Origin of the sequence: Mesorhizobium sp. M0772 (genome assembly GCF_040320135.1) — a bacterium.
Classification (GTDB): domain Bacteria; phylum Pseudomonadota; class Alphaproteobacteria; order Rhizobiales; family Rhizobiaceae; genus Mesorhizobium.
In genome coordinates this window covers 1-42983 of sequence record NZ_JAMYPB010000051.1, presented here as the reverse complement: position 1 = coordinate 42983, position 42983 = coordinate 1, and the positions used below count along the sequence as shown (strand labels likewise).

The following is a 42983-nucleotide window of genomic DNA, read 5'->3' as shown; positions in this document are numbered from 1 at the left end:
CGGGACACTTGCTAATACCCCCCCGGGCGATGGGGCCCCGCGGGGGCGGGGTGGCAGAGCCACGGGGCCCTGCGGCGGGCCCGGGCGCCGCTTTCGACCAGCACTTCATGGCCATGCGCGACATATTCGCGGACGGAGCCCGGCGTCAGGCCGACGCGGTATTCGTGGTTCTTGATTTCCTTGGGGCAACCGACGCGCATAGTCTTCTCCTGATCCGGCCCTTCGGGCTCGTTCCCTGTATCAACCGAGTGAACCACGAATCGTTGCGCAGGTGTTTGCGAATGCGCTTGCGCGGGGTCACGCGTTTCGATAATCGTTGCGCGAAATCAAGGAAACTTCGCAGGAATCACGAGAAATGCCGCTCGACAGGATCGATATCGCCATTCTCGAGGCACTGCAGAAGGATGGGCGAATACCCAATGCGGCGCTCGCCGAAAGGGTCGGGCTGTCGCAATCGGCCTGTTCGCGCCGGCTCGACAATCTGGAGAAATCCGGCACCATCCGCGGCTATCATGCCAGGCTTTCGAATGCCGCGCTCGGCCACCAGATGACGGCGATCGTGCACATATCGCTGTCGGGACAGTTCGAAAAGACGCTGTCGGATTTCGAGGCGGCGATCAAGCGCTGCCCCAATGTGCTGTCGTGCCACCTGATGTCGGGCGAATACGACTATATCCTGCGCATCGCCGCCAAGGATCTGGTCGACTATGAGCGCATCCACAAGGAGTGGCTGTCGGCGATGCCGCATGTGACCAAGATCAATTCGTCGTTTGCCTTGCGCGAGATCGTCGACCGGACCGCCATGGGCATGAAGCCGGAACTGGCTTAGCCCTGAGCAGCCTCGGTCACCAGCCTATCCATCGGAATATCGTGCGGCTGCGGGTAGATGGTGGCTATGCGCTGCAGTTCGTAGCCGACTCCGATGACCAATGGCTTGAACGGCATGGCAGCCAGCGTGCGGTCGAAGAAGCCACCGCCATAGCCCAGGCGGTAGTTTCGCCGGTCGATGCCGACGATCGGCGAGATGACGATGTCGGGCAGCACCGGCTCGCCTTCGGCCGGGATCGGGATGTTCCAGATGCCTTTTTCCAGCCGGTCGCCGGGTACATAAGCGCGGAAGATCAGCGGCTGGCCTTTCTCGATCACGATGGGCAGCGCCGTGCGGCCGCCGCGTTCGTTGATCGACGCCATCCACGGCCGCAGGTCCGGCTCGCCGCGAAACGGCCAATAGAGGCTGACCATGCGGCCGGCAATGTCGCCGATGGCCGCGTCGAGCCCTTCGGCGATAGCCCGCGACATCGCCACCCGCGCATCGGCGGAAACCGCCAACCGTGCCGCGATCAGACGCTCGCGCTCGGCCTTGCGCCAACGGCGCACATCGGTCCAGTCGGTCAATGGCGCGCGAAATTCCGGATCGAGTTCGTGCATGAAGCAAGGCGGCGAATAATATTGCGCCCGCCCTTTGCCATCTTTGTCATCGTCGTTGGCCATGCTTCACTCCCGTGGTTCCAGCCCCTGCAAGGCTATACCCGTCCATGCTTGCCGACATAGGCATTCGCGACATCCGGCGACGAGTCCTGGGCAGCCTTACGCGCGGCAGTCTAGCGCGCCGCGACATTGTTGCGGTGCACAAAAATCACTAGATAAAGGGAGACAAACAGGGGTGAATGCGATGAGTGAAACCAGCCATCATGTCGTTGTCGTCGGCGCAGGGTTCGGCGGTCTCGAACTCACGCGGGCGCTGGCTGGCGCACCCGTGCGCATCACCATGATCGACAAGCGCAACCATCACCTTTTCCAGCCGCTGCTCTACCAGGTGGCGACCACCTCGCTGGCGACCTCGGAAGTTGCCTGGCCGATCCGTCATCTGCTGCGCAAGCGCGAGGACGTGACGACCCTGCTCGGCAACGTCACCGGCGTCGACCGTCCAGGCAAACGCGTGCTGCTTGAGGACGGCAGTTCTGTTCCCTACGACACGCTGGTGCTCGCCACCGGCGCGCGTCATGCTTATTTCGGCCACGACGAATGGGAGCCTTTCGCGCCCGGGCTGAAGACGCTTGAAGATGCAACCACCATTCGCCGGCGCATCCTGCTCGCCTTCGAGCAGGCCGAGCGCGAGACCGATCCGGCCAAGCGCCAGGCACTGCTGACACTGGTCACCGTCGGCGGCGGCCCGACCGGCGTGGAGCTTGCCGGCACCATTGTCGAACTCGCGCATGAAACGCTGCGCGGCGAATTCCGCAACATCGACACGCGTGAGGCGCGTGTGGTGCTGGTCGAGGCCGGAGACAGGATCCTCGCCAATTTCGCGCCAAAGCTGTCCGACTATGCGCGCAAGGCGCTGGAGCGGCGGGGCGTCACGGTCGAGCTTGGCCGCGCCGTCACGCGCCTCGATGCCGAAGGCGTCGTCTTTGGCGATACGCATCTGCCGGCGCGAACCATCCTGTGGGCCGCCGGCGTAGCGGCTTCGCGCGCGGGAGAGTGGCTGGGCGCGCCGGTGGACCGGGCGGGCAGGGTAATGGTCGAGCCCGATCTGACCGTGCCGAACAGTCCGGAGATCTTCGTCATTGGCGACACAGCGCATGTCTTGCGGCCGGACGGCAAGCCGGTGCCAGGCGTGGCGCCCTCCGCCAAGCAGGAGGGCAAGCATGTTGCCGCGACGATCAAGGCGCGGCTGGCCGGCGATAGCGCGCCGCGCCCTTTCCGCTACAAACATGCCGGCGACCTGGCGACGATCGGCAAGTGGGCAGCCGCGATCGATTTCGGCCGGATCAAGCTCACGGGATGGCTTGCCTGGTGGCTGTGGGGCGTGGCGCATATCTACTTCCTGATCGGTTTTCGCAACCGGCTCTCGGTGTCGCTTAGCTGGCTATGGATCTATTTCACCGGCCAGCGCAGCGCGCGGCTGATTACCCAGGGCGATGACGACAAGGGCTGAGGTTCTCAACCGCGGCCAAGGATATTCATCCAGCCGTCGCCTTTTGCTGATCGACTGACTTCCCGATGGACATGGCCGGTTTTCGGCGCGAAGCTTCCGCCCGGGGCCGGGATCTTGTCACGTCGCTGGGAAGGAAAACCAATGCCGCATCTCAACTACCCCGTCTCCCGCCGTAGTTTGCTTGCCGGTGCGGCCGCCAGCGGGGCGCTCATCATGCTGCATCCGTTTTCCGCCCGCGCGCAGGCCAATCAGGCGCATCTGAGGATCATGGAGACCACCGACATCCATGTGAATGTGCTGCCTTACGACTACTACGCAGACAAAGCCAACGACACGATGGGCCTGTCGCGGACGGCCTCACTGATCGCGGCGGTGCGCAAGGAAGCCATCAATGCGATGCTGATCGACAATGGCGATCTTTTGCAGGGCAATCCGATGGGCGATTACATCGCCTATGAGAAGGGCCTCAAGGACGGCGATCTGCATCCGATCACGAAGGGCATGAACCTGCTGGGCTATGAATGCTCGACGCTCGGCAATCACGAGTTCAATTACGGCCTGTCGTTCCTCGACAAGGTGCTGGCCGGAGCCAATTTCCCCTTCGTCTGTGCCAATCTGATCCGCGGCACCGAGCTTGCCGCCAACCCGCGCGACGACAAGCTCTACCTCAAGCCCTATGTCATCCTCGACAAGAAGATCAAGGACGGGTCGGGCGCCGAGCAGCCGATCAAGATCGGCATCATCGGCTTCGTGCCGCCGCAGATCATGGTCTGGGACCTGAAGAACCTGAAAGGCAATGTCAGGACGCGCGACATCGTCGAGGCGGCCAGGGCATGGGTGCCGCAGATCAAGGAGGAGGGCGCCGACATCGTCATCGCGCTCTCGCATTCCGGCATCGATATCAAGCAGGGCGACGGCATGGAGAACGCCTCCTTCTTCGTCGCCGGCGTCGAAGGCATCGATGCGGTGTTCACCGGCCATCAGCATCTCGTCTTCCCCGGCAAGAAGGATTTTCAGGCGCTCGAAGGCGTCGACACAGAGAAAGGCACGCTGCAGGGCAAGCCCGCCGTGATGGGCGGTTTCTGGGGCTCGCATATGGGACTGATCGATCTGCTTCTGGAACGGGACGGATCGAAATGGCGCGTAGCCTCGGCCACATCTGAGGCAAGGCCGATCTACGAGCGCGTCGACAAGGCAAACAAGCCGACGGTGGCGGACGACCAGCGCGTCGTCGATGCGCTGAAGGCGGACCATGAGGCGACACTTGCCTATGTCCGCCGACCGGTCGGCAAGACCTCGGCGCCGCTCTATTCCTATTTCGCGCTGGTCGCCGACGATCCGTCGGTGCAGATCGTCAACCAGGCGCAGAGCTGGTACCTCAAGGACATATTAAAAAGCACGCAGTGGAAGGATGTGCCGCTGCTGTCGGCGGCAGCACCCTTCAAGGCCGGCGGGCGCAACGGCGCCGACTACTATACCGACGTGCCGGTGGGCGACATCGCCATCAAGAACGTCGCCGACCTCTATCTCTATCCGAACACGGTGCGCGCCGTCGAAATCACCGGCGCGCAAGTGAAGGAATGGCTGGAAATGTCGGCCGGCATTTTCAGGAAGATCGAGCCGGGCAAGGCCGACCAGGCGCTCATCGACACCGAATTCCCGTCCTACAATTTCGATGTGATCGATGGCGTCAGCTACAGAATAGACCTGTCGCAGCCGCCAAAATACGATGCCAAGGGTGGCGTCGCCAATGCCGGCTCGAACCGCATCGTCGGCCTCAGCTTCGACGGCAAGCCTATTGATCCGGCAGCGAAATTCGTCGTCGCCACCAACAATTACCGCGCCGGCGGTGGCGGCAATTTCCCCGACATCAATCCCTCGAAGATCATCTACGAGGCGCCGGACACCAACCGCGACGTGATCGTGCGCTACGTCGTCAGCGAAGGCACGATCAACCCCTCGGCCGACGACAATTGGTCGTTCACGCCGCTGCCCGGCACCACTGTCGTGTTCGAGACCGGGCCCAAAGCGAAGGATTTTATATCGGGAGTGAAATCGCTCAAGATCGAGCCGGCCGGCGAGGGCGAATCCGGGTTTGCGAAGTATCGCATCCTGCTTTGAGGCAAACGCGCAGCTAACAGGGAAGCGGGCATACGCCCGCTCAATCACGCTTCGGATCAGGCCTTGTAGACCACCTGGCGCACGTCGATGTAGCTGGCTCTAAAGCCGGCTTCGCAATAGTGGAGATAGAATTCCCAAAGCTTCTTGAAGCGGTCGTCGAAGCCGAGCGGGACGATCTTTTCCCACGACGCCCAGAAGCGGTTGCGCCATTCGGCAAGCGTGCGGGCATAGTCGTCCGGAAAGACGCGCTCGCGCAGATGGGAAAGGCCATGGTCGCTGCCCAGCGTCTTCAGGATCGACGGCGTCGGCAGCATGCCGCCCGGGAAGACATAGCGCTGGATGAAATCCGGCCGCCCCCGATAGGTGTCGTAGGCGGCCTCGTTGATGGTGATGATCTGCAGGCCGGCGGTGCCGCCGGGCCTCAAGCACGCCTTCATCTTGCCGAAAAATACCGGCCAATATTTTTCGCCGACCGCCTCGAACATCTCGATTGAGGCGATGCGGTCGTAAGTGCCCGTTTCGTCTCGGTAATCCTGCAGCTTGATGTCGACCTTGTCAGACAGTCCCGCCTTCTGGATGCGCGCCTTGGCAAAATCGTGCTGTTCGCGGCTGATGGTCAGGCCGGTGACGCGGCAGCCGATCTCGCGCGCGGCAAATTCGGCAAAACCGCCCCAGCCGCAGCCGATCTCGAGCACATGGTCCTTCTTGCCGATGCCGGTATCCTTGGCCAGCGCGCGGTACTTGGCGGCCTGAGCGCTTTCCAGGTCGTTGGCGCCGGTCGCATAGAGCGCCGACGAATAGGTCATGCTGGGATCGAGCCATTGCTTGTAGAAGGCGTTGCCGAGATCGTAATGCGCCGAGATGTTGCGCTTCGAGCCTGTGCGGGTGTTTTCGTTGAACCAGTGGCGGATGCGCTGGACCGTGTTGATGAGCCAGTTGGCGCCGCCGGCAATGCGTTCCCCAACGGCCGAGTTGACGACGAACAGTTCGAGGAAGCTGGTTACATCAGGGCTTTCCCAGTCGCCGTCCATGTAGGATTCGGCAACGCCGATGGTGCCGCCGGAAAAGGCACGGCCGGGCAGGCGCCAGTTCTTCAACACCAGCTCGGCATCCGGCCCGGGTCCGTTGCCGCCGACAAGCACCGCCCGGCCATCCGGCATCCTCACCTTCAGCGAACCGCGCGGCAATTTCATCGCCGCCGATAGCACCATGCGCGCCTTGGCCGGCAGGCCCTTGACGATCTCGGCGAAATTGAGTTCGTCCAGCCTGATGGCGTCGCCGATGCCTTTGTATTCCCTGACAGCCATCTCACACCCCCCTGGACTTCCGCGGGGGCGGCGCAAGATCTGCCGGCCTCCACGTCCTCCACTTTCATTCGTCAGGCGCGAACACCGCTGCCTGCGTGAATTTTGGCCACAATCTTCCACCGCATCGACGGGAACTTCAAGAGGCAAGCCGTGCCCGGCACTGGCCCAGGTGGCGTGCCTGGGGCCAGAATCCGTGAGGGCGAGCGACCGCCGGTGAAATCGCTGTGGTTACGAACAGCCACATACGTTAGTTTCAGCCATGCGTTACGTCATCGTCATCACCGCCATCGCCTTTTTCCTGATCTGGGATGGCCTCTATAATCAGGGCCGCTATCTCGACACGACGGTCAGGGAGATGTCGCGCGTCGTGCGCTACGTCACCGGCGGGGCCTAGCTTTTGCGCCTCTGCAAAGTCGCCTGCCGGCGTTGCCGGGCGCGACATCGTGGCGGTTGACGCGACGGTCCCGCTCACACAAAACATGCCCGCAAATCGAACGTGGAGGCAGGCGTGATCCGGCATATCGTTTTCTTCAGCGCGCGGCGCAAGGACGATGTCGAGGCCGTGCGCACGGGCTTGCTCACGCTGGGCAAGATCCCGCATTCAAGCCACTTCGAGGTGACGCTCAACACCAAGGTCGATCCGCTGTCGGATGCGATCGACGTGGTGGTCTATGCCGAGTTCGAGGACGATGCCGCGCTTGCCGCCTACAAGGCGCACCCGCTCTATGCCGAGACGACCAGCCGGGTCAAACCCTTGCGCGAATTGCGCTATTCGGCCGATATCGTGGCGACGGCCTGATCGGGCCGGCAAGAGGCCTTGAACCAATTTCGGGAATGATGCACACCGCGCCGGCATGACCAGCACGACCCATCCGCTTGACCATCTGGTGCTGCCGACGGCGAGCCTCGCCGTGGCGCGGGCGCGGCTGACATCGCTTGGCTTCATCGTCGCGCCAACCGGCGTTCATCCCTTTGGCACCGAAAATTGCTGCGTCTTCCTTGCCGACGGCACCTATCTCGAACCGCTAGCGGTTGGGAATGAACAGCTGGCAGCGAGTGCGATCGCCGGCGGCAATGTCTTTGTCGCGCGCGACCGCCTCTATCGCGCCAGGCTGGGCGATGAGGGCTTTTCCGCCGTGGTGCTGGCCACCGATGATGCCGATGCGGATCATGCGCGCTATGTCTCGGCCGGTCTGTCGGCGGGGGACGTGCTGAGCTTTTCCCGCGCCTTCACCGACACGGCCGGAAAGAGCGACATGGCCTCGTTCAAACTGGCTTTCGCCGCCGGCGCCGAGACGACGGACGCCTTTCTGTTCGCTTGCGAGCGGATCAACGCCCCTCAAATCGACCGTACGGCACTGCAGGCCCATGCCAACGGCGTGACCGGCATTGCCGAAATCGTCGCGGTCAGCGACGCGCCTTCCACACAGATCAGCCTGATCTCGACAGTGGTTGGCTCGGAGCAGCAGAGCAGCGCGGTCTTCGACCTGCCGAATGCGCATCTGACCGTTCTGGATCCTGCGGCTTTGACCGCGCGCTTCGACATTCCGGCCGGTGCGCCGACAAGAGTTCGCTTCGCCGCGATTGTCTTTTCAGTCCGCAGTGTCGGCGCTGTCGCGAGGCTGCTTGCAGACAACGCCGTCGGGCACGATATAGCGGGCAACGAAATCGTCGTGCAGCCGGCATCCGGGCAGGGCGCGGCTTTCATCTTCCGGGAGACCCCATGAGCAAGCCGCAAGGGCCCAATTCGCTGGCGCCGAATTCGTCGGTAACCGTCGGCAATGTCGTCTTCGACAATAGCGGGCCCTTGGCGTTGATCGCCGGCCCGTGCCAGTTCGAATCGCGCCAGCACGCTTTCGACATGGCCGGCGCGCTGAAGGAACTGACCGGCAAGCTCGGCATCGGCCTCGTCTACAAGACCAGCTACGACAAGGCCAACCGCACCTCGCTGTCGGCAACGCGCGGCGCCGGCATGGACGCGGCGCTTCCGGTGTTCGACGAGTTGCGCAAGGCGTTTTCGCTTCCCATTCTGACCGATGTCCACACCGAGGAGCAGTGCGCGATCGTCGCACACCATGTCGATGTGCTGCAGATTCCGGCCTTCCTGTCGCGCCAGACCGACATGCTGGTCGCCGCCGCCAAGACCGGCAAGGTGATCAACGTCAAGAAGGGGCAGTTCCTGGCGCCTTGGGATATGAAGAACGTGGTGGCCAAGATCACCGGTTCGGGCAACCTCAATGTGCTGACCACCGAGCGCGGCGCGTCTTTCGGCTACAACACGCTGGTGTCGGACATGCGGGCTTTGCCTGTGATGGCCGAGATCGGCGCGCCGGTGATTTTCGACGCCACCCATTCGGTGCAGCAGCCGGGCGGGCAGGGCGGTTCCTCCGGTGGCGAGCGCCGCTTTGTCGAGACGCTGGCGCGGGCTGCCGTTGCCGTCGGCGTCGCCGGCGTGTTCATAGAGACCCACCAGGATCCCGACAATTCGACCTCCTCCGACGGGCCCAACATGCTGCCGCTGAAGGACATGCCGGCGCTGCTCGAAAGACTGATGGCATTCGACCGCATCGCCAAGAATGCTGTTGACCTGAACCGAGGCTGATGGTTTCGGCTACGGCGCTCGCGCGCGGTGCCCTGCTTGTGGAAGGCATAAGCCGGCTGTAGGCTCGCTGCTGCAAATGAGCGTCTTGGCAGGAGGAAGCCATGTCCGTCGCCCGGGTCACCGAAATCACGTCGTCGTCGAAAAAGAGCTTTCAGGACGCCATAGAGAAGGGGATTGAGCGCGCCTCAAAGACCCTGAAGAACGTCGAAGGCGCCTGGATCCAGGACCAGAAGATCGTCGTCGAGGACGGCAGGATCGCGGCCTATCGCGTCAACATGAAGGTGACGTTCATCCTCGCGGAGTAACCGCCCGCCCGCTCGAAAAAACGGGAACTTTCGCCCGCGCCCCTCATTGTCAAAGTATCGATCAACGACATGAGGAGCAGCAGCCATGACCACCCAAACAGGCCACACCGAAGCCATCGCCGCTTCGCGCGTCATCGGCACGTCGGTCTACAACACCGAAGGCACGAGCATCGGCATCATCGAGGACATCATGCTCGACAAGACGTCGAACGGCATCATGTTCGCGGTGATCGGGTTCGGTGGATTTCTCGGCATTGGCGAGAAGTATCACGCCATTCCGTGGGCGAGCCTCGACTATGACGAGGACAAGGGCGGCTATGTCGTGCCGTTCTCGAAGGAGCAGCTGAAGGCAGCACCCGCCTATTCGATCAATGAACTGGCCGGCGCCGATGGCGAGGCCGCGCGTGACGCTTCCTATGATTACTACAAGGTCACGCCGTATTGGCATTGATCAGCTGCGCTGACGCCTGACGTGAAAAGGCCCCCGAATTCCGAAACGGGGGCCTTTCAGTGCAACCGACAGTTTCTAAATTATTCTGTTGCATGAAGCGTGGACAGCTGCGTCGCCGCCCTGGGCGGCTGCTGCGTATCGCAGGACGTCAGGAACGCCGCCGCGATCAGGAACAAACTCACGATACCGCTCAACTCGGACATGGCGAAACTCCTCCTGTTTCGCCCCGCGCATCACCATCCTAGTCGACACAGAGATTGTTATCTCTGAATTATGATGACGTGGTGTTGTCGAACGTGATCCGAGGCATGCTCAGCCGAGGAGTCCGGCATTCTTCACCGCCTTGAAAACCTTTTCGTGCCAGGCGATCCGATCCGCTTCGCCATTGGCCTGCGTGGCGGAATTGGCGTTGCCGACGTTGATCGCGCGCGAGATCTTTTTGATCAGGCCGGCATCGGCAAAGGCATTGCAGCCTGACCCTTTCCATTCGGCGCAAGCTGCGAGCAGCGAAGTCTGCGGATCCTCGATCAGTTCAGGATGATTGGCGAGGTCAACCTTGGCGAGCTTGCCCTTGGCCGTGTACGCGTCGCGCCCGGTGGTCTGGAACGTGCCGCCGCCGCGGAAATTGAAGCCGTCCAACGTTCCTTTCACATTGCCCATGCGGCCGCCATAGGCCCAGTCGCCCAGGGCTTGCGGCTTGCGCAGCAGGTTGTCCTCGATCCACTGATCGGTCTTGCCCGCGGCTCGCGACCTCCATGCGTTCCGGATTACCGCCACGGTCGTGTAGGTCAGGGATTCGCGAATGAGGGTGAAGCCACCGGTTTCCATCGCCGCTTGAGCGAAGAAATGCATCAGCCGATCATAGTTGTTGCACACGCCATGATCGCCAAGTGTCTTGAGGCCTTTGTCGGAGGTAAAGGCGCCGATGTAACCGTCATAGATTGTTCGCTTGGAACCGCTTGCCGGTCTCGGCGCGAATTTCTGGAAGACCGCTGCTGGCAAACCCTTGTTCGGATCGCCCGCAACGGCTTCGAGCACGCTCTCGACACTCTCGGTCGACAGCACCGGTTCGCCTTCGACGACCACCGAAGCATTGGGAATTCGCTTGCCGTTGCTTTTCGGGAAGCCACCGCCGGCAAAGGTTTTCAGATCGTCGATGAGGGCGATCGCGCGTGTCCGGCTCTCCGTGAAATCCATGTCGGAAAGAGGACCGCTCACCTTCTTCGTCGGGTTGATGCATCCGACGCTGGACAGGAAATTGACGCCCGGATGGATCAGGATTTCGGTGCGCTTGTTGGTCTTCAGCAGTTCGAGTCCAGGTTTGGGTGGCGTCTTGGCGCCAGTGTAGCCGATCGTCGCATATTTGCCTCCGGCCTGTGTCGCCAGTGGATAGGTGCCGGGTTCGATGCGTCTGCCATTGTCTTCTTTGGAATTGTCGCCTGGGCCGCGAGATTCACACACGAACCCCGATAGACCCGTTACTGCCGTGCCGTTGTGAAAGACTTTATAGGTCCAACTGTCCTGCGTCTGGTGCCCCTCATATGCTCGACTTTGCGGCTAATAAGAAGTTCCCAGCCAGTACCTGAAATCGCTGCCATTGCCGCCTCCCCAAAGAGTTCAAGCTTGTTCATTTCACTTTGGTCGCCAAATAGTTCGCGTTGTAGATGTGACCCTAACATCTTCGAATTCTCTGCATGTGAAGTTTATCACGTTGGCGGTAGCCTCTTTTGAAGCATCGGCTGGAGTTTGTGCGCCGCCTGGTATTCGTGATAAGGCATTGCCGCGATAAAAGGGGAGGGGCAGCCGCCCCATGGGCCTAGACATATGAGGTCAGGTAGGGGTTGTTGTTTGCGTCAGATGGCGTCGCCCATGGCCCCTGGGCCTGGCCGCATGGGGCGATCGTCGCTATTATTTCATGCCATTCCTGATTGCCTTTTGCGGCACTTTGGCTAAGAGGGGCGCGACGCTTTCAATCGATCAATCGGGGACATCGCAATGACCGCCATCATCGACATTGTCGGGCGTGAAATCCTGGACAGCCGTGGAAATCCGACCGTCGAGGTCGACGTCGTCCTCGAGGACGGCTCGATGGGCCGCGCCGCGGTGCCGTCCGGCGCGTCGACCGGCGCGCATGAGGCCGTCGAACTGCGCGACGGTGGCGCCCGCTATCTCGGCAAGGGCGTGCTTAAGGCGGTCGAGGCCGTCAATGGCGAGCTGTTCGAGGCGATCGGCGGCATGGAAGCCGAAAACCAGATCCACATCGACCAGACCATGATCGAGCTCGACGGCACGCCCAACAAGAGCCGGCTCGGCGCCAACGCCATCCTCGGCGTCTCGCTGGCGGTCGCCAAGGCCGCGGCGGAAGCCGCCGGCCTGCCGCTCTACCGCTATGTCGGCGGCACCAAGGCGCATTTGCTGCCGGTGCCCATGATGAACATCATCAACGGCGGCGCGCATGCGGACAATCCGATCGATTTCCAGGAATTCATGATCCTGCCGGTCGGCGCGCCGACGCTGCGCGAAGGCGTGCGCTGGGGCTCCGAAATCTTCCACACGCTGCGCAAGAAGCTGAAGGATGCCGGCCACAACACCAATGTCGGCGACGAAGGCGGCTTCGCGCCCAATCTGAAGAGTGCGCCGGTGGCGCTCGATTTCATCATGGAATCGATCGAGAAGGCCGGCTTCAAGCCGGGCGAGGAGATCGCGCTCGGTCTCGACTGTGCGGCGACCGAATTCTTCAAGGACGGCAATTACGTCTATGAGGGCGAGAAGAAGACCCGCGATCCCAAGGCGCAGGCCAAGTACCTGGCCAAGCTCGCCGCCGACTATCCGATCATCTCGATCGAGGACGGGCTGGCCGAGGACGACTGGGAGGGTTGGAAGTACCTGACCGATTTGATCGGCAACAAGACGCAGCTGGTTGGCGACGACCTCTTCGTCACCAACACGGCGCGGCTGCGCGACGGCATCCGCATGGGTGTCGCCAATTCGATCCTGGTCAAGGTCAACCAGATCGGCTCGCTCACCGAAACGCTCGACGCTGTCGAGACCGCGCACAAGGCAGGCTACACAGCCGTCATGTCGCACCGTTCGGGCGAAACCGAGGATTCGACCATCGCCGACCTCGCCGTCGCCACCAATTGCGGGCAGATCAAGACCGGTTCGCTGTCGCGCTCGGATCGCATGGCCAAGTACAACCAGCTGATCCGCATCGAGGAAGAGCTCGGCAAGCAGGCGCGCTACGCCGGCAAGTCGGTAATCAAAGCTTAAATTCTGCCGAACTGGCGAAAACGACGAAGGGCGGGATTTTCCCGCCCTTTTTCGTTGCGGGCGCTGGCTAATGCACCTGTCCGTAACCCTCCATTAAGCACAATCGGGCGAGATAGACAGGTCAGAGGATTGCGACCATGTGGACACGCCAGCACAAGCAGAGAAACACCGGCCGGCTGATCATCCCGTCGCTTTGCGTGGCGTTCCTGGCCTATTTCGGCTTCCATGCCTATCATGGCGAGTTCGGCATCAATTCCAAATATCAGCTCGAAGCGCAGACCATCGAATTGCAGGCCAAGTACGATGCCATCAAGGCGCGCCGGGTCGATCTGGAGCGGCGTGTCCAGCTGATGCATGAGGGTACGCTTGAAAAGGATATGCTCGACGAGCAGGCACGCCGGGCGCTCAATCTGTCCCAGCCCGATGAAATCACCATCATGCTGCCGGCCAATTCGAAATAATCAAGTTTCAGTTAATCGCTGTTATCTCTAATGATTCTGGGCGTTTAGGCGCATGCCAGCCATGCATTTTTCTGCATGGCGAAACGCGGTCTCGCATGTTAGCTTCCCTCCAATCGGTGGGGAGGAGCTGATCCTCCCCGGAGCAGACATGGTCTGCTTTAGTGTCCGCAAAGAGACGCCAACAGGGAGTGATGCATGGCCACCGCCGCCAAAAAAGCGCCTGCCAAATCCGTTAAATCGACGTCCGCCAAATCAACGGGGCTTTCCGCCCCCAAGCCGGCCGACTTCACCAAGGACGAGGAGCTTGCCGCCTACCGGCACATGCTGCTTATCCGCCGCTTCGAGGAAAAGGCCGGCCAGCTCTACGGCATGGGCTTTATCGGCGGCTTCTGCCACCTCTATATCGGCCAGGAAGCGGTCGTCACCGGCATGAAGATGTCGCTGATCAACGGCGACCAGATGATCACCGCCTATCGCGACCATGGCCACATGCTGGCGATGGAACTGTCACCGCGGGGCGTCATGGCAGAGCTGACCGGACGCCGTGGTGGCCTGTCGAGGGGCAAGGGCGGCTCCATGCACATGTTCTCCAAGGAGAAGCATTTTTACGGCGGCCACGGCATTGTCGGCGCGCAGGTTTCGCTCGGCACCGGGCTGGCCTTCGCCAACCGCTACCGCGACAACAACAATGTCTCGCTGACCTATTTCGGCGATGGCGCAGCCAACCAGGGCCAGGTCTATGAAAGCTTCAACATGGCCTCGCTGTGGAAGCTGCCGGTGATCTACATCATCGAGAACAACCGCTATGCCATGGGCACCTCGGTGTCGCGCTCGTCGGCGGAAACCAATTTTTCGCATCGCGGCGCATCGTTCAAGATTCCCGGCATTCAGGTTGACGGCATGGATGTGCGTGCGGTCAAATCCGCCGGTGATCAGGCGACCGAATGGTGCCGTGCCGGCAACGGTCCGATCATCCTCGAGATGCAGACCTATCGCTATCGCGGTCACTCGATGTCGGATCCGGCGAAATACCGCTCCAAGGAAGAAGTGCAGAAGATGCGCTCGGATCATGATCCGATCGAGCAGGTCAAGGCGCGGCTGACGGCCAAGAAGTGGGCGACCGAGGACGAACTCAAGAACATCGACAAGGAAGTCCGCGACATCGTCGCCGACGCCGCCGAATTTGCCCAGCACGACGCAGAGCCGGATCCGTCCGAGCTCTGGACCGACATCGTATTGTAACGGGGAGGGCAAGGACATGCCGATCGAAATTCTCATGCCCGCTCTCTCGCCGACCATGGAAGAGGGCAATCTTTCCAAATGGTTGAAGAAGGAGGGCGACAAGGTCGTCGCCGGCGATGTCATCGCCGAGATCGAAACCGACAAGGCGACGATGGAAGTCGAAGCCGTCGATGAAGGCACGATCGGCAAGATCGTGGTTCCCGCCGGCACCGAAGGCGTCAAGGTCAACGCGGTGATCGCCGTGTTGCTGCAGGACGGTGAAAGTGCAGGCGATGTCGAAAAGAGCGGCAAGCCTGCCTCCACCCAGGATGCCGTTTCCGCTGGCGGTCAGCGGACCGATGCAGCCGAGGAAGGTTCAAAAGCGGCTCCCCAGGATGCCGGCGAGGCTCCGAAGGCAGTTCCCGCCGCTCCGGCGGCCAAACCTGCGGCCGATCCCGATATTCCCGCCGGCACCGAGATGGTCTCGACCACGGTGCGCGAGGCCTTGCGCGATGCCATGGCCGAGGAAATGCGCCGCGACGGCGATGTCTTCGTCATGGGCGAGGAGGTCGCGGAATACCAGGGCGCCTACAAGATCACGCAAGGCCTGCTGCAAGAATTCGGGCCGCGCCGCGTGGTCGACACGCCGATCACCGAGCATGGCTTTGCCGGCGTCGGCGTCGGTGCGGCAATGGCCGGCCTGAAGCCGATCGTCGAATTCATGACCTTTAATTTCGCCATGCAAGCGATCGACCAGATCATCAACTCCGCCGCCAAGACGCTCTATATGTCGGGCGGCCAGATGGGCGCGCCGATCGTGTTCCGCGGCCCGAACGGGGCTGCCGCCCGCGTCGGCGCCCAGCATTCGCAGTGCTATGCCGCCTGGTACAGCCATATTCCCGGCCTGAAAGTGGTGATGCCGTACACGGCTGCCGATGCCAAGGGCCTGCTCAAGGCGGCGATCCGCGATCCGAACCCGGTCATCTTCCTCGAAAACGAAATCCTCTACGGCCAGTCCTTCGACGTGCCGAAGCTTGACGATTTCGTGCTGCCGATCGGCAAGGCGCGCATTCACAAGCAGGGCAAGGACGTCACCATCGTCTCGTTCGGCATCGGCATGACCTATGCCATCAAGGCGGAAGCCGAGCTGCGCGGCATGGGCATCGATGCCGAGATCATCGATCTCAGGACCATCCGTCCGCTCGACCTCGACACCGTCATTGCCTCGGTGAAGAAGACCAACCGCTTGATCGTGGTCGAAGAAGGTTTCCCGCAAAGTTCGGTCGGCGACCACATCGCCAACCAGGTTTCGCAGCGCGCCTTCGACTTCCTCGATGCGCCGGTCATCACCATCGCCGGCAAGGACGTGCCGATGCCTTATGCGGCGAACCTCGAAAAGCTGGCCTTGCCCAATGTCGGCGAGGTCATCGAGGCGGTCAAAGCCGTCACGTATCGCTGAGCCGGTCGGGAGGACATCATGCCAATCAACATCACCATGCCGGCGCTCTCGCCCACGATGGAAGAGGGCAATCTTTCCAAGTGGCTGGTCAAGGAGGGCGACAAGGTTTCGCCGGGCGACGTGATCGCCGAGATCGAGACCGACAAGGCGACGATGGAAGTCGAGGCCGTCGATGAGGGCACGGTTGCCAAGCTCGTCGTTCCGGCCGGCACCGAAGGCGTCAAGGTCAATGCTCTGATCGCCATTCTGGCCAGCGAAGGCGAGGATGCAGGGGCGGCGGCAAAGGGTGGTGGCGATGCCGCGCCCGCGAAAGCCGATGCCAAGCAGGATAAGGCGTCAATCTCCCCACCCGTGGGGGAGATGTCGACGAAGTCGACAGAGGGGGGCGCTGCCCCGCCGACCTCTCAGTCTGTCGCGCACCCCTCTGGCCTGCCGGCCATCTCCCCCACAAAGGGGGAGATCAGCCAATCGTCAGGCGAGCGCACTTTCGCCTCGCCGCTGGCGCGGCGCATAGCCAAAGACGCTGGCGTCGATGTGTCCGCCGTGAGTGGCACCGGCCCGCATGGCCGTGTCGTCAAGGCCGATGTCGAGGCGGCGATCGCCGGCGGTGGCGCCAAGGCCGCGCCGGCCGCGAAAGCCGCACCTGCCGGCGCTCCGGCGTCTGCGCCGGCTCCGGCACCCAAGGCGATGTCGGACGAACAGGTGCTGAAGCTGTTTGCCGAAGGGTCCTACGAGCTCGTCCCGCACGACAATATGCGCAAGACCATTGCGCGCCGCCTGGTCGAGGCCAAGACAACCATCCCGCATTTCTACCTGACGCTCGACTGCGAGCTCGATGCCCTGCTGGCGCTGCGCACACAGATCAATGCGGCGGCTCCGATGAAGAAGACCGACAAGGGCGAAGTGCCCGTCTACAAGCTGTCGGTCAACGACATGGTGATCAAGGCGATGGCGATGGCGCTGATGGCGGTGCCGGATGCCAATGCGTCGTGGACCGAAAGCGCCATGGTCAAGCACAAGCACGCCGATGTCGGCGTTGCCGTGTCGATCCCCGGCGGCCTGATCACGCCGATCATCCGCCACGCCGACGAAAAGACGCTGTCCACTATCTCCAACGAGATGAAGGATCTGGCGAGCCGTGCGCGCAGCCGCAAGCTGAAGCCTGAGGAATATCAAGGCGGCACGACGGCGGTTTCCAATCTCGGCATGTTCGGCATCAAGGACTTTGCCGCCGTCATCAACCCGCCGCATGCGACGATCCTGGCGGTGGGTGCGGGCGAGCAGCGGCCGGTGGTCAAGAATGGCGAGATCAAAATCGCCAGTATCATGTCGGTGACGCTGTCGACCGATCACCGCGCCGTCGACGGTGCGCTCGGCGCCGAACTTCTGGTCGCCTTCAAGCGCATGATCGAAAATCCGATGGGCATGCTGGTCTAGGAAGGAAAAGGCTGTGCGGAAATTCGTCACCAGCCTTTTCGCCCTGATCCTTTCCGGCTTGGCCGGCGGGCTGGTGGCGCTGTGGCTGGCAATCGCCACCAATGCGACCTCGGAATTCATCCTTGTCTTCATGGCCTCGGCGCTGGTCTCTATCGTTGCGACGGTGGCGTTTTTCATCGCGCAATTGGTGCCAAACCTACAAAGGGCGATCAATCTGACGGGGCTTGTTGGGGTTGCGTTGTTCGTGCTGGCCGGGATCGGGCTGATTGCCTGGACCTTCTCTCAGCCGCCGGGCAAAGCCCAGTGGTCGGGCGATCTCCCCGTTGTCGCCGGTCTGATTTTGCCAAGCATCGCCACGGTTATCGTGCAGTGGCTGTTCGTGGGATGGCGCGTGCGGCGCGGGCTTAAGGCGGAGGCGGGTGCGGGTGCATGAAGACGATCCTCTGCTATGGCGATTCCCTGACCTGGGGCTATGACGCGGCAAGCCTCGGGCGCCATGCGCTGGAGGACCGCTGGCCGAGCGTGCTCAAGGCGGCGCTGGGCGACGATGATATCGAAGTCATTGCCGAAGGTCTGAACGGCCGCACCACGGCTTTCGACGATCACCTGGCTGGTGCGGACCGCAATGGCGCCAAGGTGCTGCCGACGATCCTGACCAGCCATGCGCCGCTCGACCTGATCATCATCATGCTCGGCGCCAACGACATGAAGCCCTGGATCCACGGCAATCCGGTCGCGGCCAAGCAGGGCGTGCAGCGGCTGATCGACATCGTGCGCGGCCACGATTATCCGTTCGACTGGGCCGCGCCGCAAATCCTGATCGTCGCGCCACCAGCGGTCAGCCGCACCGACAATGCCGAATTCAAGGAAATGTTTGCCGGCGGCGACGAGGCCTCGAAGCGGCTGGCGCCGCAATATTCCGCGCTCGCCGACGAGGCCGGCTGCGGCTTTTTCGATGCCGGCACGGTGGCCGAGACCACACCGATCGACGGGGTCCATCTCGATGCCGAAAACACGCGCAATATAGGTGACGCATTGGCGCCATTGGTGCGTGTGATGCTGGAACTCTAGAGAAAATCAGGGAGAAACCCCGTGGCTGAATCCTACGACGTCATAATCATCGGCTCAGGCCCCGGCGGCTATGTCACGGCGGTGCGCTCCGCCCAGCTCGGCTTCAAGACTGCCGTCGTCGAGCGCGAGCATCTCGGCGGCATCTGCCTCAACTGGGGCTGCATCCCGACCAAGGCGCTGCTGCGCTCGGCCGAGATCATGCACTATTCCGATCATCTGAAGGACTACGGCCTGAAGCTCGAAGGCGGCAAGGTCAGCGCCGACGCGGCCGCTGTCGTCGACCGCTCGCGCAAAGTGTCGTTGAGGCTGAATGGCGGCGTCGCCTTCCTGATGAAGAAGAACAAGGTCGACGTTATCTGGGGCGAGGCGAAGCTCTCCAAGCCGGGTGAGATCGTCGTTTCCAAGACCGCCAAGAAGCCGATGGAGCCGCAGCCGCCGGTGCCAAAGGGCGCCAAGGGCGAGGGCACCTATACCGCCAAGCACATCATTCTCGCCACCGGCGCCCGGCCGCGCGCGCTGCCCGGCATCGAGCCGGACGGCAAGCTGATCTGGACCTATTTTGAGGCGATGGTGCCGAAGGAGATGCCGAAATCGCTGCTGGTCATGGGTTCGGGCGCCATCGGCATCGAGTTCGCCTCCTTCTATCGCACCATGGGTGCCGAGGTGACGGTGGTCGAGCTGTTGCCGGCGGTGATGCCGGTCGAGGATGCCGAGGTCTCGAAATTCGCGCAGAAGCAGTTCGAGAAGCAGGGCATGAAAATCATCCTCGAGGCCAAGGTGACCAAGGTCGAGAAGGGTGCCAACTCGATCACCGCCCATGTCGAGATGAAGGACGGCAAGGTCGAGAAGATCACCGCCGACCGCATGATCTCGGCCGTCGGCGTGCAGGGCAACATCGAGAATCTCGGCCTCGAGACGCTCGGCGTGAAGACCGACCGCGGCTGTGTCGTCATTGACGGTTACGGCAAGACCAATGTGCCCGGCATCTACGCCATCGGCGATGTCGCCGGGCCGCCTATGCTGGCTCACAAGGCTGAGCATGAGGGCGTGGTCTGCATCGAAAAGATCGCCAATTTCCCGGGCGTGCATGCGACAGACAAGCTGAAGATCCCGGGCTGCACCTATTGCAACCCCCAGGTCGCATCGGTCGGGCTCACCGAAGCCAAGGCCAAGGCCGAAGGCAAGGACATCCGCGTCGGCCGTTTCCAGTTCGGCGCCAACGGCAAGGCGATCGCGCTTGGCGAGGACCAGGGCTTCATCAAGACCATCTTCGACAAGAAGACCGGCCAGCTGCTCGGCGCGCATATGGTCGGCGCCGAGGTGACGGAGCTGATCCAGGGCTTTGTCGTGGCGATGAACCTGGAGACCACCGAGGAAGAACTGATGCACACCATCTTCCCGCATCCGACGCTGTCGGAGATGATGAAGGAAAGCGTGCTTGATGCCTATGGCCGTGCGCTCAACGCGTGATAAATTGATGCCGCGAGACTCAGACGCATGCGCCGGAGGAACCTTACGGCAAGACAGTTCGTTTCCGGATGCATTTTCACCTGACACTGGAGGAGTTGGCATATGGACGTGAATGGCGTGGGCTGGATTGCGGCCATCATCATCGGCGGTTTGGCCGGGTGGCTGGCCGAGATGGTCATGAAGAGCAATACCGGCGTCTTGATGAACATCATTATGGGCATTGTCGGCGCGGTGGTGCTGAACGCAATTCTCAGGGCGCTCAACATCGAACCCTTCGGTGTCGGCTGGCTCGCCTACCTGATCACCGGCTTCATCGGCGCCTGCCTGCTGATCTTTGCCGGGCGGCTGATACGCCGCTAAAACGGCTCGCCGTTTTATCTCGTTCTTCTGACGCAATTCCGGACGGAAAACCGTGTCACACTTTTCCTGGAATTGCTCTGGATCCCCGCTATGCGAAAAAGGCTGTGGCGGCATGCGCCACCGCAGCCTTTTTCTTTGCTCCGAAAAGTCTTAAGTGACGTTCTGAAGGCTGACGCCGACGGGCGGACGCCAACAAGTCAGGTTTGAGATGGTCACCGTCCTCGACACGATCGCCAACGCGCCGCGCCTGCGGCACCCCGAGAAGGCGCACAAGCCTGATCAGGATGTGCTGCGCAAACCCGACTGGATCCGCGTCAAGGCGCCGATGTCCAAGGGCTATGCCGAAACCCGCGAGATCGTGAAGTCGCACAAGCTGGTCACGGTGTGCGAAGAGGCCGGCTGCCCCAATATCGGCGAGTGCTGGGAAAAGAAGCACGCCACCTTCATGATCATGGGCGAGATCTGCACGCGCGCCTGCGCCTTCTGCAATGTCGCCACCGGCATTCCGACCGCGCTCGATGCCGATGAGCCGGCGCGTGTCGCGCATGCCGTCAAGCAGATGGGGCTGACCCATGTCGTTATCACCTCGGTCGACCGCGACGATCTCGCCGATGGCGGCGCGCAGCACTTTGCCGAAGTCATCCGGGCTATCCGAGCAGCGACACCTCTGACCACAATCGAAATCCTGACGCCCGATTTCCTGCGCAAGGAAGGCGCGCTGGAGATCGTCGTGGCGGCCAAGCCCGATGTCTTCAACCACAATCTCGAAACCGTGCCGTCGAACTACCTGACGGTGCGGCCGGGTGCGCGCTATTTCCACTCGATCCGGCTGTTGCAGCGGGTCAAGGAGCTCGACCCGTCGATCTTCACGAAGTCCGGCATCATGGTCGGCCTCGGCGAAGAGCGCAACGAGATCCTGCAACTGATGGACGACCTGCGCTCGGCCAATGTCGACTTCATGACCATTGGCCAGTATCTGCAGCCGTCGAAGAAACACCACCCGGTGATCCGCTTCGTCACGCCGGAGGAGTTCAACTCCTTCGCGACGATCGGCAAGACCAAGGGTTTCCTGCTGGTGGCGTCGAGCCCGCTGACGCGCTCCTCGCATCATGCCGGTGACGATTTCGCCAGGCTGCGGGCGGCGCGTGAGGCGCAGCTCAAAAAAGCCAGTTAAATCCTGCTTCAATGCCGAAATTCGAAGCCACACGCCGCGTTGCCCACACGCCGGAGCAGATGTTTGCGCTGGTCGCCGATATCGAGACCTATCCTGAATTTCTGCCGCTGTGCGAGGCGCTGACGGTGCGCTCGCGCAAGGAGCGTGACGGCCGCACCATTCTCCTCGCCGATATGAGCATCGGCTACAAGGCGATCCGCGAGACCTTTACGACGCAAGTGCTGCTGAAGCCGGACGAAAACACAATCGATGTCAAATACATCGATGGACCGTTCAAATATCTCAGCAATATCTGGCGCTTCGAGCCGGCCGACGGCGGCGGCTGCAACGTCCGCTTCTTCATCGACTACGAGTTCAAGAGCCGCATCCTCGGCGTGGTGATGGGCACCATGTTCGATCGTGCCTTCCGCATGTTTTCCGAAGCCTTCGAAAAACGTGCGGACGTCATCTACGGAACGACGCCCATCTCATGAGTGTCGCCGAGCGCGCGCAGCCCGATCTCCAGCGCATGCTTGACCGTCTCGCGGCGGATGAAGTCGCGGCCATTGTCGGCAAACATATTGAGCTCGGCAGCCACCGGCCCACCTCTTAGGGCAACTCCGAACCAGACGAGGCCGACCGGTTTTTCCGGCGAGCCGCCGCCCGGGCCGGCAATGCCGGTGACGGCAAGCGCCAGCCCGGCGCGCGAGCGCGCCAGAGCGCCCTCCGCCATCTCCAGAACCGTTTCGCGCGAGACGGCGCCATGCGCCTCGAGTGTGGCGGGCGAGACGCCGAGCATCTCCATCTTTGCTTCATCGGAATAGGTGATGAGGCCGCGATCGACGACAGCGGACGAGCCGGCAATGTCGGTCAGTGCCGAGATGATCATGCCGCCGGTGCAGCTCTCGGCCGTCGCCAGCATGATGCCGCGCTGCTGGCAGACCTGGAGCAGGGCGTTGGCAAGATCGCTGTTGTTCATGCGGGAACCTCCCCGGGGAAGACGACACTGGCTGTGGCGATGGCGGCGATGCCTTCCTCGCGGCCGACAAAGCCGAGTTTTTCGTTGGTCGTCGCCTTGATGGAGATGCGATCGCTGGAAATGCCCAGCATCGCCGACAACGCGTTGGTCATGGCCTCGCGATGCGGGCCGACGCGCGGCGCCTCGCAGATCAGCGTGATGTCGGCATTGGCGATGCGGCCGCCGCGTTCGCGCACCAACCTGGCCGCATGCTCGACGAAGATCTTTGACGCCGCGCCCCTCCATTGCGGATCGGAAGGCGGGAAATGCGTGCCGATGTCGCCGGCGCCGCAAGTGGCGAGCAGCGCATCGGTCAGCGCGTGCAGGCCGACATCGGCATCCGAATGGCCGGAAAGCTTCTTGCCGTGCGGAATGGCGACGCCGCACAAGGTGACATGGTCGCCGGCCTCGAAGGCGTGCACGTCATAGCCATTGCCGGTGCGAATGTCTGGAAAACGCTCGCCAGTAAGCCGTTGATCCGCCATCGCGATATCCCTTGCCCAGGTCAATTTGACATTGTCCGGCGATCCCTCGACGATTTTCACCGGAATATGCGCCCATTCGGCGATCGCGGCATCGTCGGTGAAATCCGCCTTGCCGATATGATGGGCCTTTTCATGCGCGGCGAGCAACGGCCAGAACGGAAAGCCCTGCGGCGTCTGCGCGGCATGAAGGCCGGCCCTTGGCACCGTCTCCTCGATCATGCCGGTGCCCGACTCGCGCTTCAGCGTATCGGCGACGGGCAAAGCGGGCAGCGCGCCCTGGCGCTCGCCAATGGCCGCAATGGTGCGGTCGATCAGGGCCGCGTCGACAAAGGGCCGCACTGCGTCATGGACAAGGACACGGCCGGGCGTACGGTCCCTCAGCGCCAGCAGGCCGAGCCGGACCGAGGCCTGGCGCGACTCGCCACCGACCACGGCGGTAACCCGCTCGGCATATACGCCGGCTGCCTTGTCAAAAAGCGCGTGGTCATCGGCATGGATGGCGACGACGACGGGACCAATTTCGGGATGCGCCAGGAAAGTCTCCAGCGTGCGCGCGATAACGGCACGGCCGCCGATGCGCTGATATTGCTTCGGCCCGTCGGCCTGTCCGGCACGCGCGCCGCGGCCGGCTGCAACGATGACCACGCCGACCTTGTCGGTCGTCGCCTCGGCCGGTTTTTCGCTTGCGTCTGTCATGGCGAGAGGCTTAGTCGCGGCTTATGGCGAAGGCCAGCATTTTCCCAAATGCGCCGCAATGTGACGTCATTGCGCGTTGCACAATGCCTTTCTTCTGGCTAGAGAATGTGCAGCAATCCGATATGCTTGGTTTTTGTGCATGCCTGAAGTGACAAAATTGGCTTCGCCGCTCGACGTTGGCGGCGTGACGATCCGCAACCGCGTCTTCCTCGCGCCCATGTCGGGAATAACGGACGAGCCGTTCCGGCAGCGCGCCTACGCGCATGGCGCGGGCCTGGTCGTGTCGGAAATGGTGGCAAGCGGCGAGCTTGCCAAGGGCAGGGCCGGATGCGACCTGCGAATCCGTCATTCCGGGCTGCCCGTCCATATGGTTCAGCTTGCCGGCCGCGAGGCCGAGCACATGGCCGAGGGCGCGCGCATCGCTGCCGGCGAGGGCGCCGACATCATCGACATCAATATGGGCTGCCCGGCCAAGAAGGTGACCGGCGGCTATGCCGGCTCGGCGCTGATGCGCGATCTCGACCACGCGCTGTCGCTGATCGAAGCGGTGATCGGCGCGGTCCAGGTGCCGGTCACGGTCAAGATGCGGCTCGGCTGGGACGACAATGCGCTTAATGCACCCGTGTTGGCGCGCCGCGCCGAAGAGGCGGGCGTCAAAATGGTGACGATACATGGCCGCACGCGCTGCCAGTTCTACCAAGGCAAGGCCGATTGGTGCGCCATCGCCCGTATCAAGGACGCCGTCTCGATCCCGGTGGTCGCCAACGGCGATGTGGGCTCGCCCGCGGAGGCCGCCGAAATCCTTGAACAGTCGGGCGCCGACGCGGTGATGATCGGTCGTGCCCATTATGGCGCGCCATGGACGGCGGGCCGCATTGCGGCGACGGCTGCGGGCGACGCGCTCTCCGGCGTGCCGGACAGCCCGCAAGCCATGGCCGACTACATCGTTTCCCACTACGAGGACATGCTGACGCTTTACGGCGTCGAAAGCGGCTTGCGCCAGGCGCGCAAGCATCTCGGCTGGTATCTCGACCGCCACGCTGGCGTTTTTGATGAGCGGCGGAAAGCCATCCTCACCTCTTTCGAACCCGCCCGCATCATTGCCTTGCTGCATGAGGTGTTTTCCGGCGAAGCCACGCCCTTGCGGAGCGCCGCATGAACGCCACCGTCACACCGAGCTCCGACATGGGGGATGCCGCCAGTATCGTGCTGAACACCATCCGCCGTCCGGTCATCATGGTCGATCCGGACGGGTTCATCACCTACGCCAATGCCGATGCGGAAGACTTCTTCCGTTCAAGTGCCAACATGCTTGCCCGCAACACACTGTCCAAGCTGATCCCGTTCGGCAGCCCGTTGCTGCAGCTGGTCGATCAGGTGCGCGAGCGCCGTGCGCCGGTCAACGAATACCGTGTCGACGTGTCGTCGCCGCGTCTCGGCATCGAGAAGGTCGTCGATCTCTATGTCGCGCCGGTGCCGGAATTCCCAGGCTCGATCGTGGTGATGTTCCAGGAACGCTCGATGGCCGACAAGATCGACCGGCAGATGACACACAGGGGTGCCGCGCGTTCTGTCACCGGCCTTGCCGCCATGCTGGCGCATGAGATCAAGAACCCGCTGTCCGGCATACGCGGCGCCGCACAGCTGCTCGAACTCTCGGCGTCCGACGAGGATCGCGCGCTGACCCGCCTCATCACCGACGAGACCGATCGTATCGTCTCCCTGGTCGACCGCATGGAAGTGTTTTCCGACGAGCGGCCGATTGACCGCTATCCTGTCAACATCCATGTCGTGCTGGACCACGTGAAGGCAATCGCGAAGAACGGTTTTGCCAAGAGAATCAGGATATTGGAGGACTATGATCCATCATTGCCTCCGGTTTTCGCCAACCGCGACCAACTGATCCAGGTGTTTCTCAACCTGGTCAAGAACGCTGCCGAGGCGATCGGCGGCGACCCGCAGGGCGAGATCGTGCTGTCGACCGCGTTCAGGCCGGGCATCCGCGTTTCCGTTCCCGGAACCCAGGACCGCGTGTCGCTACCGCTTGAATTCTGCGTGCGCGACAATGGGTCCGGCGTTTCGGAAGACATTCTGCCGATCCTGTTCGATCCGTTCATCACCACCAAGCCGAACGGCTCGGGGCTCGGCCTGGCGCTGGTGGCGAAAATCGTCGGCGAGCATGGCGGCATCATCGAATGCGATTCGACGCCGCGCGGCACCACCTTCCGAATCCTGATGCCGGCCTGGAAAGAAACACCCATCGACACTGCCGATGATGAAGGCGAAGGAGACCGCAAATGACGGTTCGCGGCAATATTCTCGTCGCCGACGACGATGCGGCCATCCGCACCGTGCTCAATCAGGCGCTGTCGCGCGTCGGCCATGAGGTGCGCGTGACCTCCAACGCCTCGACGCTGTGGCGCTGGGTGGCGGCGGGCGAGGGCGATCTGGTGATCACCGACGTTGTCATGCCGGACGAGAACGCCTTCGACATGCTGCCCCGCATTAAGAAGGCCCGGCCGGAGCTGCCGGTCATCGTGATGAGCGCGCAAAACACTTTCATGACGGCGATTCGTGCTTCCGAAACAGGTGCTTATGAATATCTGCCGAAGCCGTTCGACCTGACCGAGCTGCTCAACATCGTCAATCGTGCGCTGTCAGAGCCGCGCCGACCGAAGATCGATACGCGACCGGAAGAACAGCCTGACGCCATGCCGCTGGTCGGCCGCTCGGCCGCCATGCAGGACATCTACCGCATGCTGGCGCGCATGATGCAGACCGATCTGACGGTGATGATCTCGGGCGAGTCCGGCACCGGCAAGGAATTGGTGGCGCGCGCGCTGCACGAATATGGCCGCCGCCGAGGCGGTCCGTTCGTCGCCATCAACATGGCGGCAATCCCGCGCGACCTCATCGAATCGGAGCTGTTCGGTCATGAGAAGGGTGCCTTCACCGGCGCACAGAACCGCTCGACAGGCCGCTTCGAGCAGGCCGAGGGCGGCACGCTGTTCCTCGACGAGATCGGCGACATGCCGATGGAGGCGCAGACGCGGCTGCTGCGCGTGCTGCAGCAGGGCGAATACACCACTGTGGGCGGGCGCACGCCGATCAAGACCGATGTGCGCATCGTCGCCGCCACCAACAAGGATCTGCGCACGCTGATCAACCAGGGGCTTTTCCGCGAGGATCTGTTCTATCGCCTGAATGTCGTGCCGCTTCGGCTGCCGGGTTTGCGTGAGAGGTCGGAAGACATTCCCGATCTGGTGCGGCATTTCTTCAAGATCGGCGCCAGCGAAGGCTTGCAGACCAAGCGCATTTCGACCGGCGGCATCGAATTGATGAAGCGCTATCCGTGGCCGGGAAACGTGCGCGAGCTGGAAAACCTGGTGCGCCGGCTTGCGGCGCTCTATTCGCAGGACGAAATATCAGCCGAAATCATCGAAGCCGAACTGAAGACAGGCGAAAGGCCGGTCGTTCCCGGCGGCGGCAATTTGATCCCGGATGATCTGTCCATCGGCCAGGCGGTGGAGCACTTCCTGCAGCGCTATTTCGCATCTTTCGCCGGTGATTTGCCGCCGGCAGGTCTCTATCAGCGCATCCTGTCCGAGGTCGAATATCCGCTGGTGCTCGCTTCCATGACGGCAACGCGCGGCAACCAGATCAAGGCGGCCGAATTGCTCGGCTTGAACCGCAACACGCTGCGCAAGAAGATTCGCGAGCTGGGCGTCAACGTCTACAAATCGTCGAGATCGTGAGCGCCTACCGCCCGATGTGACGTCAGGTCATCCCCTTTTCAGGGGATCGGTGGCCGAAAGATTTCCGTCACGGCCACACTTGTTGCATAATCGCCACAATGCGTTGCATACATCCGACGCAATCACTGGCTCTTAGACGGCGACATGGCTTCGCAAGCTCTGACATCAAACGAACCGCTTTTCAGCAGACCCGGCCAGAGGGATGGACGCCGGCTGCTTGCGTTGCCTGGCGTTGTGGCAATTGCCGGCGCGCTGGTTACGGCGGCAATCTCGTTTGCCATTCTTGTCGGCGCCACGCCGATCACGCCAGACGCAAACACAACGCTGACGCTGATTGCGGCCAATGCCTTATTTGTGCTGGCGCTGATCGCCCTGGTCGGCCGAGAGGTGCATCGCATCACCATGGCGCGCCGGCACGGCAAGGCGGCTTCGCGGCTGCATGTGCGCATCGTGACGATGTTTGCGCTGGTCGCGGCCATCCCCGCCATCATGGTGGCCATCATCGCCTCGATCACGCTCGATATCGGCCTCGACCGCTGGTTCGAAATCCGCACCAAGGCAATCGTCAACTCGTCGCTGTCGATCGCGGATGCCTATGTGCAGGAAAACGCTCGCAATCTTCAGGGCACCACGCTGTCGATGGCCTACGATCTCGATGCGTCGCGCACGCTTTACGGCCTCGATCGAACCGGCTTTCTCGACCTGATGAACAAGGAAGCCGTGGGCAGGAGCCTGGTGCATGCGGCGCTGGTCAGGGAAGACGGCTCCTTTGTCATGAGCGCGAAGACCGATGCGGATTTCTCTATGCCGCCACCGCCGGAGGGCGCGGTCAGCGCCGCGGCCGACGGCAAACCGGTGCTGATCGAGCCGAAGACGCGCAACATCATGGGCGCCATCATCAAGCTGCGGGAGATCGAAGGCCTCTACCTCTACACCAATCGCCTGGTCGACCCCGAAGTGATCAAGGCGAGGGCGATCGTCCAGTCCAACACCGCCGAATATCGCGGCCTGGAAGACAACAGGCGGACGTCGCAGGTGGCGTTCGCGCTGCCCTATCTGTCACTGACGCTGATCATCATCCTGTCGGCCATCTGGACCGGCATAGCGGTGGCCGACCGTCTGGTGCGGCCCATCCGTCAGCTCATCGGCGCGGCTGACGAGGTTGCGACCGGCAATCTCGATGTCGCCGTGCCGGTACGGCCTTCCGACGGCGATGTCGCCTCGCTTGGCGATACGTTCAACAAGATGCTGCTGGAGCTTAAATCGCAGCGCAACGAGATCCTGTCGGCCAAGGATTTGATCGACGAACGGCGTCGTTTCTCGGAAGCGGTGCTGGCCGGCGTCACCGCCGGCGTCATCGGCGTCGATCCCTACGGCATCGTCTCCATCGTCAACAAATCGGCTGAAACGATGCTGGCCATATCGGCCACGGCGGCGCTGGGGCAGAACCTGTCCGCCGTGCTGCCGCATGTCGGCCGTGTCTTCGAGATCGGCCGCAAATCCGGCAAGCCGGTCTATCGCGAGCAGGTCACCTTCTATCGCACCGGCGCCGAGCGTACCTTCAACGTGCAGATCACCATCGAGGCCGGCGACGACGGCGAGGAGGAGAAATCCTACGTCGTGACGGTCGACGACATCACCGATCTGGTCCAGGCACAGCGCTCGTCTGCCTGGGCGGATGTGGCGCGGCGTATCGCACATGAAATCAAGAACCCGCTGACGCCGATCCAGCTCTCGGCCGAGCGCATCAAGCGACGCTTCGGCAAGGTCATCACCGAGGACCGCGAGATTTTCGACCAGTGCACCGACACGATCATCCGGCAGGTCGAGGATATCGGCCGCATGGTCGACGAGTTCTCGGCTTTCGCCCGCATGCCCAAGCCCGAGATGAAAGCCATCGATCTGCGTGAATCGCTGCGCGAGGCGTCGTTCCTGGTCGAAGTCAGTCGCGCCGACATTGCTTTCGAACGCGTGTTCGGCAACGAGCCGCTCAAGGGCACGTTCGATAGCCGATTGATGGCGCAGGCTTTCGGCAACGTCATCAAGAACGCGGCCGAGGCGATTGACGGGCTGGAACAAAAGGACGGTTCACACGGCATAATCCGGATTCAAGCTGCCCGGCAGAATGGCGCCATACGAATCGACGTCATCGACAATGGCAAAGGGCTGCCGCGCGAGAATCGCCAAAGGCTGCTCGAGCCCTATATGACGACGCGCGAGAAGGGCACCGGGCTTGGTCTCGCCATCGTCAAGAAGATCGTGGAGGACCATGGCGGGCGGCTTGAATTGCACGATGCGCCTGCGGACTTCCACGGTGGACGCGGCGCAATGATCTCGATCATCCTGCCGCCAGCTGCCGCAACCGCGCCGCCACGCGGTGAAGGCGAAACGGAACACGAACGAGAAACTGAAAAGGTCGGTAATGGCGTCTGATATTCTCATCGTCGATGACGAGGAAGACATCCGTGAACTCGTCGCGGGCATATTGAGCGACGAAGGGCATGAAACCCGCACGGCATTCGATGCCGACAGCGCGCTCGCGGCAATCGCCGACCGGGCGCCGCGGCTGATTTTCCTCGACATCTGGTTGCAGGGCTCGCGCCTCGACGGGCTGGCGCTGCTCGACGAGATCAAGACGATGCATCCGAGCCTGCCGGTGGTGATGATCTCCGGCCACGGCAATATCGAGACAGCGGTGTCGGCCATCCGCCGCGGCGCCTATGATTTCATCGAGAAGCCGTTCAAGGCCGACAGGCTGATCCTGATCGCCGAGCGGGCGCTCGAAACCTCGAAATTGCGGCGCGAGGTGTCCGACCTCAAGCAGCGCAGCGGCGAAACCTTCGACCTGATCGGCATGTCGTCGGCGATGAGCCAGCTGCGCCAGACCATCGAGCGCGTGGCGCCGACCAACAGCCGCGTCATGATCATCGGTCCGTCCGGCTCGGGCAAGGAGCTCGCCGCGCGCGCCATCCACACGCTGTCGACGCGCAAGGGCGCGCCGTTCGTGACGCTGAGCGCGGCCAACATCACGCCCGAGCGCATGGAGATCGAGCTGTTCGGCACCGAATCGAACGGCACCGAGCGCAAGGTCGGCGCGCTTGAAGAGGCGCACCGCGGCATTCTCTACATCGACGAAGTGGCCGACATGCCGCGCGAGACGCAGAACAAGATTTTGCGCGTGCTGGTCGAACAGCAGTTCGAGCGGGTCGGCGGCACCAAGCGGGTCAAGGTCGACGTCCGCATCATCTCCTCGACCTCGCAGAACCTGGAGGCGATGATCGCCGACGGCCGTTTTCGCGAAGACCTCTATCACCGCCTGGCGGTGGTTCCGGTCATGGTGCCGGGCCTGGCCGAGCGGCGAGAGGACATTCCCTATCTCGTCGACAATTTCATGAAGCAGATCGCTCGCCAGGCCGGCATCAAGCCGCGCCGCATCGGCGACGATGCGCTTGCCGTGCTGCAGGCGCACAACTGGCCGGGCAATGTCCGCCAGCTGCGCAACAATGTCGAACGGCTGATGATCCTGGCGCGTGGCGACGATATCGATGCGCCGATCACCGCCGACCTGTTGCCGTCGGAGATCGGCGATGTCATGCCGCGCACGCCGAACCAGTCCGACCAGCACATCATGGCGCTGCCGCTGCGCGAGGCGCGCGAACAGTTCGAGAAGGACTATCTGATCGCCCAGATCAACCGTTTCGGCGGCAACATCTCGAAGACGGCGGAATTCATTGGCATGGAGCGCTCGGCGCTGCACCGGAAACTGAAGTCGCTGGGGGTCTGATCCCCATTGTTGTTGGTCCAGCGGGCCGTGGCCCGTGCAATTGCCGGTTACGGCAGCGGCGGAATCGCCTAGAAATAGCGAGACTGTTCTGAGGGATAACCCATGCCGCGCATTGCCTATGTGAACGGGCGCTATGTCGCCCATGCCGACGCTGCCGTGCATATCGAGGATCGCGGCTATCAGTTCGCCGACGGCGTCTACGAGGTCTGCGAGGTGGCGCAGGGCTTTGTCGTCGACATGCCGCGCCATCTTGCCCGGCTGAACCGCTCGCTTAGCGAATTGTCGATCGACTGGCCGGTCACCAAGGGCGTGCTGCCGCTTCTTCTGCGCGAAATCGTCCGGCGCAACCACGTCGTCAACGGCCTGGTCTATGTCCAGGTTACGCGCGGTGTTGCCAGCCGCGACTTCGTTTTCCCGGCCGATACACCGTCATCGCTGGTGATTACGGCCAGAAAGGCCGACCCGGTGGCGGCCGCCAAGCGAGCCGAGGCGGGCATCAAGGTCATCACCGTGCCGGAAAACCGTTGGGACCGGGTCGACATCAAGAGCACCGGCCTGCTGCCCAACGTGCTGGCCAAGCAGAAGGCCAAGGAGGCCGGCGCCCAGGAAGCCTGGTTCGTCGACACCGATGGCAACGTCAAGGAGGGCGGCTCGTCCAACGCCTGGATCGTTACAAGGGACGGCGTTCTGGTCACCCGGCCGGCGGAGCATGGCATCCTGCGCGGCATCACCCGCACGACCATGTTCGAAGTGGCGGCAAAGCTCGGGTTGACGATCGAGGAGCGCGGGTTTTCAGTCACTGAAGCCAAGGCGGCGCGAGAAGCTTTCATCAGTTCGGCAACGACAATCGCCATGCCGGTCGTGGCAATCGACGGTGCCGCGGTCGCCAATGGGCACCCCGGTTCGATAACACTTTCATTGCGGCAAGCCTTTTTTGACGTTGCGGAAAAAAGTCCAGCCTGATAACCGCACAGACGGACTGCACATCAATATATCTCGTTCTGCTTGTCGTTACTGACGGCAAGGGGGTGTTTGCAAGCTTGACATGTGCCCGCTAATTTGGCGCATTAGCCTGCAAACCGAAGGGGATCGGCGAAAGACAAGAACAATGGCGGAACGATCGCAAAACCTTCAGGACCTGTTCCTGAATTCTGTTCGCAAGAGCAAAAATCCACTCACCATCTTTCTCATCAACGGCGTCAAGCTGACCGGCGTGGTCACTTCCTTCGACAATTTTTGTGTTTTGCTGCGCCGTGACGGCCACTCCCAGCTCGTCTACAAGCATGCCATTTCCACGATCATGCCGAGCCAGCCGGTTCAGATGTTCGATGGCGAGGAAAGCCAGGGCGCCTGATTGGCACGTGAAAAAGACGCGGACCGCGGCGTCCGCGGGAAACCAGCACATAATTCCGGGACGGAAGCCACAGGTCCGACCCGGGCGGTTGTCATTGTGCCGGTGCTTACCCGGCATCAGCGCAACGATGACGAAACGAACCGTCCACGGCTGACGCGTTCGGCGGATGCGCGCCACGACGAAGCTGTGGGCCTTGCCCGCGCCATCAACCTGGATCTGATCCACACGGCGGTGGTCACCGTCAACGATCCACGCCCGGCAACCTTGCTCGGCAGCGGCAAGGTCGCGGAATTCGCCGAGATCGTCAAAGAGGGTCACGCGGAGGTGGTCATCGTCGACCATCCGCTGACGCCGGTGCAGCAGCGCAATCTCGAAAAAGAAATGAATGCCAAGGTGCTCGACCGCACCGGATTGATCCTGGAGATTTTTGGCGAGCGCGCGCGGACCAAGGAGGGCACGCTGCAGGTCGAACTTGCCCATCTCAACTACCAGAAGGGCCGCCTGGTGCGGAGCTGGACCCACCTTGAACGCCAGCGCGGCGGAGCCGGCTTCCTCGGCGGCCCCGGCGAAACCCAGATCGAGTCGGACCGGCGGCAGCTGCAGGAAAAAATCATCAAGCTCAAGCATGAGCTGGAAACGGTGCGCCGCACCCGCGACCTGCACCGCGCCAAGCGCAAGAAGGTGCCGTTCCCGGTGGTGGCGATTGTCGGCTACACCAATGCCGGAAAGTCGACGCTGTTCAACCGGCTGACCGGGGCCGACGTGCTGGCCGAAGACATGCTTTTTGCAACGCTCGACCCGACGCTGCGCCGCGTGCGCCTGCCGCACGGCACGCCGATCATCCTGTCGGACACAGTCGGCTTCATTTCGGACCTGCCGACGCATCTGGTCGCCGCCTTCCGGGCCACGCTGGAAGAGGTCGTCGAGGCCGATCTGGTCATCCACCTGCGCGATATCTCGGATCCGGATACCGCAGCGCAAGCCGAGGACGTCGAGCGCATTCTCGCCGATCTCGGCGTCGATGCCGGCGATGCCAAGCGCGTCGTCGAAGTGTGGAACAAGGTCGACCTTCTCGACGACGGCAACCGGGAGCGCCTGCTCGCCGACGGCACTGACGCCAACAAGGCGCCGCCGATCGCCATCTCGGCCGTCACCGGCGAAGGCATCGATGCGCTGAAGGCGCTGATCGAGACCAGGATGTCGGGCGAACTCGAGGAATTGACGGTGACGATCGAACCGCCGCAGTTCGGCCTTGTCGACTGGCTATACCGCAATGGCGACGTCGTTTCGCGGGTAGACAATGAGGATGGCAGCGCGACCATCGCACTCAAGGCCACGCACACCGCCCGGCAAGAGATCGAAAGCCGATTGCACCGCAAAAACAGGCAGTAAGCCTGATTATTTCACGCCCTTGGCCTGCTGCCAGAGCACTTCCATCTCGTCCAGCGTGGCTTTTTCGAGCGTGCTTCCCGATGCATCGATCGCGCGCTCGACATAGTGGAAGCGCGAGCGGAACTTTTCGTTGGTGCCGCTAAGCGCCGCTTCCGAATCGAGCTTGAGGTGACGCCCCAGATTGACGACGGCAAACAGCATGTCGCCGAATTCGTCCTTGATCTCAGCCGTTTCGCCCTTAGCCAGTGCCTCGCGCAGCTCGCCGATCTCTTCCTCGATCTTGTCGAGGATGGGTGCTGCCTCGCTCCAGTCGAAACCGACACGCGCTGCCTTTTCCTGCAGCTTCAGCGCACGAGTCAAAGCGGGCAGGGCGACGGGCACGCTGTCCAGGAAACCCTTGCCATGGTCTTCGGGGTCGAGGCCGCGGGCGAGGCGCGCACTTCGCTTTTCGGCTTTTTCCTCAGCCTTGATCTTTTCCCACATGCCCTTTGCCATGCCGGCGCTGCGCGCCTTCTCGTCGCCGAAGACATGCGGATGGCGCCGGATCATCTTGGTGGTGATGGCCTCGACCACATCACCGAAGGCAAAATCGCCGGCTTCCTCAGCCATCTGCGCGTGGTAGACGACCTGCAGCAGGAGATCGCCTAATTCGTCGCGCAGATCGTCGAGATCGCCGCGCGCAATGGCGTCCGCCACCTCATAGGCTTCCTCGATCGTATAGGGCGCGATGGTCGAGAAATCCTGCTCGATGTCCCAGGGACAGCCGGTCTTCGGCGCCCTGAGCGCCGCCATGATCTCGATCAGCCGGGAAATGTCGCGCGAAGGTTTCATGCGGCGAATGCTATCCCGCTGCCTGTCGTGCGGCCAACGCTGTCAGCTGGCGGCCTGACCTTGTCCACAGCTCAGCCGTATCAGCCGAGTACCGACACAACCGCCTTGGCGAGGTCATCCATGCCGTCCTCGGGCAGGCCGGCGACGTTGATGCGGCTGTCGCCGACCATGTAGACGCCATGCTCGGCACGCAGCCGCTCGACTTGCGCCTCGGTCAGGCCAAGCCTGGAAAACATGCCGCGATGGCTGGCGATGAAGTCGAAGCGGTCGGAGTTGGACTGCCGGCGCAGCGCGTCGGCGAACTGGACCCGCAGCCTCAGCATGCGCAGCCGCATCTCCTCCAGCTCCGCCTCCCAGTCGGCGCGAAGGCCATCATCTTCCAGCACCATGCGCACGGCGGCGGCGCCGTGGTCCGGCGGCATCGAATACATGGCGCGCGCCGCCGCCAGCATCTGGCTCATCGCGACATCGGCTTGCGCGCTATCCTTCGCCAGGATCATCGCCGCGCCGACGCGGTCGCGGTAGACGGCAAAGTTCTTCGAGCAGCTCGAGGCAACGACCATTTCAGGCACCTTGCCCGCGAGAAGGCGCAAGCCGGCCGCATCGGCGTCCAGGCCTTCGCCAAAGCCCTGATAGGCAATGTCGACAAAGGGCAACAGCCCGCGCTCGACGACAAGATCGGTGACGCTGGCCCATTGCGCGATATCGAGATTGGCGCCGGTCGGGTTATGGCAGCAGCCATGCAGCAGCACGATATCGCCGGGCTCGGCTGCGCCAAGCGTTGCCAGCATCTCGTGGAAGCGCACCGCGCCGGAAACGGCATCGAAATAGGGATAATCGCGCACCTTGAGGCCGGCCCCGCGCATCACCGGCGGGTGGTTCGGCCATGTCGGGTCCGACAGCCAGACGGTTGCGTCGGGGCGGGTCCGCTTCAACAGCTCCGCCACCAGCCGCAGCGCGCCGGAACCGCCAGGCGCTTGCGCGGCGCGGATGCGCGTCATGTCGGCAGCGGGGCCGAAGGCCAGCTTGACCATCGCCGTGTTGAAGCCGGTGTCGCCGGCAAGGCCGAGATAGGTCTTGGTGTCCTGGCCCTGCAGCAACCGCTTCTCGGCCTCGCGCAGGGCGCGCATGACCGGCGTCCTGCCGTCGCGGTCCTTGTAGACGCCGACGCCGAGATCGATCTTGCCGGGGCGCGGATCGGCGCGATAGAGGCCGATCAAGGCGATGATCTTGTCAGCCGGGGCAGGTTGCAGGGTCTCGAACATCAATACGGCTCCAATGGCGGCGGAGTAATACGCAAAGCGGCCGCGTTTCGCCAGTGCTTCCACTTGCGCCAGTCCGCTAGCGTGCTGGACCGTTACGCCAAGCTTTGTCTGTACGGCAGGGGTCGGCGGCTATGGCGACGGGTTCATTCCAATCCGCCGGATAAGCACCCGTCCAATCACGGTGAGACCGATGCCGGTCAGCAGGGAGAAACCGCCGAGCATGCCGGCCAGCCCGGCAAGGAACCAGCGTCCGGCGAAGCTGTCGACCGAGGCATTTTGCGGATTGGTTGGGTCGTAAGCGACAGGGACGCTGTCGCCATCGCCCCAGAACGAGCTATGGACGGCATTGTTGAAGCGGATGACGGTGCCGTCGGCGGTCGAGAACTCGATGCGGGGATTGTATTCGGCGGCGACAATCCTGCCTGTCGCCGAAGCGGTACGAGGGCCGTACATCTCGACGATGGCCAGCACGCCGGAAGCGATCAGTCCGACAATGCCAAAGATGATGAACACCCTGCCGACGACCGGCAGCGCCGCAAAACCCGTTACACGACTACCATTGGCCATCTTTTGCTCCCGGCAACGACGGAGAAGGCTAGATCGTCATCATAGAGCAAACATCTGCCGCGCGGGAGATGGGGTGATTGCGAAGCGGACTTCTGATTGCATGATGCCTATTGTGGCGACGCAAAAAAGTTTAGTGGCGATGGATTAAGATCCCCGCCTGTTTCGTAAACAGGGCATGAAACGGTCGATGCCACGCTTCGATATTGTCGGACAGCTGGGTTCGCTCAGGCGCTACGCACGCTCGCTGACGCGCGACGGCACTGACGCCGAGGATCTGGTGCACGATGCGCTGGTGCGCGCCTATGAGCGGCGCGACACATTCCGCTCGGGCGGCAATCTGCGGGCATGGCTGCTGTCGATCGTCCACAACGCTTTCATCGACAAGATGCGCTCGCGCCGGTCGGAAGCGGTGCGCGTCGAGCAGGCCGGCTATCTCACCGATGCCAGCACGCCGGCGCCGCAGGAACATTCCGTGCGCCTGGCGCAGGTGCGCGAGGCCTTTTTCAGTCTGCCGGAGGAGCAGCGTTCGGCGCTGCATCTGGTCGCCATCGAGGGCCTTTCCTACCAGCAGGCCGCCGACGCCAGCGGGGTGCCGCTGGGCACGCTGATGTCGCGCATCGGCAGGGCGCGCGCAGCACTGCGCGAGATGGAAAACGCTGCACCTTCGCCGGCCAAAAGCCATCTGAGGATCGTGGGAGACCCGTCATGACCGACCTGTTGCGGGACCCGGTGACCGATACCGATCTCGACGCCTATGTCGACGACCAGCTGGATGTCGCGCGCCGCATCGAGGTCGAGGCGTTCCTGTCGGCTCGTCCGGAGGCTGCGGCGCGGGTGATGTCCGACTTGAGGACGCGCGACGAACTGCGCCTGGCGCTGGCTGCTTCCACAGGCATGGCGCGGCCGGCGACGACGGAAGTCGCGCGCCGGCTGGGCAGGGGGCTGGCCAGTCGCCGCGTCTTCGCCGTGCTGCAGCGGGCGGCCGCGGTCGCCGTCTTTGTCGCTGCCGGCTGGCGGGCGAACGGCCTCTTCGGGCCGCTGCTGGTGACCAAGGTCGTGGCTTCGCCGCCGCCGCCCGCCTATGTCGAAGAAGCGATCCGGGCGCACAAGACGACGCTCATGCGCGAGGCGATGCCCTCGCAGCTGGAGGCGCCCAACTACAATGGCGACGAAATCCGCGCCGCCACCGCAATCGTCATGCCATCGCTGCCCAAGGACTGGAAGGTCCGCGACGTGCAGATCTATCCGTCGCGCTTCGGGCCGAGCGTCGAAGTGGCGCTGGAGACGAAGGATATGGGGCTGGTCTCGCTGTTTGCGATCCGGCCTGGAACCTTCGACGTGGTCAAGCCTGCCATCGCGCCCTCCGGCGACATCTCCTCTGCCTATTTCCAGATCGGCGAGGTCGCGTACGCGGTCGTCGCGCGCAGCGATGTCCACGACCTCGACCGCGCCGCCGAGACGCTTGCCAAGACACTTTACTGATCAGGACACTTTACTGAGACCACATAAGGAGAACCCGCATGAATACCCCTGACCTCGGATACCGCATGGGCACTGGCGCGCGCGCCGGCGCCGTCTATGACGAGGGCCTGCGCAGCCACATGCTGCGTGTCTATAACTATATGGGCATCGGCCTCGTCGTCACCGGCATCGTCGCCATGGTGGTCGCTTCGACGCCGGCCCTCTACGTGCCGATCTTTTCCAGCCCGCTGAAATGGGTGGTGATGCTGGCGCCGCTCGCCTTCGTGCTGCTGTTCTCGTTCAAGATGCAGACGATGTCGGCGGCGAGCGCCCAGGCGATGTTCTGGGCCTTCTGCGCGGTGATGGGGCTGTCGCTGGCTTCGGTGTTCCTGGTCTTCACAGGCACCAGCATCGCGCGCACCTTCTTCATCACCGCCACGATGTTCGGCGCCACCAGCCTCTACGGCTACACGACCAAGCGCGACCTGACCCAGTTCTCGTCCTTCCTGATCATGGGCCTGATCGGTGTGGTGATCGCCAGCGTCGTCAACATCTTCCTTGGCTCGACCGCGCTGCAGTTCGCCATCTCGGTGATCGGCATTGCCGTCTTTGTCGGCCTGACCGCCTGGGACACGCAGACGATCAAGGAACAGTATGCGGAGAATTTCGACGCGGAATCGCAGCAGAAGCTTGCCGTTTTCGGCGCGCTGTCACTGTACCTGAACTTCGTCAACATCTTCCAGCTGTTGCTGAATTTCACCGGCGAGCGCGAATAGTCGAACCGTAGCAAGGCAACAATCTCGATCTCGCAGTGGCCGGAGGAGAATCTCCGGCCACTGTCGTTTTGGCGTGGAGACATCGCTCCTCTATCAGCGCGATGTCGCTGCGCCCTTGAGTCCATGCGGGCTTTTGCTAACCTGCCGCTCGCACGCAGCTTTCCGCGAGAACGCATGGAACAACTGACGCTTCACGGCGACGGCATCTCGGCAACCATTGTCGGGCAGGGGGCCGAGCTCATCTCCTTGCGCAATGCCGAGGGTCTGGAGTTTTTGTGGCAGGCCGGGCCGGAATGGCGGCGGCATTCGCCGGTGCTGTTTCCGATCGTCGGCCGGCTGGCGGGCGACCAGCTCCGCCATCGGGGCCAGGTCTATCCCCTGACGCAGCACGGATTTGCCCGCGACAAGCCGTTTGTGTGGGCTGACGCGAGCCCCCGATCCTGCACGCTGGTGTTGACCGACGATGCCGATACACGCACGCGCTATCCGTTCGCCTTTCGCCTTGCCATCACCTACACGCTCGAGCGTCGCGAACTTGGTGTGAGCTTCGAGATTGCCAACGCCGGCGACGAGACGCTGCCAGCCTCCATCGGTGCACATCCGGCTTTCAATTGGCCATTGCAGCCGGGGCTCGCCAAGACCGACCACCACCTGACCTTTGCCCAGGACGAGCCGGCGCCGATCCGCCGGCTGAAGGATGGCCTGGTGGTGGCTGCACCACAGCCGACGCCCATCGAAGGCAAAACGCTGGCGCTTTCCGAACAGCTGTTCGAGGCAGACGCCGTGATCCTCCACCGGCCGGCCAGCACCAGCGTGCGCTATGCCGCCGCGAACGGTGCGGCGATCGAGATGTCGTGGCAGGGTTTTAGGGAATTGGGCATCTGGTCGAAGCCGGGCGGCGCTCCGTTCCTGTGCATTGAACCCTGGCACGGGCTTGCCAGCCCCGTGGATTTCGATGGCGAGTTCGCGGACAAGCCGGGCGTGATGCTGATCGCGCCCGGTGAAAAGCGCGTGCTGAGCTATCAGGTACGGCTCGAGCATGCGCCGCTGTGACCGATGAACCAGAGACAGGCGCGATGAAACTTGGCTTCATCGGCACGGGTGCCCTTACAGCGGCCATTGTCAGCGGGCTCAAATCCGTCGCGGATAACTCCGTCTCCGTGCTGCTGTCGCCGCGCAATGAAGAGATCGCCGCAGAGCTGGCAGCCCGTTATCCGGATGTTTGTATCGCTGATGACAATCAGGCGGTTCTCGATCAATGCGACCTAGTCATGCTGGCTGTCCGGCCGCAAATGACGTCCTGCCGGGTTTGCGGTTTCGGCGCGAGCATCACCTCATCAGCTTGATCGCCACGCTGCCGCGCGAGGAGATTGCCGGCTTGACCGCACCCGCGCACCAGGTGACGAAAGCGCTGCCCATGCCGATGATTGCCCACCGGCTGGGGGCAACGATCATCTGCCCGCCGGATGCCACTGTCGCTGCCTTGTTCGGCAGTCTGGGGAAGGTGATCGAGGTCGAGAACCCAGCCGAATTCAATGCGCTGAGCGTGGTCGCCGCGACCTATGCCAGCTACTTCAGATATCTCGATACGATCAACAGCTGGCTCAAGAAGAATGGCGTCGAGGAAGGAAAGGGGCGCGATTACATCGCATCGCTTTTCAAAGCCTTGGGAAGCGCTCCTGATATGTCGCCGGATGCCGACTTCATGCATCTGGCGCAGGACTATGCGACGCGCGGCGGCATCAACGAACAGGTTCTTCACGAACTCACGGCGCGAAACGTGTTCGAGGCGCTCACCGAGAGCCTGGACGGCGTACACCGGCGCATCGTCGGCGATACGCCTTGATGGGCGGCACCTTGAAATTCCCTGATGATCAGGAGTATGGCTCCAACGGATGTTCCGGACCGTTTCGGGAGGGTCGGCGGGTGCCTGGATGCTTGAAATTGGGCTTTGTGGCAGCGGCGCTGGCTGTGCTGATTGTCTTTCCGGTCGCTGCCGCCGACATCGACCGCGCCGCCAGCCTCTACCGCGCGCAATCGGTGACCAGCGGCACTGGCGAGGAGAACCGGGCGTGGGGCCTGGCGCCGTGCCTTGAAGAGGTGCTGGTCAAGGTTTCCGGCGACCCGCGGCTGATCGGCGACCCGCGTGTTGCGGACATGAGCCGGCACGCGGCCGACTATGTCACTGGTGTCGGCTACCGCGACCTGCTCAACAACCGCCCACCGCATGACGAGCAGGGCACCCACGACCGGCCGCATTACATCACCGCCGATTTCGACCCGGACAAGATCGATGCCTTGCTGGCGTCGCTCGGGCGCAAACCGTGGGCGGTGCCGCGGCCAAAAATCGTCGCACTGCTGGATGTAAGGCCGATGAAAGGCGACGGCTTCACGCTGGTGCGCGATGGCGGCGGCGAGCTTGCGGCGGATATGCGCGTTGCGCTGGCGGACGCGGCGCACCGGACCGGTTTGCCGCTGGAGTTGCCTCGGCCGTCCGACGTCGCGCTCGCCGACGTGGCCAACACGCTGGATGGGGACACCCTGCTTGCCGGCACTTTGGTATGGCGCCAGGAAGCGCTGGGCTGGGTCGGCGACTGGCGGCTCAGCTTCAAGGATAAGGAGTATCGCTGGCAGGTACGTGGCGTCAGTTTCGACGATGCGTTCCGCAACGCCACGCACGGAACGCTGCAGATCCTGTCGGGTAATGGAGAGCCGGAAGCCGTCACGCCCTGACTTCAAGGGAACCTTCTTGCCGGAGCGCCGTAAACAAAGTGGCGGGCAAGCTTTGAGCAAGGAGGTATAATTGCAACATCGCCGGATCGACATTGACGGAAACAGCATCTTCTATCGCGAAGACGGCCCGCCTGATGCTCCCGTCCTTCTCCTGCCGCACGGCTATCCGTGCTCGTCCTATCAATTCCGACGGTTGATGCCGGCACTTGCCGATCGCTGGCATACATTCGCGCCGGACTTTCCCGGCTTTGGCTACAGCGGCACGCCCGAAATGTCGGACTTTGGCTATGTTTTCGATGCCTATGCCGGGTTTCTGACAGCTTTCGCCGATGCGCTCGGCACGTCGCGCTATGCGCTCTGGCTGCACGATTATGGCTCTCAGATCGGACTGCGCCACGCCATCGCACATCCCGAGCGCATCGCCGCACTCATTATCCAGAACGGTGACATCTACGAGGACGTTCTCGGGCCGAAATACGCCGCCATAAAAGCCTATTGGAATGAGAAGACGCCCGAAAAGCATCGGCCGTTGGAAGAGGCGGTAAGCGAGGAGGGCTTCCGGCACGAGTTTGTCGGAGAGGTGGATGACGCTGTAGCCGAGCGCGTGCCTCCCGATCTTTGGAAACTCCACTGGCCTTTGATGGACACGCCGATCCGCCGGCGGCTCGCGGTCAACCTGATGGAGAAGTTGGAGGCGAACCTCGGCTGGTTCCCCCGCTATCAGAGCTATCTGCGCGAGCACCAACCTCCGACGCTCATCGTTTGGGGTCCCGAGGATGGTTACATGCCGGCGCAATCGGCGCATGCCTACCAGCGCGATTTGCCGGAAGCAGAACTTCATCTCATCGGCGGCGCCGGCCACTGGTTGCTCGAAACCCATTTCGATGAGGCGCTTCCGCTGGTGCGCGATTTTCTGGCGCGCGTCCACAGTCAGGAAGCGAAAGGGACGGGCGGCCGGGCGTAGACACCGTTGCGGTCATCCGATCGATCTGCAACCATGGCATGATGGAAAAGTCCGCCGCGCCCTGGCCTCTGCTGCAAATCGCGATCGAGCCGAAGTCGCGGGCCGATCAGGAGAAGCTGCTTGTCACTTCGTCCAAGCTCGCGCCTGACGACCGCGACCCGTCCGCCGCCATGGCCATGGCCAGACGTGTTGGTCGGCTGGGCCACAGGGCGGAGCCGTGGGCCCAAAAAACGACCCCGGGGGGGTTCTAGTCAGCCGCGGGGGGAGACTCCCCGG

The 42983-nt window shown here is 62.7% G+C and carries 45 protein-coding genes and 1 pseudogene; 36 read left to right on the top strand and 10 right to left on the bottom strand.

Translation table 11 applies throughout. From position 1 onward, the window contains the following. Positions 1 to 77 precede the first annotated feature (77 nt). Positions 78 to 200, bottom strand: a pseudogene (locus tag NKI06_RS25805) (alanine dehydrogenase); the annotation flags it as partial. 155 nt (positions 201 to 355) lie between these two features. On the opposite strand from NKI06_RS25805, the gene NKI06_RS25800 reads away from it, so the two are divergent. Continuing rightward, entirely contained in the window at positions 356 to 829 is a 474-nt protein-coding gene (locus NKI06_RS25800; protein ID WP_023668897.1) for an Lrp/AsnC family transcriptional regulator, read from the top strand. On the opposite strand, the gene NKI06_RS25795 is transcribed toward NKI06_RS25800, so the two are convergent. Continuing rightward, positions 826 to 1491 carry a 5-formyltetrahydrofolate cyclo-ligase gene (locus NKI06_RS25795; protein ID WP_352987576.1) on the bottom strand — a complete coding sequence of 222 codons (666 nt, stop codon included), beginning with the start codon at positions 1489 to 1491 and terminating at the stop codon, positions 826 to 828. The genes NKI06_RS25800 and NKI06_RS25795 overlap by 4 nt on opposite strands. Before the next feature lie 181 nt (positions 1492 to 1672). On the opposite strand from NKI06_RS25795, the gene NKI06_RS25790 reads away from it, so the two are divergent. Both NKI06_RS25790 and NKI06_RS25785 read left to right on the top strand, forming a co-directional pair. Next, on the top strand, positions 1673 to 2938 hold the full coding sequence (locus tag NKI06_RS25790; protein ID WP_352987575.1) for an NAD(P)/FAD-dependent oxidoreductase: 1266 nt from the start codon (positions 1673 to 1675) through the stop codon (positions 2936 to 2938). Between the two features lie 141 nt (positions 2939 to 3079). Then, positions 3080 to 5059 (top strand): bifunctional 2',3'-cyclic-nucleotide 2'-phosphodiesterase/3'-nucleotidase, encoded by a 1980-nt coding sequence (locus tag NKI06_RS25785; RefSeq protein ID WP_352987574.1) that lies wholly within the window; start codon positions 3080 to 3082, stop codon positions 5057 to 5059. Positions 5060 to 5115: 56 nt separating this feature from the next. Here NKI06_RS25785 and NKI06_RS25780 read toward each other — a convergent pair whose 3' ends face one another. Beyond that, complete coding sequence (locus NKI06_RS25780; RefSeq protein WP_352987573.1) at positions 5116 to 6366, bottom strand: class I SAM-dependent methyltransferase; 1251 nt, start codon at positions 6364 to 6366, stop codon at positions 5116 to 5118. 259 nt (positions 6367 to 6625) lie between these two features. Here NKI06_RS25780 and NKI06_RS25775 point away from each other — a divergent pair, with 259 nt between their 5' ends. The 6 genes from NKI06_RS25775 (at position 6626) to NKI06_RS25750 (ending at position 9724) form a co-directional block, all read left to right on the top strand. Next, on the top strand, positions 6626 to 6760 hold the full coding sequence (locus tag NKI06_RS25775; protein WP_352987572.1) for a hypothetical protein: 135 nt from the start codon (positions 6626 to 6628) through the stop codon (positions 6758 to 6760). Positions 6761 to 6874: 114 nt separating this feature from the next. Beyond that, complete coding sequence (locus NKI06_RS25770; protein ID WP_352987571.1) at positions 6875 to 7165, top strand: Dabb family protein; 291 nt, start codon at positions 6875 to 6877, stop codon at positions 7163 to 7165. A gap of 55 nt (positions 7166 to 7220) precedes the next feature. Beyond that, the gene (locus NKI06_RS25765; protein WP_352987570.1) at positions 7221 to 8093 is read left to right on the top strand and encodes a VOC family protein; all 873 of its coding nucleotides are present in this window, start codon (positions 7221 to 7223) and stop codon (positions 8091 to 8093) included. Continuing rightward, positions 8090 to 8968 carry a 3-deoxy-8-phosphooctulonate synthase gene (gene kdsA / locus NKI06_RS25760; protein WP_352987569.1) on the top strand — a complete coding sequence of 293 codons (879 nt, stop codon included), beginning with the start codon at positions 8090 to 8092 and terminating at the stop codon, positions 8966 to 8968. The genes NKI06_RS25765 and kdsA overlap by 4 nt, the downstream gene beginning before the upstream one ends. A 101-nt stretch (positions 8969 to 9069) precedes the next feature. Next, entirely contained in the window at positions 9070 to 9273 is a 204-nt protein-coding gene (locus NKI06_RS25755) for a dodecin family protein (protein WP_023668908.1), read from the top strand. Between the two features lie 85 nt (positions 9274 to 9358). Next, positions 9359 to 9724: a PRC-barrel domain-containing protein gene (locus NKI06_RS25750; RefSeq protein WP_352987568.1), complete on the top strand. Its 366-nt coding sequence runs from the start codon at positions 9359 to 9361 to the stop codon at positions 9722 to 9724. An 80-nt stretch (positions 9725 to 9804) separates the two neighbouring features. On the opposite strand, the gene NKI06_RS25745 is transcribed toward NKI06_RS25750, so the two are convergent. Continuing rightward, positions 9805 to 9927 (bottom strand): hypothetical protein, encoded by a 123-nt coding sequence (locus tag NKI06_RS25745; RefSeq protein WP_352987567.1) that lies wholly within the window; start codon positions 9925 to 9927, stop codon positions 9805 to 9807. A 109-nt stretch (positions 9928 to 10036) separates the two neighbouring features. After that, positions 10037 to 11185 (bottom strand): glycoside hydrolase family 19 protein, encoded by a 1149-nt coding sequence (locus NKI06_RS25740; RefSeq protein ID WP_352987566.1) that lies wholly within the window; start codon positions 11183 to 11185, stop codon positions 10037 to 10039. Positions 11186 to 11719: 534 nt separating this feature from the next. Here NKI06_RS25740 and eno point away from each other — a divergent pair. From eno to NKI06_RS25685, 11 genes are all read left to right on the top strand, one after another. Continuing rightward, a complete protein-coding gene (gene eno / locus NKI06_RS25735; protein ID WP_023688446.1) occupies positions 11720 to 12994 on the top strand; it encodes a phosphopyruvate hydratase in 1275 nt (424 codons plus the stop codon). A gap of 137 nt (positions 12995 to 13131) precedes the next feature. After that, positions 13132 to 13455, top strand: coding sequence for an FtsB family cell division protein (locus tag NKI06_RS25730; protein WP_023688447.1), 324 nt, complete (start codon positions 13132 to 13134; stop codon positions 13453 to 13455). 195 nt (positions 13456 to 13650) lie between these two features. After that, positions 13651 to 14697 carry a pyruvate dehydrogenase (acetyl-transferring) E1 component subunit alpha gene (gene pdhA / locus NKI06_RS25725; protein WP_023682559.1) on the top strand — a complete coding sequence of 349 codons (1047 nt, stop codon included), beginning with the start codon at positions 13651 to 13653 and terminating at the stop codon, positions 14695 to 14697. A 16-nt stretch (positions 14698 to 14713) separates the two neighbouring features. Continuing rightward, entirely contained in the window at positions 14714 to 16135 is a 1422-nt protein-coding gene (locus tag NKI06_RS25720; protein ID WP_352987565.1) for a pyruvate dehydrogenase complex E1 component subunit beta, read from the top strand. A gap of 18 nt (positions 16136 to 16153) precedes the next feature. Next, on the top strand, positions 16154 to 17572 hold the full coding sequence (locus NKI06_RS25715; RefSeq protein ID WP_352987564.1) for a pyruvate dehydrogenase complex dihydrolipoamide acetyltransferase: 1419 nt from the start codon (positions 16154 to 16156) through the stop codon (positions 17570 to 17572). A gap of 13 nt (positions 17573 to 17585) precedes the next feature. After that, positions 17586 to 18005 carry a hypothetical protein gene (locus NKI06_RS25710; protein WP_352745784.1) on the top strand — a complete coding sequence of 140 codons (420 nt, stop codon included), beginning with the start codon at positions 17586 to 17588 and terminating at the stop codon, positions 18003 to 18005. Beyond that, positions 18002 to 18643 (top strand): SGNH/GDSL hydrolase family protein, encoded by a 642-nt coding sequence (locus NKI06_RS25705; RefSeq protein WP_023682555.1) that lies wholly within the window; start codon positions 18002 to 18004, stop codon positions 18641 to 18643. Before NKI06_RS25710 ends, NKI06_RS25705 begins: the two co-directional genes overlap by 4 nt. A 21-nt stretch (positions 18644 to 18664) precedes the next feature. Further along, positions 18665 to 20113 (top strand): dihydrolipoyl dehydrogenase, encoded by a 1449-nt coding sequence (gene lpdA / locus NKI06_RS25700; protein ID WP_352987562.1) that lies wholly within the window; start codon positions 18665 to 18667, stop codon positions 20111 to 20113. A 102-nt stretch (positions 20114 to 20215) separates the two neighbouring features. Next, positions 20216 to 20473 (top strand): GlsB/YeaQ/YmgE family stress response membrane protein, encoded by a 258-nt coding sequence (locus NKI06_RS25695; protein WP_023668920.1) that lies wholly within the window; start codon positions 20216 to 20218, stop codon positions 20471 to 20473. A gap of 208 nt (positions 20474 to 20681) precedes the next feature. Further along, positions 20682 to 21647: a lipoyl synthase gene (gene lipA / locus NKI06_RS25690; RefSeq protein WP_023688453.1), complete on the top strand. Its 966-nt coding sequence runs from the start codon at positions 20682 to 20684 to the stop codon at positions 21645 to 21647. Positions 21648 to 21658: 11 nt separating this feature from the next. Next, entirely contained in the window at positions 21659 to 22120 is a 462-nt protein-coding gene (locus tag NKI06_RS25685) for a type II toxin-antitoxin system RatA family toxin (protein WP_023835245.1), read from the top strand. Here the strand turns inward: NKI06_RS25685 and NKI06_RS25680 are convergent. Beyond that, a complete protein-coding gene (locus NKI06_RS25680) occupies positions 22096 to 22605 on the bottom strand; it encodes a CinA family protein (protein ID WP_023696095.1) in 510 nt (169 codons plus the stop codon). The two genes, NKI06_RS25685 and NKI06_RS25680, sit on opposite strands and share 25 nt — an antisense overlap. Continuing rightward, positions 22602 to 23825, bottom strand: a complete 1224-nt coding sequence (locus NKI06_RS25675; RefSeq protein WP_352987561.1) for a bifunctional 2-C-methyl-D-erythritol 4-phosphate cytidylyltransferase/2-C-methyl-D-erythritol 2,4-cyclodiphosphate synthase — start codon at positions 23823 to 23825, stop codon at positions 22602 to 22604. The genes NKI06_RS25680 and NKI06_RS25675 overlap by 4 nt, the downstream gene beginning before the upstream one ends. Positions 23826 to 23964: 139 nt before the next feature. On the opposite strand from NKI06_RS25675, the gene dusB reads away from it, so the two are divergent. The 8 genes from dusB to hflX all read left to right on the top strand — a co-directional run bounded on the left by dusB (position 23965) and on the right by hflX (position 34110). Continuing rightward, on the top strand, positions 23965 to 24984 hold the full coding sequence (gene dusB, locus NKI06_RS25670; RefSeq protein WP_352987560.1) for a tRNA dihydrouridine synthase DusB: 1020 nt from the start codon (positions 23965 to 23967) through the stop codon (positions 24982 to 24984). Continuing rightward, positions 24981 to 26126: a two-component system sensor histidine kinase NtrB gene (locus NKI06_RS25665; protein WP_352987559.1), complete on the top strand. Its 1146-nt coding sequence runs from the start codon at positions 24981 to 24983 to the stop codon at positions 26124 to 26126. The genes dusB and NKI06_RS25665 overlap by 4 nt, the downstream gene beginning before the upstream one ends. Continuing rightward, a complete protein-coding gene (gene ntrC / locus NKI06_RS25660) occupies positions 26123 to 27580 on the top strand; it encodes a nitrogen regulation protein NR(I) (protein WP_023691281.1) in 1458 nt (485 codons plus the stop codon). Before NKI06_RS25665 ends, ntrC begins: the two co-directional genes overlap by 4 nt. A gap of 144 nt (positions 27581 to 27724) precedes the next feature. Beyond that, positions 27725 to 30013, top strand: a complete 2289-nt coding sequence (locus NKI06_RS25655; RefSeq protein WP_352987557.1) for a sensor histidine kinase NtrY-like — start codon at positions 27725 to 27727, stop codon at positions 30011 to 30013. Further along, positions 30003 to 31364: a nitrogen assimilation response regulator NtrX gene (ntrX, locus tag NKI06_RS25650; protein ID WP_023668929.1), complete on the top strand. Its 1362-nt coding sequence runs from the start codon at positions 30003 to 30005 to the stop codon at positions 31362 to 31364. Before NKI06_RS25655 ends, ntrX begins: the two co-directional genes overlap by 11 nt. Positions 31365 to 31466: 102 nt before the next feature. Beyond that, on the top strand, positions 31467 to 32327 hold the full coding sequence (locus NKI06_RS25645; RefSeq protein ID WP_023748661.1) for a D-amino-acid transaminase: 861 nt from the start codon (positions 31467 to 31469) through the stop codon (positions 32325 to 32327). Between the two features lie 145 nt (positions 32328 to 32472). Beyond that, positions 32473 to 32718 (top strand): RNA chaperone Hfq, encoded by a 246-nt coding sequence (hfq, locus tag NKI06_RS25640; RefSeq protein WP_006202172.1) that lies wholly within the window; start codon positions 32473 to 32475, stop codon positions 32716 to 32718. Then, positions 32719 to 34110 carry a GTPase HflX gene (hflX, locus tag NKI06_RS25635; RefSeq protein ID WP_023688461.1) on the top strand — a complete coding sequence of 464 codons (1392 nt, stop codon included), beginning with the start codon at positions 32719 to 32721 and terminating at the stop codon, positions 34108 to 34110. A 6-nt stretch (positions 34111 to 34116) separates the two neighbouring features. Here hflX and mazG read toward each other — a convergent pair whose 3' ends face one another. The 3 genes from mazG to NKI06_RS25620 all read right to left on the bottom strand — a co-directional run bounded on the left by mazG (position 34117) and on the right by NKI06_RS25620 (position 36773). Continuing rightward, the gene (gene mazG, locus NKI06_RS25630; RefSeq protein WP_023688462.1) at positions 34117 to 34941 is read right to left on the bottom strand and encodes a nucleoside triphosphate pyrophosphohydrolase; all 825 of its coding nucleotides are present in this window, start codon (positions 34939 to 34941) and stop codon (positions 34117 to 34119) included. 80 nt (positions 34942 to 35021) lie between these two features. Further along, on the bottom strand, positions 35022 to 36206 hold the full coding sequence (locus NKI06_RS25625; protein WP_352987556.1) for an amino acid aminotransferase: 1185 nt from the start codon (positions 36204 to 36206) through the stop codon (positions 35022 to 35024). A gap of 129 nt (positions 36207 to 36335) precedes the next feature. Beyond that, the gene (locus NKI06_RS25620; protein WP_352987555.1) at positions 36336 to 36773 is read right to left on the bottom strand and encodes a DUF3592 domain-containing protein; all 438 of its coding nucleotides are present in this window, start codon (positions 36771 to 36773) and stop codon (positions 36336 to 36338) included. 175 nt (positions 36774 to 36948) lie between these two features. On the opposite strand from NKI06_RS25620, the gene NKI06_RS25615 reads away from it, so the two are divergent. The 8 genes from NKI06_RS25615 (at position 36949) to NKI06_RS25580 (ending at position 42707) form a co-directional block, all read left to right on the top strand. After that, the gene (locus NKI06_RS25615; RefSeq protein ID WP_488377181.1) at positions 36949 to 37482 is read left to right on the top strand and encodes a sigma-70 family RNA polymerase sigma factor; all 534 of its coding nucleotides are present in this window, start codon (positions 36949 to 36951) and stop codon (positions 37480 to 37482) included. Beyond that, complete coding sequence (locus tag NKI06_RS25610; RefSeq protein WP_352987554.1) at positions 37479 to 38255, top strand: anti-sigma factor family protein; 777 nt, start codon at positions 37479 to 37481, stop codon at positions 38253 to 38255. The genes NKI06_RS25615 and NKI06_RS25610 overlap by 4 nt, the downstream gene beginning before the upstream one ends. Before the next feature lie 38 nt (positions 38256 to 38293). After that, the gene (locus NKI06_RS25605; protein ID WP_023824945.1) at positions 38294 to 39010 is read left to right on the top strand and encodes a Bax inhibitor-1/YccA family protein; all 717 of its coding nucleotides are present in this window, start codon (positions 38294 to 38296) and stop codon (positions 39008 to 39010) included. Between the two features lie 174 nt (positions 39011 to 39184). Next, positions 39185 to 40063: an aldose 1-epimerase family protein gene (locus NKI06_RS25600; RefSeq protein ID WP_352987553.1), complete on the top strand. Its 879-nt coding sequence runs from the start codon at positions 39185 to 39187 to the stop codon at positions 40061 to 40063. Between the two features lie 23 nt (positions 40064 to 40086). Then, positions 40087 to 40356 carry an NAD(P)-binding domain-containing protein gene (locus NKI06_RS25595; RefSeq protein WP_352987551.1) on the top strand — a complete coding sequence of 90 codons (270 nt, stop codon included), beginning with the start codon at positions 40087 to 40089 and terminating at the stop codon, positions 40354 to 40356. After that, complete coding sequence (locus NKI06_RS25590; RefSeq protein WP_352987550.1) at positions 40353 to 40856, top strand: hypothetical protein; 504 nt, start codon at positions 40353 to 40355, stop codon at positions 40854 to 40856. The genes NKI06_RS25595 and NKI06_RS25590 overlap by 4 nt, the downstream gene beginning before the upstream one ends. After that, on the top strand, positions 40856 to 41743 hold the full coding sequence (locus tag NKI06_RS25585; protein WP_352987549.1) for a DUF8605 domain-containing protein: 888 nt from the start codon (positions 40856 to 40858) through the stop codon (positions 41741 to 41743). The genes NKI06_RS25590 and NKI06_RS25585 overlap by 1 nt, the downstream gene beginning before the upstream one ends. 70 nt (positions 41744 to 41813) lie before the next feature. Then, the gene (locus NKI06_RS25580; protein ID WP_352987548.1) at positions 41814 to 42707 is read left to right on the top strand and encodes an alpha/beta fold hydrolase; all 894 of its coding nucleotides are present in this window, start codon (positions 41814 to 41816) and stop codon (positions 42705 to 42707) included. The last annotated feature ends 276 nt before the right edge of the window (positions 42708 to 42983 follow it).

Excerpts from the sequence above, each read along its gene's own strand:
- NKI06_RS25800 (WP_023668897.1), top strand. The coding sequence starts at position 356 with ATGCCGCTCGACAGGATCGATATCGCCATTCTCGAGGCACTGCAGAAG.
- NKI06_RS25795 (WP_352987576.1), bottom strand. The coding sequence starts at position 1,491 with ATGGCCAACGACGATGACAAAGATGGCAAAGGGCGGGCGCAATATTAT.
- NKI06_RS25790 (WP_352987575.1), top strand. The coding sequence starts at position 1,673 with ATGAGTGAAACCAGCCATCATGTCGTTGTCGTCGGCGCAGGGTTCGGC.
- NKI06_RS25785 (WP_352987574.1), top strand. The coding sequence starts at position 3,080 with ATGCCGCATCTCAACTACCCCGTCTCCCGCCGTAGTTTGCTTGCCGGT.
- NKI06_RS25780 (WP_352987573.1), bottom strand. The coding sequence starts at position 6,366 with ATGGCTGTCAGGGAATACAAAGGCATCGGCGACGCCATCAGGCTGGAC.
- NKI06_RS25775 (WP_352987572.1), top strand. The coding sequence starts at position 6,626 with ATGCGTTACGTCATCGTCATCACCGCCATCGCCTTTTTCCTGATCTGG.
- NKI06_RS25765 (WP_352987570.1), top strand. The coding sequence starts at position 7,221 with ATGACCAGCACGACCCATCCGCTTGACCATCTGGTGCTGCCGACGGCG.
- kdsA (WP_352987569.1), top strand. The coding sequence starts at position 8,090 with ATGAGCAAGCCGCAAGGGCCCAATTCGCTGGCGCCGAATTCGTCGGTA.
- NKI06_RS25755 (WP_023668908.1), top strand. The coding sequence starts at position 9,070 with ATGTCCGTCGCCCGGGTCACCGAAATCACGTCGTCGTCGAAAAAGAGC.
- NKI06_RS25750 (WP_352987568.1), top strand. The coding sequence starts at position 9,359 with ATGACCACCCAAACAGGCCACACCGAAGCCATCGCCGCTTCGCGCGTC.
- NKI06_RS25745 (WP_352987567.1), bottom strand. The coding sequence starts at position 9,927 with ATGTCCGAGTTGAGCGGTATCGTGAGTTTGTTCCTGATCGCGGCGGCG.
- eno (WP_023688446.1), top strand. The coding sequence starts at position 11,720 with ATGACCGCCATCATCGACATTGTCGGGCGTGAAATCCTGGACAGCCGT.
- NKI06_RS25730 (WP_023688447.1), top strand. The coding sequence starts at position 13,132 with ATGTGGACACGCCAGCACAAGCAGAGAAACACCGGCCGGCTGATCATC.
- pdhA (WP_023682559.1), top strand. The coding sequence starts at position 13,651 with ATGGCCACCGCCGCCAAAAAAGCGCCTGCCAAATCCGTTAAATCGACG.
- NKI06_RS25720 (WP_352987565.1), top strand. The coding sequence starts at position 14,714 with ATGCCGATCGAAATTCTCATGCCCGCTCTCTCGCCGACCATGGAAGAG.
- NKI06_RS25715 (WP_352987564.1), top strand. The coding sequence starts at position 16,154 with ATGCCAATCAACATCACCATGCCGGCGCTCTCGCCCACGATGGAAGAG.
- NKI06_RS25705 (WP_023682555.1), top strand. The coding sequence starts at position 18,002 with ATGAAGACGATCCTCTGCTATGGCGATTCCCTGACCTGGGGCTATGAC.
- NKI06_RS25695 (WP_023668920.1), top strand. The coding sequence starts at position 20,216 with ATGGACGTGAATGGCGTGGGCTGGATTGCGGCCATCATCATCGGCGGT.
- lipA (WP_023688453.1), top strand. The coding sequence starts at position 20,682 with ATGGTCACCGTCCTCGACACGATCGCCAACGCGCCGCGCCTGCGGCAC.
- NKI06_RS25685 (WP_023835245.1), top strand. The coding sequence starts at position 21,659 with ATGCCGAAATTCGAAGCCACACGCCGCGTTGCCCACACGCCGGAGCAG.
- NKI06_RS25680 (WP_023696095.1), bottom strand. The coding sequence starts at position 22,605 with ATGAACAACAGCGATCTTGCCAACGCCCTGCTCCAGGTCTGCCAGCAG.
- NKI06_RS25675 (WP_352987561.1), bottom strand. The coding sequence starts at position 23,825 with ATGACAGACGCAAGCGAAAAACCGGCCGAGGCGACGACCGACAAGGTC.
- dusB (WP_352987560.1), top strand. The coding sequence starts at position 23,965 with ATGCCTGAAGTGACAAAATTGGCTTCGCCGCTCGACGTTGGCGGCGTG.
- NKI06_RS25665 (WP_352987559.1), top strand. The coding sequence starts at position 24,981 with ATGAACGCCACCGTCACACCGAGCTCCGACATGGGGGATGCCGCCAGT.
- ntrC (WP_023691281.1), top strand. The coding sequence starts at position 26,123 with ATGACGGTTCGCGGCAATATTCTCGTCGCCGACGACGATGCGGCCATC.
- NKI06_RS25655 (WP_352987557.1), top strand. The coding sequence starts at position 27,725 with ATGGCTTCGCAAGCTCTGACATCAAACGAACCGCTTTTCAGCAGACCC.
- ntrX (WP_023668929.1), top strand. The coding sequence starts at position 30,003 with ATGGCGTCTGATATTCTCATCGTCGATGACGAGGAAGACATCCGTGAA.
- NKI06_RS25645 (WP_023748661.1), top strand. The coding sequence starts at position 31,467 with ATGCCGCGCATTGCCTATGTGAACGGGCGCTATGTCGCCCATGCCGAC.
- hfq (WP_006202172.1), top strand. The coding sequence starts at position 32,473 with ATGGCGGAACGATCGCAAAACCTTCAGGACCTGTTCCTGAATTCTGTT.
- mazG (WP_023688462.1), bottom strand. The coding sequence starts at position 34,941 with ATGAAACCTTCGCGCGACATTTCCCGGCTGATCGAGATCATGGCGGCG.
- NKI06_RS25625 (WP_352987556.1), bottom strand. The coding sequence starts at position 36,206 with ATGTTCGAGACCCTGCAACCTGCCCCGGCTGACAAGATCATCGCCTTG.
- NKI06_RS25620 (WP_352987555.1), bottom strand. The coding sequence starts at position 36,773 with ATGGCCAATGGTAGTCGTGTAACGGGTTTTGCGGCGCTGCCGGTCGTC.
- NKI06_RS25615 (WP_488377181.1), top strand. The coding sequence starts at position 36,949 with ATGAAACGGTCGATGCCACGCTTCGATATTGTCGGACAGCTGGGTTCG.
- NKI06_RS25610 (WP_352987554.1), top strand. The coding sequence starts at position 37,479 with ATGACCGACCTGTTGCGGGACCCGGTGACCGATACCGATCTCGACGCC.
- NKI06_RS25605 (WP_023824945.1), top strand. The coding sequence starts at position 38,294 with ATGAATACCCCTGACCTCGGATACCGCATGGGCACTGGCGCGCGCGCC.
- NKI06_RS25600 (WP_352987553.1), top strand. The coding sequence starts at position 39,185 with ATGGAACAACTGACGCTTCACGGCGACGGCATCTCGGCAACCATTGTC.
- NKI06_RS25595 (WP_352987551.1), top strand. The coding sequence starts at position 40,087 with ATGAAACTTGGCTTCATCGGCACGGGTGCCCTTACAGCGGCCATTGTC.
- NKI06_RS25585 (WP_352987549.1), top strand. The coding sequence starts at position 40,856 with ATGGGCGGCACCTTGAAATTCCCTGATGATCAGGAGTATGGCTCCAAC.